A 55,535-nucleotide genomic window follows, 5' to 3' on the forward strand; every position below is an offset into this window, starting at 1 on the left:
CGTGGCGTTTTCGGGCTACGCAGAGTTTCACAGCTGGATGGCCGCCCGGACATCGACTCAGTCAACGGCGGAGACGAACGACCATGTCTGACATCCAGATTTCCGGCCTGACCAAACGCTTCGGCAACGCTGCCGTTCTTCAGGAACTCGACCTGACAGTGCGCGACGGCGAATTCCTCACCCTGCTGGGCGCGTCCGGTTGCGGCAAGTCCACCTTGCTGAAGCTGATCGCCGGCCTGGACACGCCCGACACCGGCACGATCCGCATGGGAGACCGCGACCTGCTCGCCCTGTCACCCAGCGCACGGGACTGCGCGATGGTGTTCCAGTCCTATGCGCTGTACCCGCACATGACCGTGCGCGAGAACATCTCGATGCCGCTGGTGATGCGCGGCCTGAGTTTCAGGAGGGAGTCGCCGCGTTTTTCGAGAAGCGCCGTCCAGCTTATGCGGCCGAGCTCGTGAAGCGGACCAAGCGGTGAGCGCCGCAGCCGGGACAACATCTTCGGAAGGCGCGGCCGGAAGCAGCGTCGTCTCAGCGACCGGCTTCATTTCGACGATATCAGCGACGCCCGGGCGAACGCAACGGGCTACGAATTCCTCTGTGTCGCACGATGTGTTGTGGCAAGATTGAGGACGCACCAAGCAACCAAGCAAAGGAGAGAAAGATGTTGCGGATGTTAAGCGAAGCGCATGGGAATGTTGTTCTTGCCGATGATTTGCCCGCCAAACCGGTCGGCGTCATGAAGCCGGGCATGGTCGAGATCGGGGCGGCGACGCACGATAGAGCATCGCGGCGTTCACCGACGATCCGCACCACAGAGGCTCTTTCGCGCCTGACTGCGGTGACAGCCACCAAGATTCGGAGGCTCGCGGTCGTTGCCCCGCTCGGCCTAGCCTGTCTGTGTAGCGGATGGCCGGCGTTTTCCCAGGTCGTCATTGGTCCCGGCGATCGCCCCGAAACCGGGCTTCAGGGCCAAACCACGATCGAAGACGTGGTGAGCGGCCGGTCCAAACTTCCTTATCATGCTGGCGTTCGCCTCGTCGGTCGCACGGACATCTGGAACCGCGGCGGCAATATGCAGCTCTCATGGGTCGATCAATGTGCCTATGTATCCTCCTTCAAGCAGACAGGCCCGGCAACCGCCAACAGCCGATCTGCCTTGTTCCTCCGCGAGCCAGCGGGCGTCGCGGTTATCGACGTAAGGGACCCCCGGGCTCCAAAGCCCGTGCGCTTGCTGCGGGACCGGGGCTCGATCGATGCGGTAGAGACGATGCACGCGATTGCGGCACCAGATCGCAAAGTTCTCGTCGCCGGCAACTACTCGGGAGGAATTGCTGGCCGGGGCGAGGAGGACGCAGCTTGGCTCAGCATCTACGATGCCTCGGACTGCCTGAATCCCAAATTGCAGAGCGAGTTCAAGTGGCCCGCCAACATCCACATGGTGACAATCTCTCCCAACGGTCGTCGCGTCTACGGTACAGAAATCCTGCCCGGACTCGGTTCGGGGAAGGGTGGCCTGCATGTGCTCGACATCAGCGACATGAAGCGCCCCCGCTATCTCGGCCGCTTCGGCGTCACGCGACCCAATGGATTGACGGCTGGGTTCACGCCACATGAAGTGTCGATCAGCCATGATGAGCGGCGGATCTACGCGGCTGTCCTCGCCTCCGAAACCGGGGACATACCTATGGGGGCGTCTATCCTCGCCTCCGACGGGGACGTGCCTGTGGAGAACGGCAGCGTCTACATTCTCGATAACAGCGACATCGTCGATGGGCGCTCTCAACCGAAGATGAGGCTCGTCGGCGAAGCCAAGCAAGGCGGTTGGCATTCTGTCGTGCCCGCGTCGATCAACGGAGTTCCACACCTGGTGGGTGCGGCCGAACTGGGCGCCTGTCCTGGAACATGGCCGCGGATCATCAATATCGCGGACGAGAAGAATCCAAAGATCGTCGGCGAGTTCAAGCTGCAAATGAATATCAAGGAGAACTGCGACGCGATACTATTTACTCCTCGGAAGGAGGATCCCTATGCGAGCTTCATCCCAATCCCAGACATCACCGCGCGCCTCGGCGCGGTTGGCTCGCATTTCAACGATGTCGACGATGCAAGGAACACGAGGCTTGGTCTGTTCCCCTTCTTCGCTGGCGGAGTGAGGATCGTTGATTTGCGCGATCCTACAAAGCCGGTTGAAGTCGGCTACTATAAGCCGGGTGCGAATCCCGATACCCCGCTAAGTGGCAACGGGCTAAACTGGACAGGGTTGAACGACCAGGTAACCGACGCGTGTGCGTCGCATGTACGCTATGTTCCCGAGTCCGGGCACATCTGGTTCGCCTGCATGACGACCGGTTTCCACGTTATCGAACTGAATCCGGACCTTCGCGCTCGCCTCGGCTTCCCGACCGTGAAGTGATAACCTGTGTCGGCCGCTGGCGGCTCGGCTTGAGGGCTGTCGGCGGGGGGTAGATGACGGAGCCCCTTTCGTCGCGGCGAGGCGCAAAACAGTGCGGGAGGCTTGTTCGCGCTCGCCGCGATCATGGCTGGGCGCGTTCTCCGCCTCCCGCCGCACATTGCTGGACCGAGCAACTTGAGCGACCGATCAGGCAATGAGCCAAGGGTCGCTCCAAGGGAGAAGAACATGCGTTACGAACACATCACGCTGGAATGCATCGAAGGCGTGGCGACGATCACGATTAATCGTCCCGAAGTGCTGAACGCGCTGTCCATGCAGACCCTCGACGAGATGATGGATGCGCTGGACAGCGTTGCGGCAATGGGCGCGCGCACGCTGCTGCTGCGTGGGGCGGGGCGCGCCTTCTGCTCGGGCGCCGATCTCAGCGGCGGCGTTCAAGAGGATCCTGAACGCATTGATCGGGGACGTGCGCTTGAAACCGGCTTCAACCCTTTGCTCGAGAGTATGGTGCGTTTGCCGATCCCAATCGTCTCGGCGGTGAGCGGTGCAGCCGCCGGCGGGGGGTGCGGGATCGCCCTTGCGGCGGACATCGTAATCGCCAGCAGGTCCGCGTACTTTCTCCTGCCATTCGCGGCGATCGGGCTCGTTCCCGATCTGGGGGTGACTTGGCTGCTCCCGCGGCTTGCCGGGCGCGCCCGCGCGAGCGCGATGATGCTTCTCGGCGAGAGGATTACGGCCGATGTCGCGGCGGACTGGGGCTTGATCTACAAGGTGGTCGATGACGACGATCTCACCACTGCGGCGACGGCCATGGCGGCACGGCTCGCCGCCGGACCCACGATCGCTCTCGGTCTGACCCGCCAGGCGCTCTCAGCCGCCTTGAACCAGAGCCTTCCTGAGGCGCTGGCGATGGAGCGAGCAAACCAGCGCGTTGCCGGGCGAACCGTGGACCATGCCGAAGGAATCGCGGCGTTCCTCGAGAAGCGGCAACCCTTGTTTCGCGGCCGATAACCCGAGGCTATCCTCGATTGACAAGAGGCATTGCCCGATTTGCGCGTCGTCGATGGGGCCTCGCTACGGACGAACGGAGTGAACCGGCACCTGCTTCAGGGCAGGTGCCGTCCAGCGCACGGGGTCAGCGGACTTCGAACAGCTCGTAAGTGATCGTCGTGACCGACCCGCTTTTGCCAAAAACGCCCTTACCGACGGCCTGGACGCCATTAAGCCGGCTTTGTTGCATAACAAGGTAATGGATTCCCTTGAGGAATCGATTGTCATAGATGGGCGGGATGCCCAGACCGACACCACCGAAGTATCGCACTACCAATTGGCCCGAATATAATGCTGCCCTCAAGCAGCGAGGCTCGCTGGATGTATGGTTTGACCCTGGGCTGGATTGGTATGCGGTGTCCGACGGTCGCTCCGGTCGGCCGCTGCGGTTTTCGGATAAAGCGATCGAGTTCTGCCTGACACTGAAAGGGCTGTTCCAACTTCCGTTGCGGCAAGTGACGGGACTGACCCAGAGCCTGCTCAGGATGGCGGGACTGGACTGGCGGGCACCCGATTATACGACGCTGTGCAGGCGGCAGAAGAGTTTGTCGGTCGAGCTGGGCGGGAGGTCCAGTTCAGGCGGGTTGCACCTGCTGGTTGACAGCACCGGGATCAAGATGATGGGTGAAGGCGAGTGGAAAACCCGCAAGCATGGCGCATCCTATCGCCGTCAATGGCGCAAGGTGCATATCGGGATCGACGCGGAAACCTTGGATATCCGAGTCCACTACTACGCCGATGCGCTCAAGCCGTGGATAGCTCGGCGGGACCGCTTGCCTGCGTTCCTGATCCGGCGCGACCCGCGCGACATCAGCCGCATATGGGTGCTGGAACCAGAGGGGCAGCACTACCTGGAAATTCCCTACCGTACCTTGTCGCACCCGGCTGTCACCCTATGGGAACAACGGCAGGCGCTGGCGAAATTACGGCAGCAAGGGCGCGAACAGGTGGATGAGTCAGCGCTGTTCCGCATGATCGGCCAGATGCGAGAAATCGTGACCACCGCGCAGAAAGCTACGCGCAAGGCGCGGCGCGACGCGGATCGACGCCAGCATCTCAAGGCAACGGCACCGCCTGTCAAAACCACGCCACCACCAGATGCGGACATGGCTGACCCACAGGCCGACAACCAGCCGCCGGCCAAACCGTTCGACCAGATTGAGGAGTGGTAGCCGTGGACGAATATCCCATCATCGACTTGTCACACCTGCTGCCAGCGGCACAGGGGCTGGCTCGGCTGCCGGCGGACGAGCGCATCCAGCGCCTTCGCGCCGACCGCTGGATCGGCTATCCGCGCGCGGTCGAGGCGCTGAACCGGCTGGAAACCCTGTATGCGTGGCCAAACAAGCAACGCATGCCCAACCTGCTGCTGGTCGGCCCGACCAACAACGGCAAGTCGATGATCGTCGAGAAGTTCCGGCGCACGCATCCGGCCAGCGCCGACGCCGACCAGGAGCACATTCCGGTACTGGTCGTGCAGATGCCATCCGAACCGTCGGTAATCCGCTTCTACGTCGCGCTGCTCGCGGCGATGGGTGCGCCATTGCGACCGCGCCCACGGCTGCCAGAAATGGAACAACTGGCGCTGGCACTGCTGCGCAAGGTCGGCGTGCGCATGCTGGTGATCGACGAGTTGCACAACGTCCTGGCCGGTAACAGCGTCAACCGCCGGGAATTTCTCAATCTCCTGCGCTTCCTCGGCAATGAACTGCGCATCCCACTGGTCGGGGTCGGCACGCGCGACGCCTACCTGGTCATCCGCTCCGATGACCAGTTGGAAAATCGCTTCGAGCCGATGATGCTGCCGGTATGGGAGGCCAACGACGATTGCTGCTCACTGCTGGCCAGCTTCGCCGCTTCGCTTCCACTGCGGCGCCCCTCGTCGATTGCCACGCTGGACATGGCCCGCTACCTGCTCACACGCAGCGAAGGCACCATCGGCGAACTGACGCACTTGCTGATGGCGGCAGCCCTCGCCGCCGTGGAGAGCGGCGAGGAAGCGATCAACCATCGCACGCTGAGCATGGCCGATTACACCGGCCCCAGCGAGCGGCGTCGGCAATTCGAGCGGGAACTGATGTGAAGCCAGCGCCACGCTGGCCACTGCATCCGGCTCCCAGGGAAGGTGAAGCCTTGTCTTCGTGGCTCAACCGCGTGGCCCTTTGCTATCACATAGAGGTGTCCGAGCTGCTGGAGCACGATCTTGGTCACGGTCAGGTTGATGACCTGGACACCGCGCCACCACTGGCGCTGCTGGCGATGCTTTCCCAGCGGAGCGGCATCGAACTGAACCGGCTGCGTTGCATGAGCTTTGCCGGCTGGGTGCCTTGGCTACTGGACAGCCTTGATGATCAGATTCCAGATGCATTGGAGACCTATGCGTTCCAGCTCTCGGTGTTGCTGCCGACACACCGCCGTAAGACGCGATCCATCACGAGCTGGCGTGCCTGGCTGCCCAGCCAGCCGATACACCGCGCCTGTCCGCTATGCCTGAACGATCCGGAGAACCAAGCCGTACTGCTCGCGTGGAAGCTGCCCCTGATGCTGAGCTGCCCGCTGCATGGCTGCCGGCTGGAATCCTATTGGGGCGTGCCAGGGCGGTTTCTAGGCTGGGAGAACGCCGACGCCGAACCGCGCACCGCCAGCGACGCGATTGCGGCGATGGACCAGCGTACCTGGCAGGCACTGACGACCGGTCACCTGGAGCTGCCGCGCCGACGCATCCATGCCGGATTGTGGTTTCGGCTGCTACGCACGCTGCTCGATGAGCTGAACACACCGCTTTCGGCGTGCGGAACCTACGCGGGGTATCTCCGCCAAGTCTGGGAAGGCTGCGGGCATCCGCTGCGTGCTGGGCAAAGTCTGTGGCGACCGTATGAAACCCTGAATCCGGCAGTACGGTTGCAGATGCTGGAGGCGGCGGCAACGGCAATCAGCTTGATTGAGGTGAGGTACATAAGCCCGCCAGGCGAGCAGGCAAAGCTGTTCTGGTCCGAGCCCCAAACAGGGTTCACCAGTGGCCTGCCGACGAAAGCGCCGAAGCCCGAACCCATCAATCACTGGCAGCGTGCAGTCCAGGCCATCGACGAGGCCATCATTGAAGCGCGGCACAACCCCGAGACGGCACGCTCGCTGTTCGCGTTGGCTTCCTATGGTCGGCGCGACCCCGCTTCCCTGGAACAGTTGCGCGCCACCTTCGCGAAGGAAGGCATCGCCACGGAATTTCTGTCACATTATGAGCCTGACGGATCCTTTGCATGTCTTAGACAGAATGACGGGTTAAGTGACAAATTTTGACGACCTTAACTTTCCGGCGCACACTGTCACATAATCGAACGTATATGTGACAGGTACGACATGCTGATAGGCTACATGCGGGTATCGAAGGCGGACGGCTCCCAGGCTACCGATTTGCAGCGCGACGCGCTGATTGCCGCCGGGGTCGATCCAGTACATCTTTACGAGGACCAGGCATCCGGCATGCGCGAGGATCGGCCCGGCTTGACGAGCTGCCTGAAGGCGTTGCGAACTGGCGACACACTGGTCGTGTGGAAACTGGATCGGCTCGGACGCGACCTGCGACATCTCATCAACACCGTGCACGACCTGACTGGGCGCGGCATCGGCTTGAAGGTATTAACCGGGCACGGCGCGGCCATCGACACCACGACCGCCGCCGGCAAGCTGGTCTTTGGCATCTTCGCCGCCCTGGCCGAGTTCGAGCGCGAGTTGATCGCGGAGCGCACGATTGCCGGCCTAGCCTCGGCCCGCGCGCGCGGGCGGAAAGGCGGCCGGCCGTTCAAGATGACCGCCGCCAAGCTGCGGCTGGCGATGGCGGCAATGGGTCAGCCAGAGACCAAGGTCGGCGACCTGTGCCAGGAACTTGGCGTCACGCGGCAGACCCTGTATCGGCATGTTTCACCCAAGGGTGAGCTACGTCCAGATGGCGAGAAGCTACTCAGCCGAATTTGATGCCGGCATGAGGCAACGTAGCGACAGCGTGGTTTGTCTCAATGGGAAGCGCTCATGATCGATCTTTGAAGGCCCGCAGCAGTCGTGTCACAGACAGGACGAACAAACCGGTCAGCGTGAGGGCTGCGATACCCCAGTACTCTCCGATGAACGCGCCGGCCGTCGTGCCGGCCAGCACAATGGCGAGAATCGGCAAATGGCAGGGACAGGTGAGCACGGCCAGCGCGCCCCACAGGTAGCCGGTGATCGGTTTGTGCGTCTCGGACGGCAAGCGCTCGGGGCTGTTCATGGCAGACTCTCCGCGTGCTGTGCCGGCTCGGTCGGCATGGTGGCCAACTGCACCTCCAGATCGGCCAACGCTTCGCGCCGACGCTCGACGAACTGGCGCAGAACGGCAAGCTGCGCGGCCGCTTCATCGCCGTCCGCAGCATCCAGCGCCCGGCACAGCCGCGCCAGCGCGTCCAGGCCGATGCCCGCCTCGAAGGCCGCCCGCACGAAGCACAGCCGTTGCAAGGCGGCATCATCGAACAGGCCATAGCCGCCCGGGGTGCACGCCACCGGACGCAGCAATCCGCGCAGCAGGTAGTCGCGCACGATATGCACGCTCACCCCGGCATCAAGGGCCAGCCGGGACACGGTGTAGGCGCTCATTGAAAACCTCCTTTTTTTATCCAGCGCAGCAGGAAAGCTGCTTCACGTCCTTGTTGAAGGTCTGCGCCGCAAGCTTCAACCCCTCGACCATTGTCAGGTAGGGGAACAACTGGTCGGCCAGTTCCTGCACCGTCATGCGGTTGCGGATGGCGAGCACCGCCGTCTGGATCAGTTCGCCCGCTTCCGGGGCCACCGCCTGCACGCCGATGAGCCGTCCGCTACCTTCCTCGATGACCAGCTTGATGAAGCCGCGTGTGTCGAAGTTGGCAAGCGCTCGCGGAACGTTGTCGAGTGTCAGCGTGCGACTGTCGGTCTCGATGCCATCGTGGTGCGCTTCCGCCTCGCTGTAGCCCACGGTGGCGACTTGCGGGTCGGTGAACACCACTGCCGGCATCGCGGTCAGATTGAGGGCTGCGTCGCCGCCGGTCATGTTGATCGCGGCACGGGTGCCGGCGGCCGCTGCCACGTAGACGAACTGCGGCTGGTCGGTGCAGTCGCCGGCCGCGTAGATGTTCGGGTTGCTCGTGCGCATGCCTTGGTCGATAACGATGGCCCCTTGCGCATTGACAGTGACCCCCGCCGCGTCCAGCGCGAGGCTGCGCGTATTCGGTGCCCGACCGGTGGCAACCAGCAACTTGTCAGCGCGCAATTCACCGTGTCCGGTGGTCAGCACGAATTCGCCGTTCACATGGGCGACCTGGCTGGCTTGCGTGTGCTCCAGCACCTCGATGCCCTCGGCGCGGAAAGCGGCTGTCACGGCCTCGCCGATGGCCGGGTCTTCCCGGAAGAACAAGGTGCTGCGTGCCAGGATCGTGACCTGGCTGCCGAGCCGGGCAAAGGCTTGCGCCAGTTCCAACGCCACCACCGACGAACCGATCACGGCCAGGCGTGCGGGAATGGTGTCGCTGACAAGCGCTTCGGTGGAAGTCCAGTAGGGTGACTCTTTCAGGCCCGGAATCGGCGGCACGGCCGGACTGGCACCGGTGGCGACCAGGCAGCGGTCGAACGTTACCTCGCGCTCGCCACCCTCGTTCAAACGGACGACCAGGCTCTGGTCGTCCTTGAAACGCGCTTCACCGTGCAAAACGGTGATGGCTGGATTGCCGTCCAGGATGCCTTCGTATTTGGCGTGCCGCAGTTCATCGACACGGGCCTGCTGCTGGGCCAGCAGTTTGCTGCGGTCAATCGCAGGCACAGTTGCCGCAATACCGCCGTCGAACGGACTTTCCCGGCGCAGATGGGCAATATGGGCAGCGCGGATCATGATCTTGGACGGCACACAGCCGATATTGACGCAGGTGCCGCCGATGGTGCCGCGCTCGATCAGCGTGACCTGCGCGCCTTGCTCGACGGCTTTCAGCGCCGCCGCCATCGCGGCTCCACCGCTGCCAATGACCGCTACCTGCACCGGGGGCTCGTTGCCACTGTGCTTTTCGGCGGCGGCCATCCATCCCCGCACCTTGTCGAGCAGTCCGACGCGGTTGTCCGCCAGTGGCGCATCGGCTAGCGTTGCCTTGTAGCCCAGTCCGGCCACGGCGGCAGTCAGCGCGTCCGGCGATGTGCCCGGCACGATGGCGAGTTGCGCTGTGCCCTTCGGATAGGACACCAGCGCCGACTGCACGCCTGGCACTTTTTCCAGCGCTTCCTTGACGTGCGCCGCGCACGAGTCGCAAGTCATGCCGGTGATTTTTAGATGGGTCATGCAACAGATCCTTTATCGTTTGTGGCGCCAGACAATGACGTCCGTTGTGCTGCGGTGCCGTTTTCAGTGACTCACTGCTTGACGCTGGACGGATAGCCCGCGTCTGCGGTTGCCTTGGTCAGCTTCTGCACGCTGGTCTTGGCATCGTCGAAGGTGACGACCGCTTGGCGTGTCTCGAAAGTCACGTCAACTTTGCTGACGCCTTCGACCTTGGAAATCGCCTTCTTGACAGTGATCGGACAGGCCGAGCAGGTCATGCCCGGTACGGACAGCGTAACGGTCTGGGTGGCGGCCCACACGGGGGCAACAACGGCAGCGAGGGCAAGGGCGGAAAGCAGCTTTTTCATGGTGAACTCCTGTGATCAATAGAAAAATGGCACGACGTAGGGAAATCCGAGCGCGACCAAAACCAGCACGGCCACGCCCCAGAAAATGAGCTTGTAAGTAGCTCGCACTTGGGGAATCGCGCAAACCTCACCCGGTTTGCAGGCGGCTGACGGCCGGTAGATGCGCCGCCAGGCGAAGAACAACGCCACCAGCGCCACGCCGATAAAGATGGGGCGATAGGGTTCCAACACCGTCAAGTTGCCGATCCAAGCGCCGCTGAACCCCAAGGCGATCAGAACCAGCGGCCCGAGGCAGCAAGCCGAGGCGAGGATGGCGGCCAGCCCGCCAGTGAAGAGCGCGCCGCGCCCGTTTTGAGGTTCAGACATACGTTTGTCCTTTCGAATCTGAATTGGATAGCTTAAGCTTACTTCCGTAGTTATGTACGGAGTCAAGCGATATGGAAAACAATTTGGAGAACCTGACCATTGGCGTTTTCGCCAGGACGGCCGGGGTCAATGTGGAGACCATCCGGTTCTATCAGCGCAAGGGCTTGCTCCCGGAACCGGACAAGCCTTACGGCAGCATTCGCCGCTATGGCGAGACGGATGTAACGCGGGTGCGCTTCGTGAAATCAGCCCAGCGGTTGGGCTTCAGCCTGGATGAGATCGCCGAGCTGCTGCGGCTGGAGGATGGCACCCATTGCGAGGAAGCCAGCAGTCTGGCCGAGCACAAGCTCAAGGACGTGCGCGAGAAAATGGCTGACCTGGCGCGCATGGAGGCCGTGCTGTCTGAGTTGGTGTGCGCCTGCCATGCGCGAAGGGGGAACGTTTCCTGCCCGCTGATCGCGTCACTACAGGGTGGAGCAAGCTTGGCAGGTTCGGCTATGCCTTAGCGTGCTTTATTTTCCGTTTTCTGAGACGACCCCAGTCAAGAACTTCCGGCCGGCTCCAGCAAGCTGGGACGCGCCACGATAGCCTTGAACAGATTGGCGGACCGATCATCGATGAGTTCGATCTGCGGCCATGCCCTCAGTGAGCGCAGCAGGCCGCTACCCAATCCGCGATAAGGCAGGAGCTTGGCGGCAAAGGACGCCAGGATGGGGTTGCGCATATTGGAGTTGCCGGCCTTGATGTTCTCGATAGTCAGGTTGTTGGGCAGGTGGCCAGGGCTGATGATCTCGACACGATCCGCGAAGACCAGTACGCGGATCGGCGCGCTGACGAAGTAGTCGCGGTGAATGAGGGCGTTGGCGACCAGTTCTTCCCAGACGATGCGGGGAATCTCAGGCTGCCCCTGGGAGTTGAAGCCCTGCTCGCCCTGCGCGGCGCGGGTGTTAGCGACGATAAAGCCCAACGTCTGCTGGAACACGTCGGCCAGCTTGCCGACGATGTCGCGGCTGTCGATGTAGCGTTCGTCCTCAATCTGGGTGCCGACAAAGGCGACGGCCTTGACGACGAAGGCGGGTAGCGCGTAGTGCGGTGATTTGGCGAACAGCAGACCGCCCGCCACGTTGAGCTGCCCCTGGTTCATCAGGTTCATGTTGGTCAGCAACTGCGGCAGCGGCTGGTTATGCTGGGCGAGCGGCTCACCGAATTGCTGCTCGAAGAAGGTTTCGAAATAGGGCATGTCCACATCGCCCGCGCTCAAGCCCGCTACGGGCGTTTCGTCGGCGTGCACCAAACCCGCCTGCTGGAACAGGCGCTGCAATTCCTCGCGCGAGGTGGCGCGGCGCTTGTCCGAGCCGTTCTTCACCCAAATCGCGCCGTTCTTGTCCATGTAGGGCTTGTTGACGCCCTCAGCGATAGAGAGCACCAGCACCGTGCCTGCCGGGTGAGGCACGTTTTCCGTGAGCGGGTTCACGGCGGGACGCACGACCTGCGAGGCCACGTTGGCGATGAGCATGTTGAGACGAGCAACGTCGGCGCCGGATAGACCGCGCACCGAACCGTCGTCGTTCACCCCAATGAAGATGCGACCACCAGCGGTGTTGCTGAAGGCAACGATCTCTGCTGCCAAGGCGTCGGCATTGTTGATGTCCGTCTTGAACTGCTGCCGACTGTCCTCGCCCCGGCTGAGCAGGTCGATCAGCTCTGTGGTTTCCATAGGTTGTAGACCTCTTTGCGACGGTTGAAGGCTTCCTGGCCTCCTTCCATGATGTTGATGATGGCGTCCTGCACCGGGCGGGCGTCGATGCTGCCGCTTCGCGTGGCGACCTTCTCGTCCTGGTATTGGCAGGCGTGCACCTGTTCCGCGTCACCCAGCACCGGGAAGTTGGCGTTGTGGGTGGCGAAGATGAATTGGGCGTGAGGCTTCATTTCCCGTAGCAGCTTGATCACATCGTCGTAAATGGTCTGGTTGTCCAGATCGTCTTCCGGTTGGTCGATGATGATCACGTCGTTCTGGCGTTGACTGAGCACGTACAGCAACAGCGCCGAAGCGCGCTGCCCGAGAGAGTGGTGCTTCAACTCTTTGCCGCGATAGCGGATGACGAAGCGGTTGGGCACCTGCCAGGTGACGAAATCGGTCAGGTTCTGCATGAAGGTCTTTTCGAAGACCTCGGGGGTGCTGCCGGCCTTCGCCAAGGCTCCCGGCAAGGCACGTAGGAGGCCGCCAAAATCGGCATAGTCCTCCATCACTGCGCGCAGCGTGGTTTCGCGAATGTTGCTGCCCTTGAAGAGCTGCTGCATGAAGCTGATGGCGGCTTCCTTGTCGCCCTTGAAGTCCGCTTCGATCTGCAGGGCGGTGTGGCCAGCGTTCACGCGGTCCAGCTCTACCTTGATGGTATTGAACTCGCGCAGCCATAGTTCATTGAGTTTGTCGATCTCGGCAAACAGCGCGTCGCGGATGCTGGTCTGCTGTGATTCCTGCTTGGCCAGCGCCTCCAGCATTTGCTCCGCCTTGGTTTTGCGCTGCTGCTGGGCCAGGAAGTCGTCCGGCTGGATGGCAGTCATGCCGGTTTGCTTGAGCTCCTGAGCCAGTTGGCGCTCGACTTGTGCGAACTCCTCCTGAAGGCTCCTGCTTGCGCCTTCAAATTCGCCCTGTTTGGTCTTGAGGCGAGCTGCAATGACGTTCGCTTCTCGCTCGATCTGCTTGAGCTGATCGACCTTGGCAACGAGGCTGGAGAACTCAGCGTAGTAGGCCGTGAAGAAATCCGGGTTCTGCTTGGAAACGTAGCTCGTTGCGTTCCGCAGCTCGTCCTCATGCTCGGCAATCAGACTTCCTAGAGCGAGGATGAAGCTGTCTGCCCGCTCCATCATGCGCGCGAGCGCTGTGGCGTCCTGCTGGAAGCCAAGTCGCTTTTGGAGCTTATCGGCGACACCGTGCTCCGCGAACTTGGTCAGACGGAAGTTGGCATCATTTAGTTGGGTCTCGAAGTCGCGCTTGAGTTCGGCCGTGTTGCTGAGCTTGAGCCAGCGCTGAGCAGCGTCACGCACGCGCTGGCGTTGAACCTCTATTTCGTCACGCAGCACACGCAGCTTCTCGCCAACCAGCTTTTCCACCAGATCGGTCTCGAAGCCTTCGCCGGTGCTGGAAAGGTCCTTCTGGCCGAAGTAGATCGGACGGCGCAGTACGGTTTCCCGGATCGACACGCCGGGTTGCAACTTGCCGCCCAAATAGACATTCGGGGCTTCGCGGAAGATGCGGGAGATGGTGAACTCCTGTCCGTACACGTCACATGCTGTCAGCGTCACCTTGCCGCCGCTGCCAAGGGTATGGCGGATCAACTCATCCTTGTACTTGGTGTCCTGCGCCTTCTCGCCGCGTGGAATGTCGAGGGCGTAGCGTACTGCCTCCAGGATGGACGATTTGCCGCTGCCCCGGATGCCGATCAACGTGTTGAGTTCGGAAGAGAAATGCAGCACTTGCCCATCGAGGATGCCGCCGTCGAAGCGGATGCTGCGGATGTGCGACGCTTGATGTTTGGGCGGCTCCATGGCTACCCGCCCAGCGGGATCGCTCAAGGCAAACTTGACCGCCTCGAAGGACAGTTCGCCCAGCTTCAGGTAGCTGGCTTTGCCTCGACCGATTTCATCGACACTCTTAGGGTCGCTGCCTTCCAGTTCGGCGGGGTACCAGCTCTGTAGCCAGCTTTGAATCTTGGTGCGGCAGGGTTTGTCTTTGCCTGCGCCGTCGTGCGTGCGTACCTTCTGAAAAGCCAGCGTTCTGCGTCGGAAGAACTCGTTTTGCCCCAACTCAGTAAGCCGGCCGCCATCCAGCTCCGCCCACAGGCCACTCGGGGCTTCGACATGGGCGAAGACAAGGAAGAAGTCCCGGTGATAGCCTTCCAGCTTCTTGATGGTCTCCAGAAGCGACCATGAAGTGCGCCCGTTCTCCTGCTCGTACTGCGCGGGCGTTTTACCTTCGAATGCGCTGGTCAGAAAGGGGTTGATGTAATTGTGTTCATCGATCCATTCGTCGGAGAACACAACAAGCGTGTGGATGCCATTAGCCCCGTCATTGACCGACAACTCAACGCCTGGCAGCAGCGCAATACCCTTCTTCTGGGCCGTCTTGCGCAGTGCTTTGAATTCTTCGAAGTCGAACTTGTTGTGGTTGGTAATGACGCCCAATCGGATGTCCGCTTTCTCCAACGCATCCACATAGTTGCTGTTGTAGAAGTTGTCATCGCCCGTGAACTTGAATTCTCGGTCCGCTCGGGTATGCAGATGAAAGTCAGCACGGACCCACTGCGCCCCTTCTGCAAAGACCATGGATCGAGCCTCTGACTGCTTCGGTCGCAGACTTTCCATCATGGTTCATCCTTATAGTTAGTCCGCGCGTAGCCCACCAGTCGAGCGGTCTGCGGGTCATAGATAAACTCGGTGATCGATCCATCTCGAATGCGCTGAACCGCCTCGTCGATCACATGAAGTGGCACTAGGAACCATTCCTCAGGCTGCACAGGATGACCGAAGCGGTCGTTGATCGTGATGTTCAACCGCGCGGGCGCGAACAGTCTGTGGAACAGGTTCTCCATCCGGGTGCGGTTGACGCCCGCGAGCTTGTAGGTCGCTACCACTTCGACCTTCGCCAGCAGGTAGGTGGAGTCGTGTTCGGCGTTGGCAATGCGCGTCTCCACCCTGCCCCCGGTCACGCCCATCTTGTGGATGATGTCGCGGTGCTGCGCGACATAGGGATGATCGGAGAGGGAGCGCAGGACGTAGATCGTGCCGCTTTCGACATCATCGGCCTCAAGCTCGCCGCCGAAGGAGAGTTGTCCGCTCTCGGGCGAGGCCAGCCGCCGCGCGGCGGGGTCGTTGTAGAAAGCGCGCTGGAGCGAGCGCAACAGCAGATTGCTTTCGGTGCCGTTGGAGAAGATGAGGCGCAGGCGGCGGTCCACTTCCCCGGCGGTGGTTCTCAGCGGTTCGCCGACGTCTGCGACGTAGAGCGTGATTCCATCGAGAACGAAAAAGTCCCCGGCCTCAATCGCGCGGCGGCCCGCCTCTATGGGCTGGGACTGGCGCAATCCGGTCTTGACTTCCGTCGCTACGCGCTCGAACAGTGGCTTGAACGCCTCGAAGTCTTCGCAAGGCTTGCGATCCGCGATCTCCTCGGCGGCGCGCTTGTCGGCGCTGGTGCGGACATGGCGTAGGACCGTGATGTCGTCTGCGTCGGCTACGCCCGCCAGCTCGGCGGCCAGGTCGTCGATGTCGATGGCTTCATCTGCCGAAGCGGCAACGGTAGGCGCCCCGGCAAGCAAGCCCTGATGGTCCAGCGGCTCCAGCAGGGCGCGGCAGTCCGGGAGCGCACGCAAGCGGTCCAGGCGCACGGCATAGAGGCGCTCGAAAATATCGCGATCCTCACCATGCTGCGGCGCACGCCCGTGCTTCTCGGTGAAGCGTTGGATTTCCTCGAAGCCCGCGATGACGCGCTCCTCACTGGCCGGCCGTCCGGCCTTCGCCTCGGGCGGTGCGAACTCGGCAAGCTCCGCAGCGAGTTCGTCAAGATCGGAGTTACTCATAGCGCCCCTCCGCCTTGAATCGCATAAAGGCGGCCGCGCCTTCGGCCATGCGTCGCTCCCAGGCATCCTGGGAATCGAGTGCAGGAATGCGTCCGCGCTCCTTCTTGAACTGAACGGCGCGAACAGCCATCTCCTTCGCCTCGTCCGGCGTCAGACTCGTGCGCTTCGCCGAGATGGCCGCCGCGACCTGCTTCAAGCTGTCCTCGCTCATGGTCTTGGCGAGGATGGCGTAGGCTTCGCCAAAGGGGTTGATGCGGTCGATGAGGTCAATGTCCAGCTCGCGCACGTCCATCGCGAAGCGGCGCACGCCGTCGATCAGGGCGGTGTTGGGCGACCCGTCGCTCTCGCCTTCGGTGACAAGCCGCTTGGCCTGTTGCGTCAGGTTGAGGGCGGCGATGGCATGCTGGCGCACGGCCTCCTGATCTTCGGCGTCAAGCTCGGGATACTTGTCCTTGATGATCTTGCCCATGCGAACCTGCGTCAGCTCCTCGGGCACCAACTCCTCATCGAACAGGCCGCGCTCAATGGTGGGCTTGTCCTGCACGAAGGCCGCGATGACTTCGTTCAGGTCTTCCTGACAGATTCGCGCCGCCTCCTTGCTCTTGGGCTCGGCGATGCCCTTGATCTCGATTTGGTACGCCCCTGTCTGCTCATTGACGCCGATGTTGCAGCGATCCGGGTCGTAGCCACCCTCGCCGTAGTTAAAACCCGGCACCGGGCCACTGTCGGGGTTCTTGGGCTTGAACTCGAAGCGCGGAGCAAGAACCTGCTCCATCAGCAGGCTCGCCGCGATGGCCTTTAACGTATCGTTAACGGCCTCGGTGACAGCTTCCTCGGCTGCGTCCGGCTCGGCGATCAGGTTGGTGAACCTCGCGCGGGTCTTGCCGGGCGCGTCGCGGGTAGCTCGGCCGATGATCTGCACGATCTCGGTCAGGCTGGCGCGGTAGCCCACGGTCAGTGCATGTTCGCACCAAATCCAATCGAAGCCTTCCTTCGCCATGCCCAGCGCGATGATGATGTCCACATGGTCGCGGCTGTTCTTCTGCGCCGGGTCTTTGAGCGCGGCGGACACGCGGTCGCGCTTGGCGGCATCGTCATCGACGAGATCGGCGATCCGCAGCACGCGGCCATCGGGGCGCTTGACACGTTGGAAGCCGGTCGCAGGGTCGATGCCTTGCCATTCACCCAGCGCCTCGATGATGTGCTCCACTTCCCGCATCTTGTCCTTCGTGCTCTCGCGCGAATTGACATTCGGGATGTGGATGATGGTCTTCTCGGCGGGATCGAGGACATTGAGGATGTCGTCGACGTAAGGCCCGCTGTAGAAGAAGTAGCCGATGTCGAGTTGCTTGAGGTACTCGTAGCCGTTGAGCTGCTCGTAGTAGGTGTAGGTGACGGTATCGAACTTCGACTCATCCTGCGGCGCGAGCACGGCCTCGGCGTCGCCACGGAAGTAGGAGCCGGTCATGGCGACGATGTGCGTCTTGCCCCGCGCGAAGAACTGCCCCAGGTGCAAGCCGAGCTTGTTGTCCGGATTGGCCGAAACGTGGTGGAACTCATCGACCGCGATCAATCGGTCGTCGAACGCCTCGACGCCGTAGGCATCGACAGCGAAGCGGAAGGTCGCATGGGTGCAGACCAGCACCTTGTCCTCGCCTTCGAGGAATGCGCCCAGCGACTTGACCTTGCCGCCGTTGTCGTTGCCTGGCGCATTGCACAGGTTCCACTTGGGTTCGACCTGCCAGTCCGCCCAGAAGCCGTACTTCGACAGCGGTTCGTCGTTGAAGCTGGCACCGATGGACCTCTCCGGCACAACGATGATGGCCTGCTTCAAGCCTTGGTTCTTGAGCTTGTCGAGTGCCACGAACATCAGCGCACGGCTCTTGCCCGATGCGGGCGGCGACTTGATAAGCAGGTATTGCTCGCCCCGCTTCTCGTAGGCCCGCTCCTGCATGGGCCGCATCCCAAGAGCATTGGCCTTGGTCGATGCGCCGTTTCGGGCGTAGGTGACGGAAACGGACGGTACGGACTTGATCTTGTCGCTCATGCGTTGGCTCCCGCCTTGCGTTTCTTGCCCTTGGCCGGTGCAGCCGAAGCGGTCATCTTGGTATAAAGGTCAAACAGCTTTTCCAGCCGCTCAGTGTCGTTCTTGAAGCGCCGACCGATGTAGATGCGCTCCAGCACTTCGTCGTTGCGATCATGTGCGGCACGCAGGTCAGCGGGCATGTTCTCGGGGTCGTACAGGTCCGCGATGGTCGCGGGGAAGTGATGCTCCCGCGCCAGCAAGATATCCTCAGCGCAGCGCGTGAGATCGACCTTGTTCTTGTCGGTGAGCGTGGGCACGGGGAAGGTGTTCCAGCCGAGGGTATTGGAGTAGCGAATATCGGTCTTCAGCCTGCCACAAACGGTGGCGATCCAAACGAGATGCAGGCGTGATGCAATCAGTGCCAAGTTCCAAAGCGGCGCATCGTAAATCACCGACGCGAGATTGGAGACAACGGTGTCATATCCAGTTATCTCGCACGGAAGAAACAACCTTCGTTCCGACGACACATTCGGAACTGCGATTGCAGCGTGGCGACTATGAGGGGCGAAAACGAAGCGATGCGGCGTGGCAGCGTTCTCGTTGGCTTGAGCTCCGTTACTACTCAAGCGCATTTCGCGAACCTTTTCGAGGCGGTCACGAAGAATATCGATGCGATTTACCTCTTCAAGATCGTCATCCTCGATCCATATGCACCAGCGAGCTCCACCGTTTATCAATTCGCGCGATCCAACGTAGCGCTTTAGGAAGCGTCTGGCATCTGGACTCGCTGCAATTATTTGATCCTTCTCTTCAGTAGATGGTGTCAGATGACCTCCATCAGTCGGCTTATTCCCCGACTGCATATGTCCGATGGCTGAAAGCGCACTCGATCTCTTCGTGACAATCACGGTATCAGCAGCGACAAGATACGGACTAATGTTGGCGCATGATCTAACAGTGCCTTCGCCGAACAGTTTCCTTTCAGAGCCAGGGTTGGTCGTCAGGCCGAGAATCACACACGTGACAGCAGCTTTGTTACTAGCGAGGTTGCTCCACAAGAACGATGTGTGCGCAAAGTTGATCGTGTTGCACTCTTTAAATACGAGCGGCCAAAGCATTGCAACTTGCTCTCCTTGAGTGATGGAGTTAGTCGTTACGAATGCGCTTGCCGCCCCAGTAAAATTGTTGAACTGAGCTGCTTTCAGAACGAACGCGGCTACATAGTCCAAATCCTTGTAAGTCTTTAGAAGGGGCGCGAGGACTCGCGCCATGTCTTCCTTCTGCTGCGCTGTCTGACCAACGCTTCCTTGGTACGGCGGATTGCCGCAGATGTACGTCTCGCCGCCTTCGTTCTCGAAGTCAATCTCCGCTTGGTCGAGCGGCGTCTCAAACAGATCATCCGCCAGCACCTTCACGTCCGTCCCGGTGGGCGGGCAAACGCTCAACCAGTCGAGCCGCAGCGCGTTGCCGCAGGTGATCCAGTTCTCGTTACGCAGGGGCAGAAACTCGGCCAGGGCCAGCTTCTGCCCCCGGTACAGCACGTCGCACTGATACTCGGCGATGACCAGCGCAAGGCGGGCAATCTCCGCCGGGAAGTCACGCAGCTCAATCCCGCGAAAGTTGGTGAGCGGGATCTCCGACGCGCGATCCGGCTCGCCGCGCCGCCGATTGATCTCGGCCTCGATGGCGCGCATTTCCTTATAAGCGATGACCAGAAAATTGCCCGAGCCGCAGGCCGGGTCGAATACCCTGATCTTGGCAATGCGCTTGCGCAGGTTGAGCAACACGCGGGCGTTGTCGCCCGCCTCCTCCAGCTTCGCCCGCAGGTCGTCGAGGAACAGCGGATTGAGCACCTTCAGAATGTTGGGAACGCTGGTGTAGTGCATCCCCAGCTCGCCGCGCTCCTCGTCTTCGGCCACGGCCTGGATCATCGAGCCGAAGATGTCAGGATTGATCTTGGTCCAGTCCAGGCCACCAACGTGCAGCAGGTAGGACCGGGCGATCTTGCTGAATCGCGGCACCTCGTCGCCGCCGGAGAACAAAGCCCCGTTGACGTAGGGGAAATCTTCGGCCCATCGAGGAATCTTGGCGGCAGCCCGGTCCTCGCGCTTGGTGTTCATGGCGCGGAACAGCGTGGCGATGACCTCGTGCGTGTTGGACGAGTCCTTGGCGCTCATCTGCGCAACGGTTTCGGTGAAACGCCCCTTCCCGATGAAAATGTCGGTGTCCTCGGCGAAGAAACAGAAAATCAGCCGCGCCATGAGCTTGTTCATGTCGTGGCGGCGCTCCGCCGTGCCCCATTCAGGGTTGTCTTTCAGCAGTTCGACGTACAGACGGTTCAGGCGGCTGGTGGCCCGAATGTCGAAGGCGTTTTCGCTGATCTGGCGGACGGTACTGATGCCCGCCAGCGGCAGGAAGAAGCCGAAGTGGTCGGGAAAGTCTTTGAAGGCACAGGCGACGGTCTCACCGCTGGCCAGGTCTTCGGCCTCGAAGTCCGCACCGTCGGTGGCGAGGATGAACTTCGCCTTGGCCTTGGCCGTCGCCGGGCTGGCCTTGAGAGCGGCCAGCGTCTGTGTCACCCGCCCTACGTCGCAGGTCAGGATGTGGATATTGCTGGTCTGGAGAACACCGCCGAGGTCGGACTTGTTCGACGCCCCCGCGCGCAGGCGCTTGATGGTGGTCGCTTTGTTGCCGAACGCCTCAAGAAAGGCATAGGGGAACTCCGCACGGTCGAACGGCTGCTCCGCGAGGTCGGTGATGGCTTGTTCGATTTCTACGGCGTTCATGGACGTGCAGCCCCCTCTCGGGGCGAGGCCGCCTGGTTGCTATCGTTTTTCGGGGCGCTCATGTCTTGTCCTGCGTTTTCTCGGCTATCTGCGCGGCAATCCAGCGATCCAGCTCGCTGCGACGAAACCGCCAGGTGCCGCCCAGCTTGAATCCCGGTATCTCCCCCTGCTGGGCCAGCCGGTAAACGGTCTTCTTCCCTGCCTTGAGGTAGACCGCCACTTCATCCAGCGTGAGAATTTCGCTATCAGGTTGGTTCATGTCAGGCGGCTCGCTTGGTGTCGCGCGGCGAAGTCTTCCAAAGTTTGGCCAAGTTTACCATCTGATCCACCCAAGTGAACCCCGAATCTCATGTGCGCGACGCCATGGATTCGGCCGGCGCCATGCGTTGCGGCGGGCTCGCGGCACCGGCTCGATGGCAAGGCCATGTGCTTTAGCCACCGGGTCGTAGATGGTTTACGCCAAGAAGGTGGTCGGCGTGTCTTCTTCCGGGGAAAACACGCAACGTAGTACTCTTTGGCCTTCACAGCCGCGCTCTCTGTGGCCTCATCTGGATGAGACGGGCTAGGCAAATCAGCGTGAGGTGTGCGATGGGCAGGAAGGAAACCGAGGAAGCAATTGCAGACAGCCGCGCCGGCCGTGTCTCGGGGCGGTTCGCCACAGTCGCCGAGCTGCTGGCCGACCTGAACGCTGACGACACCCCGAACATTCAGCACGGCAGCGCCAACGTCTATGCCGACCTGGGCTATCCCGACGCCGGCGAAATGCTGGTCAAGACCCGACTCGTCACCAAGATCGGCGAGGCCATCAAGGCGCGACAGTTGTCGACCGAGCAAGCGGCTACGCTTCTCGGATTGACGCCGGCCGCGCTGCACGAGCTGCTGACCGGCCGCTTTCGCTCGCAATCGGTCAATGACCTGGAGCGCCTGGCATCCATGCTTGATGAGGCCAGTCGATGACAGGCTCGAAGAACCTGGAAAACTGGCTGCATGAGAAGGTCGGCCCGGCCTATGACGCCTTGAAGGCCGATCCCGCCCGCGCCGTCACGCCTGACCAGGTGCGCTACACCCTGGCCGAGCTGCTGGCCGAGGCCGAAGCCGCCGGCGTGTATCCACTGCCGCCGGAACAACGCGAATGGGTGGATGCGCCGGCCGTTGGCCGTGAGCTGACGCCTTTCGACCCGGCCGAGACGCTGACCTCGGCCGAGGCGATCAGCACCTTCCTGGCCGAAGCCGAGGCCACAGCCGACCCGGCCTATATCGAACACGCACAGGCCGTCGCAGCGCGGGCGAAGGCCATGCACGGCATCGAGTAGGAGAGCTGGCCAGCATCGCCATTCCTGGCGGTGCTGCAGCTCGACGTGCGCCGTTCTGGTGCGCTGGATCTCATCGCTAGAAGCGACGATGCGATCCACGCCAAGGGAGAAGGCCAGAGCGGCCGTCATCGTCCGATCTGGCGATGCTCGAGCACGCCAGCGCACATCGTCACCTTTGACGATGCAGGCCCGGAAATGACAAGGGCGGCCAATGGCCGCCCTTGCTGCTCCTGGTGCGCGTGCCTACGCGGCGCCGAGTGACTGCCGCACCGCGTCCAGGGCCTCGCGAAAGTCGGCAGGTGTCGCCTGGCCCGTCTCGGCCTGGTAAAACACGACCATGAAAGCGTTCGCCACGGCCTCGGCGAGCGGCCCGAGCTGCCGCGCCGCGTCCTGGTCTAGCCAGTCGAGCGCGGCGAGTTGCACGGCTGCATGATGAACGGCCTGCGTTGCATTGGTAGGATTCAGGGTTGCCATGATTCACCTCTCTAACAGGTGGGTTGTGGAAGTGTCGGCCGGCCCCACGCCGGCCGACGCGCTTATCGGCTGCCGGTGCCGTAGAAGCCGGCGGCCTCGGCCAGCGGCGTGCTTCTCGCGCTGCTGCCGTAGCTGCTGGCGTAGCCGCCCGACCTGGCCGCCAGCTTGGTGGCCTCAATGACGGGCGGAGCAGGTCGATCAACAAAGGCCGCAACTTCTGCCGCCGGGTCTGCATCAGTCGATTGATCGTCGACCGGCTCAACCTCAACCGCCTGCGCCTGGCGCTGCTCGGCAGCGGCAACGTCCAGGCAGTCGAAAAATCCTCTCGGCGTCATCGTCATACCTCCTTGTCGCGGTTGGCGAACGCGACCACTTCATCATCAGGATCAGCAGCAGCCGAATCGGCCCCTGCCAGGCTGTTGCCGCCGAAGCTGGGCACATCGTCGACCGCCCGGTCTGTCTGGCTGCTCGCCCGGATTGCGGCGGCGATCTTCCCTCCGGTGGTGTCGGCGATGCGTTCGGCGGCGGCGTCGCGGATGCTGGCCGCCTTGGCCTGCGCAACGTCGCCAATGCCTTGCACCAGGTTCGCAGCCGTCGCAGCGACAAGGCCTCCCGCACCTCGGCCGGCTTGGCCGCCAGCGTCGCTGCCGCCGCCGGCCTTCGAGCCGCCGACATCGCCGCTACCCTTCGAGCTGGAGCCGGCTTTGTCGCCGCCCCTCGATTCGCCGCCGCTGCCGCCCGAATTGCTGGAGCTTCCAGAGCTGTAAAAGCCAGCCGCCTGGCCGAGCGGCGTACTTGTGCCGGCACTGGAACCGCCGCCACCAAAGCCCGCCGCCTGCGCGAACGGTCCAGCATCGGAATCACCGCCAGCACCACCACCAAACATGGGCACTCCGCCCGATTCGCCACCGGCGCTAGCCCCTGCTTTCTCGAACGCCGCCCTAATCGCCGACATGCCGCCGGCGGCCGAGGCCGCACCGCCCATCACGGCCGCGCCAGCCACGCTGGCCGCTCCGGCGGCCATACTCGACGCGCCCATAGCCGCACCGATGGCGGCACCTGCACCGAAGTTGCCAATGCCGCCAGCGCCACCGATCCCCGAGCCGGTGATGATGCCGGCGACAAGCGGGGGCACACGATTGACCAGCATGAGCAACGCCACGCAGAACACCAGCATCACGCCCAGCTCTTCAAAGTTCAGGGTGCCGGTGTTCATCCTGGCGTAGAAGCTGGAAAGCAGGTCGTTCCCGATGCCGACCAGGAGCACCATCGTCATGATCTGCGCGGCCACGCCCAGCACGGTCTTGTAGTAGTTGATCGCCATGTCGGAAGTCCAACGGCTTCCACCGAAGCCGAGGAAGAAGATTCCGGCGTACATCAGCAGCCAGCCTGATACGAGCAGCAGCAACATATTCACGGCGACAACAGCCAGCAGGATCAGGATGCCGACGCTCAAGGCCACACCGATGAAGCTATCCACGGGCGACCAGATCGACGAGTTCCTGAATGCCTGCTTCAAGATCATGAAGCCGATATCCACAATGCCCGAGGGTGTCACCGACGCCACCCCGGACGCCTGCTCGCCGATCCGGGCCAGTGACTGGATGATCGAGTTGGCGAAGGCCGGGCCGTTGCGCAATAGCCAGAGGAAGAAGCCGAAGAACAGGATGAACCTGATGAACTCGGCGAAGAACTCGCCAATGTCAGCCTTGCGCAGCGCCATGAAGCCGAAGGTGAAAACCAGCGAGATCGTGCCCAGCGTCCAGAACAGGAACATCGCGGCATTCATCACCACCGTCTGCCAGGACGTGGCTCGCGTGGCGAACTCCGTCACCACCTGGTCAAGCATCCCCTGATTGGTGAGTTGGGCCGATGCGGCGGTGGAGTAAAGCGCGAGGGCGACGCCGATCAGCGCCGCCTTGTGCAGTGTTTTCATGGCTTCGCCTCCTTCTGGTCTTTCGGGTCGGCCAGTTCGAGCCAGTTCATGGGCTTCTCGGTCGGCGCGATGCCGCCGGCGGCCGGCGACCGGCGCGAGCACAGCCCGGCGAATTTCTCGCGCGTGGCCCTGTCCTCGATCTTCTTGATCGCCTCGATCTGGCAATTGGTGTCATTGACCTCGGGCATGGGCGGGATGGCCGGCTTGTTGTCGCAACCAGCCACCAGCACCACCACGAGGCCGGTAAGCAGCATCGTTTTCTTCATGGTGCAGGGCCTCCGTCAGCGGGTCAGTTCGAGCCAGTTTCTCGGGTTGGCCGTCCGCTCGATCCTGGACTCCCGGGAAGTCGCGCCGGCGGCCTGCTGTTGCGCCTCTAGGTCGGCCTGCGCCTGCATCCTGGCCGTCGCGGCGTTCTGCTGTGCGATCAGCAGGCCACGGATTTGCAGAAGCTGGTTTGCCTGGTTGGCGGCGAGCTGGTTGGCGTAGCCGATGGCCTGCATCTGCCCGGTCGCGCCCTGCGCGGCGGACTGGAGCCGTTCGAGCTGGCGAGCATCGGCGGAAAGGTTGCGCTGCTGTTGCTCCAGGCCCTTGAAAAGCGCGTCGTTCGCCTTCTTCTGACTCTCGCTCGCCAGGCTGCGGTTTTGCTCCATCGCAGCGCGCTCGGCATCCGAGCACCCAGCGGCCGAGAAGCAAGGCGAACCACGGTAATAGGCCACATCCTGGAACTTGCCCAGGTACGCATCGATGCTGCCGAGCTGATTCCGGTAGTAGTTCAGCGTGTCGGTGGCGGCCATCAGTCCATTGATGGTGGACTGCGCCTGGTCCCAGATATAGGCGGCCGGAGCCATGGTGTTTTGCAGCATGTTTTCGTACTGCTGCAATTGAGTCTGGTACTGCTCGATCTGCTTGAGCGTCTGCGCCACCGACTCAATGGCGGTCATGACGTTCTGCACCAGGTTGCCGCCGTCGATGACGGGGATGCCGGCCTGCGCCGGGGTGACGATGATGCTGCCGGCCAGAGCGGCGGCGAGCGCGGTTTTAGCCGCTAAAAAACGGACGTGCTTCATGGTCGCAATCTCCATTCGATGAAAGAAAGGCAATGCCTTGACCAAGCTCGCGCTTGCCCACGGCAAGGTTTCATCGAAGAGCTACGCCACTAGCTAATCGGTATCGCCCTTGGCACTGAGGCCCGGGCTTCGGTGATTCTGCTCTCGGCCCTTACGGGGTGTCCCTGGCCTTATGCGTCCTCCCGAGAGTTGATAACGCTCAGGCCGGCGGCCTGGAAGTGCCTCGTGTCGCGTCCGGCACACGGAAATTTAGCCGCTAAAACTCTCAACGGTCGGCCCTCGGCTGCACCACCGATTTCATAAGCCGACTCATTTCATCCTGAGTAGCTTCGATCCGAGCCAACAGGGCGAGAATCGTTGCATCGCCGAAACGGGCAGTGCGCGGATCGTCGGTCAGCCAGAGCTTGAGCAATCCGCCCAGCCGGCCAAGGTCGCCATTCACCCGCGCCAGCTCGCGTACGTAGTGGTAGTCCATGACTCCCTTGACCTGGTAGCCCTGGCCTACGTCGCGCAGATAGCGCGCCACGCTGATCCCCGCCATCTTGGCGTTCGCCTCAATCAGTTCGCGTTCTTCTGGAAGGCAGTACACCTTGATCGGCGGGCTGCCCTTCCTGGTGATTCGATTCTCGTCACCCATGTGTCCTCCAACCGGCGGTAGCCGGCAGCCTCGCAGAGCAGGATGCCCGTTGAGCGCCCCGCGCGAATAAGGGACAGTGAAGAAGGACAACCGGCTTGCCGGTGGGCCTACTTCACACATCCTGCCCGCCTTACGGCGTTGTTTTTGCCTCGTATGACTCATCGAACTTCGCGCTGTAACCGCACCGTTGCTTCGCAACAGCGCGCCAACAGCGGGAAAACCAACGGAAATTGCCAATGTCCGCGTGCTTGCAGAGATCCAAGAGGCCGGTAACAGCGTTTCAGCCATGCGCTTGCAGCGATTGAGCATGGAACTTTGCTTACTTCGTACCCTGCCCCATTGAGCTAGGCCGCGCATTGGTGATGTGCTGGCGAACGTACTTCAGGAACGTCTCATACCGGAAAGGGATGCGCCCGACCTCGCGCAGGTGCTCCCAGATGATCTTGAGCGCGTAGCCGGCCTCCATCGCTTCCTTCACGTCCGAGCGCACCGCCATGAAAGCGGCCAGGTAGTCCCTGCGCTTTGTTTGCGAGGTCTTCTGCTGAAGAGCCAGCCGTGCGGCCAGCTCCTCGGGGTAGCTGCTTTCTGTCGTCGCCATGTCCGTAAACCTCCGTTATCAACTGAACTACTCCGAAGGTTACGGAGTGCTGGCCTACACAACATTCCAATAATTGGCCGAAATGGTTGACATAGAGCCGATGACACAGGCACGCCCATCGAAACAGGGATGGCAGCTCATTCAGCACGGAAAATTGAACGCCAAGAGGGGAGTAGGCCGGGAGATCCCCGCCGCTCGGCCCCTCAAGTGTCAAAGAGAGGATCGCATCGTCAGAAGTGGCGATGCGAGCTCCAGCGCCGGCGGCCGTCATCGTCAGAACTGGCGATGGGGCCCTCGGTGCATCGTCGGACGTGGCGATGGTCGACCATGGCCCGGACATGGCCAGCCTCGCCGGAGATGACGATGCTGCAGCTCGACGTAGCGCGCGAAAGAAAGGCCGATCTCATGACGTGGCCAGGGCATTGAATTGAACTGTTGTATGTTGTAGCGCGCTACAACATACAACATACAACATCTTATTGACACTTGAGGGGCGCAGCGTTTTAGCCGCTAAAAAGAACCGGCCGGAGCTGACCGCCCTTCTGGCGTACAACTCGGCCGCAGGCCGACCATCGGCAAGGACTTGGCGTCGCCCTAAAGGGCGGCGGCAAGTGCCGCGCCTAGTGGATGATCTTGGAAGATCATGGATGGAATTTGCGGACTAGCCGCAAGCCCGCGCCGTTGCTCTGTTTTCCGGTTTGAGGCGGGGAACGTTGCTACGGGTGAAGGGGAACGTTGCTACGGAGCTTGGGGAACGTTACTACGGGCTTCGGCCTGCCAATTTCCCACTTCCCTGCCGCATACTCGCTGACCTTCCATCCCACGGTGGCAAGCTCGGCCAGAGCCTTGCGGGCCTTCTGGCGGCGCTTCTTCATGGCCTCGGCGTTCGCCTCGTCCGGCCAGACGTAGCCAGCAAGGGTATCGAGTTCCACGCGCCCGGCTTTGCCGGGGTCGATCCAGCCGCATAGCCGTTGGTGAATCAGGCGGGCCGGGTCGGTTTGCAGCGCCCGCACCTCGACCATCTCGATGCGGGTATATGGGCGCCGCCCAAGAATCGCCTCTGCAATCTGAGGATTCAACGCGACAAACAGCCGTCCGTCATCCTCATCGAAGGCATAGCTCATCAGGTGAAAAGACCTTTGCCGGCTTCCCTTGGTGAGCACCACCGTCACGTTTGCCATGCGCAGCAAGCACGCCTTGATCGCCCGGATGTTGTCACCGCCATCGGTCAAGCCGATTTCGCCTAGCAGGCGGGTCATGCTCTCTCGCACGACCAGCGCATCCTGCCCCACCGCGTCGAACTTCGGCTCAAGGAATAGACGGAGTTGCTTCGGCAAGTCCGCTGTTGGCTCTGGCGTCAGGATGATGCCCTTCGGCCCTCCAAGAGCCACAAGACCTTGCAGCAGCCGCATGTCATCAGCGCCAAGAGGCTCGAAACCGACGAACCGCGCTTGTTCAGTCCCGGCGTAGTGATACGTCACATCGAGCTTGAGTTTCTTCCGTTCACCGCGCTTGAGACTGCGGAACAAGCCGGGGACCAAGCAGTGCATTGGGTCGTGCCTGGCATGGGTGAGGTCAAAAGCCATCGCCTCGCCTCCGACTATTACGTCTTTCCTCATTCCTGCTGGCCTCATACAGCTCCACCGGCACCAGCACGCCGCCGGCGTGCCGCATGTACCAGCGATCAAGCGGCGTGGCGTCGTAGTTCTGCTTGCTGACGCCGAAACGCACGAAGAAGCCGCGCCGCTCATCGCCGATGGGCTGCCGGTCATGGGCGCGGTCGCTGAGGCGCTTCGCCTCGTCCTCAGTCATGCGGGCGACGTAACCGCACCACCTGGCGTTGTCGATCAGCGCGGACGCGCCACGCGCGGCCTGCTGCTGGTCGGTCTGCCCTTCGCGGGCGCTTCCTTTGCTGACGTGGTGCAGGTAGAGCACGGATGCGCCCGTGGTAGCCGCGACCTGCTCCAGCACGGCCACGAGGTGGGCCATGTTGCCGTTGCTGTTCTCATCGAGGGCGTGGATGCGGCTCAGGGTGTCCAGCACGATCAGCCTCGCCCCGGCGCTGTACTCGATGACGCGGCGCAAGTGAGCCTCGTCCATGACGTTCAGGCGCTTGCCCATGATCGGCTCAAGCACGAGGTTCTCGGCGATGGCTTGGCGGGCTGTATGCCCAAGGTGCTGGCCGATGGCGTGAATGCGCCGGACAAGCGCGGGCGGCGGGTCTTCCCCGGCCAGATAGACCACGCGCCCGGTGTGTGCGGGGGCCAGGCCCACGAGGTCGCCGCCGGCAACGCTGCATGCGATGCTCATGGCCGCTTCCAGCGCCCAGAAGCTCTTGCCCGTGGCCCCTGGGGCGACGAGCGCGCCGACGGTTCCCGCGAGGAAGCCCGGCCATATGAAGTCCAGCACCGGCGGTTCGCACTCGAACGCCGCCAGGACGTCAATCGCCACGACTCAGTTCCCCGTTCCGTACAGGGATTCGTCGCTCAGCACCTCGGCGATCTGCGAGGTTCGAAAGTAGACGCGCCGACCGATCTTCAAGCGAGCCTTGTTGATTCGCCCCGCCCATTCGCTCGTCGTGCGCAAACTGACCCGCAGGCCATCCGGTGATCGATCCAGGACGGAGGCGAGCTGTGCCATGCTCAGCAGCGGGCCGAAGCGTTGCAGTAGCGTGTCTTCTATCGTCATTGCGTAAACCTCCGTTATCAACTGAATTGCTACGAAGGTTAGGCGTTATTGGGGGTTGCCTACATCTTATTAGTTGTCCAAAATGGTTGACATGAAGAACGATCCAACCATTGTCATCTGGGAAGGCTGCGATCCCACTGTCTCGGAAGCCATCGGGCAGTTTGAGGATCGCTGGCGGCCGTATTCCGCCTCCTCGCGGCGCTACCCCATCGTTGGGCTGTTACAGGAACTTATTGACCCCGCCGTGGCTGCGTACACGGCGACGCTGCCACAACGCTACTTGGGCCATATCCCCGGAGCAGGAACAGGGGTGAGCTTCAGCGGAATCATTCGACTGATTGGACTTGATGCGATGGTTCGCATGCAGCGGCAGTTGCTGCGCCAGTTCATCAAAACGGAGGATAGGCAGACGCCAAGAGATCGGCGGTTTGTTGCAACACTCGAATCGTTGATCGGGCTTGTATGGGACTGCGCCTGCAAACGGCCGGTGAAGTCGAAGGTGCGCGACACCCGACTGAATGGCGAACGCCTCCAGGGGTTCTGCCGGTTCTGCGGATCACTCGCCGAGCTGACCTCATTCGCCGGCGGGAGCGATGATCCGAAGGCGGACGATCCAGAGGAAAGGCTTCGACTAAGCAGCCTGTATTGCCTGGATCACCGGCCTAAATTGCCGAGCGGCGCATGGAACCCTGTCTACAGACAAGCAAGGCGATCCCTCGCGCAATTCGACCTCGAACTGGCGAGACTCAACCAGCAATGCGCGAAGCCGGCCACTGCCCAAGTGAAATCGGGCGATCAACTGGTTGACAGCTACTTCTTCCACTATGTCGCAGGCCAGACCTTACAGCCGGCGGACAAGGCAGAGCTGCGCAATCAAGCACGGCTGATGGTGGACTCAAAGCTATCGGATCGCAAAAAGCAGATGCTGATGCTCCAGCGGTCTGGACTCAACCAGTCGGAGATTGCGCGAAAGCTAGGTATAGAACGCCAAGCCGTATCGAAGGCACTGACGTCGATCCCTGCGATGTTCCACTTGAGTTCAAAGTCGCGCTCGCGGCGTCAACCAAATTGACCAACTAATAGGACGAAACAATCCGCATTCACAGGCACCATCAGGCACATGTTCGCAAGTGACTGAAAGAGGCCAAGGGATGCAGACAACGACAAGTAAGACGCTCATCAACCGCAAGAAGCTACTGGCGATGATCCCGCTGTCTGAGCGCACGATTTTCAATATGGAGCAGCGGGGGGAGTTTCCGCGTCGCATTGCGCTCACCAGCCGAAACGTCGCCTGGGACTTGGCCGAGGTCGAGGAATGGATCGAGGCGCGCAAGGCATCGGGCACTCAGGCCATGCGTCCCGGCTTCACCCCGTCGGTCGCAGCAGCCACTTTTTAGCGGCTAAAACGCTACGCCCCTCAAGTGTCAATGAAACCCGGGGCCATGCCTCGATGTTCGGGCAGGCGAGCGAACTGTAATCTTCTGGCTTACGCCTTCGGCCGCTTCAGTGTCCATTCGTCGATCATGTCCGCCCAGTCTTGCAACATCGCCGTCCGCTGCTCGCGGTACTCGGCCTTGTTGTAGACGGCCCTGACGCCTCGCTGCTCGTGCGCAAGGCACTTCTCAATCCAGTCCGTGTTGTAGCCGGCCTCATGCAACAACGTGCTGGCCGTGCGCCGCAAGTCATGTGGCCCGAACTTGGCGAGCGACTTCCCTTCCTTCTGCGCCAGCCGATACGTCAGCGTCAGCACCTGGTTGAGCGTGGCGCTGCTCATGGGCAAGTCCGAGTCGTACCGCGACGGCAACACGTAGTCCGATCCGCCGGCAAAGGTCTTGAGGGCAATGAAGATGTCCAACGCCTGCCGGGACAGGAACACCAGGTGCGGATTGCGTCGCTTCATCCGCTCCTTCGGGATGGTCCAAAGCGCCTCGCTGAAGTTGATCTCGCTCCAGGTCGCGTTGGTCAGCTCGCTCTTGCGCACCATCGTCAGCAGCAACAACTTGGCGGCAGCCCGAATGGATGGCGTTGTGCCGATGCGCTCCATGTACTGATACATCAGACCGATCTCGTCGGGCGTCAGCGCACGGTCGCGCGGCTCGAACTTGGCGATAGTCGTCGGCCGCACCAGCTCTGCCGGGTTCTCGACCTTCTGGCCGCGCTCGATGGCCCAGCGAAAGACCTGCAACATCACCTCGCGAGCATGCACTGCGGTCGCCGGTGCACCGCGCTCCACGATGGCATCGGTCAGCGCCCGCAAGTCCTCGTGGGTGATCTCTCCCAGTTTCTGATTGCCGAATTTCGGCTTCAGCTCGCGCTCGTAGACTGAACGGCGCATGTCGCGGGTGGAGTCAGCCATTTGGTAGCCGCGCAGCCACTTTTCCGCCCACGCCCCGAACGTCTCCGCATCCTTGACGCGGGCCTTGTCCCGAGCCTTCTCTTTGGCCGGCGACTTCCCGGCTGCGATCATCTTCTTAGCCTCTCCCAACCGCTCGCGGGCTTCCGCAAGGGTGATGCCGCCGACGCCATAGCGGCCGAAGGTGATGGTCTCCTGCCGACCGTGGATCGAGTAGTTGTAGCGGAACGAGATCGCCCCAGCGGGCGTGACGGCCACATAGAGGCCGTCACGGTCATTTTCCTTGTAGAGCTTGTCCCTCGGCTTGAGGTTACGCAGCTTGGTATCGGTCAGCATGGTTCTCGCCCTGATTCGGCTTAAATACCATGATCTGGAACCAACCCCACCTTGGCGTAAAAACACAATGAAATCATTGCACTACGCTATATCAATACCATGATCACCAGAAAGGCGGTTACATGGCATCGGCGGCATCTCATGGCATCGAAGCATTCAATGCCATTCATCATGCCATGAAAAAACGGTGCTTGGCGATACCAAAGATTGCCAGCCAGTGCCGGAAGAAATCACAAAAAAGCCCGCAGTGACGCGGGCTTAGGTGTGTTTTCGTGCTACTCGGTGCCAGCCGATGCCAGACGCCAAATCACTCCCACTCGATCGTCGCTGGCGGCTTCGAGCTCACGTCGTAGGTCACACGGTTGATGCCGCGTACTTCGTTGATGATCCGGCTCGACACCTTTTTCAGCAAGGCATAGGGCAGCTCGGCCCAGTCGGCGGTCATGAAGTCGCTGGTCTGCACGGCGCGCAGCGCCACCACGTAGTCGTAGGTGCGGCCGTCGCCCATCACACCCACGCTCTTGACCGGCAGGAACACGGTGAAGGCCTGGCTGGTCAGGTCGTACCAGCTCTTGCCGCTGGGGTGGTCGATGGTGGAGCGCAGCTCTTCGATGAAGATGGCGTCGGCCCGGCGCAGCAGGTCGGCGTACTCCTTCTTCACCTCACCCAGGATGCGCACGCCCAGGCCCGGCCCCGGGAAGGGGTGGCGGTAGACCATGTCATGCGGCAGGCCCAGTGCCACGCCGAGTTCACGCACCTCGTCCTTGAACAGGTCGCGCAGCGGCTCCAGCAGTTTCAGGCCCAGCTGCTCGGGCAGACCGCCCACGTTGTGGTGGCTCTTGATGGTCACGGCCTTCTTGCTCTTGGCTCCACCGGATTCGATCACGTCCGGGTAAATAGTGCCTTGTGCCAACCACTTGGCGCCTTTTGTTGATGCACCACTTGAAATGAGTTTGGCGGCTTCGGCCTTGAATACCTCGACGAATTCGCGGCCGATTATCTTGCGTTTGGCTTCCGGATCGCTCACGCCGGCCAGGTGGCCGAGGAACTGGTCGGCGGCGTCCACGCGGATGACCTTGGCGTGCAGCTTGCCGACGAACATGTCCATCACCATGTCGCCCTCGTTCAGGCGCAGCAGGCCGTGATCGACGAACACGCAGGTGAGCTGGTCGCCGATGGCACGGTGGATCAGGGCCGCGGCCACCGAAGAATCCACGCCGCCGGAAAGGCCCAGGATGACTTCCTCGTCGCCCACCTGGTCGCGGATCTTCTGCACCGCTTCTTCGATGTGGTCGCGCATCACCCAGTCGGCCCGCGTGGCGCAGATGTCGAGCACGAAACGCTCCAGCAGCGCCCTGCCCTGCACCGTGTGCGTCACTTCGGGGTGGAACTGCACGGCGTAGTAGCCGCGATCCACATCGGCCATGCCGGCGATGGGGCAGCTGTCGGTGCTGGCCATGAGCTTGAATCCCGCAGGCATCTCGGTGACCTTGTCGCCGTGGCTCATCCAGACCTTGAGCATGCCGTGGCCTTCCGGGGTGTGGAAGTCGGCGATGTCTTTCAGCAACGGTGTGTGGCCACGCGCGCGTACTTCGGCGTAGCCAAACTCGCGCGTGGTGCCCGCCTCGACCTTGCCGCCCAGCTGCTGCGCCATGGTCTGCATGCCGTAGCAAATGCCCAGCACCGGCACGCCCAGTTCAAACACCGCATCGGGCGCCTTGTCGTCCACCTCGTAGACGCTGGCGTGGCTGCCGGAGAGGATCACGCCCTTGAGCTGGCCGTCGGCGGCGAACTCGCGCACCCATTCGCTGCTCACGTCGCAAGGATGCACCTCGCAGTACACATGCGCCTCGCGCACGCGGCGGGCGATGAGCTGGGTGACCTGGGAACCAAAATCAAGAATGAGGATTTTCTGGTGTTGCATGGCGGACGGTGGACTTCAGAAAAACAAAGGTCGCCCTGAAGACGACCCGTGGTGGCGAGAGGCTGCTCCAACCCCGGGCAGCGCGGAACCGGCTTCGCCGGGCCGCCAGTACCGCCCCTGGGGGTGACGCCGCAGGTGGCGCGGGGGGTCATTCAGCTCTGTAGTTCGGGGCTTCCTTGGTGATCTGCACGTCGTGCACATGGCTCTCGCGGATGCCGGCCGAGGTGATCTCGACGAACTCTGCCTTGTGCCGCATGTGCTCGATGGTCGGGCAACCGCAGTAGCCCATGGAAGCGCGCAGGCCGCCAGACATCTGATAAATGATGGACACGACCGAGCCCTTGTAGGGCACGCGGCCTTCGATGCCTTCAGGCACCAGCTTGTCGGCATTGGGGTTGCCGGTGCTGCTCTCCTGGAAATAGCGGTCGGCGCTGCCCTGCTGCATGGCACCGATGGACCCCATGCCGCGGTAGCTCTTGTAGCTGCGGCCCTGGAACAACACGATCTCGCCCGGGGCTTCTTCGGTGCCGGCGAACATGCCACCCATCATCACGGTGTTGGCGCCGGCTGCGATGGCCTTGGCGATGTCACCGCTGTAGCGGATACCGCCGTCGGCGATCATGGGCACGCCGGTGCCCTGCAGGGCGGTGGCCACGTTGTCGATGGCCATGATCTGGGGCACGCCCACGCCGGCCACGATGCGGGTGGTACAGATCGAGCCCGGGCCGATGCCCACCTTGACGCCGTCCGCGCCGGCTTCCACCAGCGCCATGGCGGCACCGCCGGTGGCGATGTTGCCGCCGATCACGTCCACCTGCGGGTAGTTCTGCTTGACCCAGCGCACGCGGTCGATCACGCCCTTGCTGTGGCCGTGTGCCGTGTCCACCACGATCGCGTCCACGCCCGCCTTGACCAGCGCTTCCACGCGTTCTTCGGTACCCTCGCCCACACCCACCGCGGCGCCCACGCGCAGACGGCCCGCAGCATCGCGCGCGGCGCTGGGGAAGTTGAGCTGCTTGGTGATGTCCTTCACCGTGATCAGGCCCTTGAGCTCAAAGTTGTCGTTCACGAGCAGCAGGCGTTCCAGCTTGTGCTTGTTGAGCAGGGTCTTGGCCTCGGCCGGTGTGGTGCCGTCGGGCATGGTGATCAGGCGCTCGCGCGGCGTCATGATCTCGCTGACCGGCAGGTCGTAGCGGGTTTCAAAGCGCAGGTCGCGGCCGGTAACGATGCCGACCACGCGGCCTGCCTCCAGCACCGGGAAGCCCGAAATGCCCAGGTCGTCGGACAGCTTCATGACCTCACGGATCGTGGTCTGCGGCGTGATGACCACCGGATCGCGCAGAACGCCCGACTCGTAACGTTTGACCTTGGCCACATGGGCGGCCTGCTCGGCTGGGGTGAGGTTTTTGTGGATGATGCCGATGCCGCCTTCCTGGGCAATGGCAATCGCCAGCCGGGCCTCGGTCACGGTGTCCATCGCAGCCGAAACCAGGGGCAGGTTCAGCTTGATGTTGCGGGAGAACTGGGTAGCGAGGGAGGTGTCCTTGGGAAGGACCTGGGAGTACGCTGGCACCAACAAGACATCGTCGAAGGTGAGCGCTTTGCCGAGTAGGCGCATGGGGTAAAGCTCCAAAAACACTATTGTATCCGGGCGCCCAGTGCCGTTGCGGAGTGCCCATGCCTTCCCGTGCCGCGTAGTGCGAGGCAAAAATGCCTCTGCGAATCGACTCTGGCACCGGCGCGGCAGACCAGACGCCCTAGGCGCCAGATGGAGACGTTAAACTGGATGGATGGAACTCTCAACCTTTTCCCTGGCCGGTTACCTCAAGTTCGCGCTCGGCGCGTTGACTGTTTTGGCCTGCAGCAGCGCCCCCGCCCAATGGCTGTGGATTGATTCTGCCGGCAACAAGGTGTTCAGCGACACCGCCCCGGCGCCCGGGGTGCCTGACAAGAACATTCTGAAGCGGCCCAGCTTGCGCAGCGCCCCCGCAACGGTGGAAACTGAAACCCCGGTTGGGGCACCCCAGGCGGCCGCGCCCTTGAGCCCACCCAAACCCAGTGGGCGCGACGCGGCGCTGGAAGCGAAGAAAAAGCAGGCCGAAGAAGCCGAACTGGCGAAACAGAAAGCAGAGGCCGAAAAAATGGCCAAGGCACGGGCAGAAAACTGCGATCGAGCACGGCGTGCCAAAGCGACACTGGATTCGGGCGTTCGTGTGGCGACCACCAACGCCAAAGGTGAACGCGAGATCATGGACGACCAGGCTCGGGCGGCCGAAACTCAAAGGCTCAGCGAGATCATCCGCACCGATTGTGGCCCTGCTCCCCAGGCCCAAACCCAAGCCCAGTAAGACCAGTCCGAGGGATGGATTCACCCCTCCAAGGACGATCAGTAGCCCGCTTTGGAGCCCGGCCGGCGCCGGGCAAACAAGCCTGCCCCGCGGGCACCCTGCCCCACAAAACGCTCCCTGCGTGCCACCTTCGGGTCCACCCGGAGAGCGCGGTACACCTCCACCCGATCACCCTCCCGCAGCACCGTGGACGGCGTGGCTTTGTGCCCCCAGATACCCAGAGCCAGCGGCTCATTCCGTATTTCCGGAAAAAGACTCAGCCAGCCGCTTTCCGTCAGCGCCTGGGCGACGCTGCAGCCATCGGCAACCTGCAACACCCGTTCATGCACCGTGCGCGGCGCACTGGCGTAGACCAGCGTGACCTTCATGCGCCGTACACCGCGTCGGCGCGCTTCACGAAGGCATCCACCAGATTGCCCGCGATCTTGTCAAACACGGGCCCCACCAGCTTGGCCAGTGTGTTGCTGGAGAACCCGTAGGTCAGACGGAACTCCACCTTGCAGGCCCGCTCCGTACCGTCACCCAGGGGCGTGAAATCCCAGCAGCCTTCCAGATGCGAAAACGGTCCATCCACCAGCTCCATCAGCACCTGGCGGTCGTCCACGTGGGTGTTGCGGGTCGTGAAACTGTGGCGCAGGCCGCTGATGGACATGCCCACTTTGGCCACCATGCCCTCTTCGCCGCGTTCAACCACTTCGCCGTGGTCGCACCAAGGCAAAAACTGCGGATAGTGGTGCACATCGGTCACCAGCGCAAACATTTCGTGTGCGCTGTGCCAGAGCAAGACAGACTTTTGAATCGTTTTCATACAATCAGGCGGGCATTTCAGGCAACCCGCCAACAATGACATGCCGCCCGGCAGCTTCTTCGCTGCCATTGTATTGGCCAGAAACGGCCGCAACTGACACTCCATGGCCACCAAACCCAGTAAAAGCGCGCCCACCAAGGGCGTCGACAGCCGCATTGCCGACAACAAGAAGGCGCTGTTCAACTACGCGATCGAGGAGCGTTTCGAGGCCGGCATGGTGCTCGAAGGCTGGGAGGTCAAAGCGCTGCGCGAAGGCAAGGTACAGCTGACCGATGGCTATGTCGTCATCCGCGAAGGCGAGCTGTTCCTGATCGGGTGCCAGATCAATCCGCTCAACACCGCCTCGACCCACGTCAGCCCGGACTCGGTGCGCACCAAAAAACTGCTGCTGCACCGCGACCAGATCAGCCGCCTCATCGGCAAAATCGAACAGAAGGGCTACACCCTGGTGCCGCTCAACCTGCACTGGAAAAATGGCAAGGTGAAGTGTGAAATGGCCCTGGCCAAGGGCAAGGCCGAACACGACAAGCGCGACACCATCAAGGAGCGTGAAGGCAAGCGCGAGGTCGAACGGGCGATGAAGAGCCACAGCCGCTGAGACCGGGCGGTCGATCAATGGCGTATGCCGATGAACTCAGGAGGAAGGCGCCTTTGAAATACCTGTTCATCCACCAGAACTTTCCTGGCCAGTTCCGTCACCTGGCGCCTGCGCTGGCCGCGCAACCAGGCAACCAGGTCGTGGCGCTGATGGTGCAACCCAAGGGCGCGCCGCAGACCTGGCGCGGGGTGCGGGTGCTGCCCTACCCGCTTCAGGGTGCCAACACGCCGGGGCTGCACCCCTGGCTGGTGGACATCGAAACCAAGACCCTGCGGGCGACCGCGTGCTGGCAAGCGGCGCGCTCGTTGCGGGATCAGGGCTTTGTGCCCGACGTGATCGTCGGACACCCGGGCTGGGGTGAGCCACTGTTTGTCAAACAGGTCTGGCCCAAGGCCCGCCTCGGCATGTACGCGGAGTTCTTCTACCAGATCCAGGGCGCCGACGTGGGCTTTGACCCCGAGTTCGCGCCGCCGGATCCGGAGGCCGATGCCTGCCGCCTGCAGATGAAGAACCTCAACCACCTGGCCCACCTGGACCAGGCGGATGGCGCTTTGAGTCCGACCCACTGGCAGGCCAGCACTTTCCCCCCCGCTTGGCGCGACCGCATCTGTGTGGCGCACGACGGCATTGACACCGACGCGCTGTGCCCCGTCCCCGATGGGCGTTTTCCGCTGCCAGGCGGTTCGGGTGAGCTGACCCGGGACGACGAGGTGATCACCTATGTGGCCCGGAACCTGGAGCCCTACCGCGGCTTTCATGTGTTCATGCGGGCCTTGCCTGACTTGTTGCGTGAGCGGCCGAAGGCACAGGTGCTGCTGGTGGGCGGCGAAGAGACGGGCTATGGGGCCGCTGCGCCTGCCGGGCGCACCTGGCGTGAGGTGTTCTGCAGCGAGGTGCAAGATCAGATCAGCGAAACCGACTGGGCCCGGGTTCACTTCCTGGGACGTCTGGAGCGCGAGGCGTTCACCCGACTGTTGCAGGTGTCGCGGGTGCATGTGTACCTGAGTTACCCTTTTGTGCTGAGCTGGAGCCTGCTGGAAGCCATGAGCGTGGGTGCCGCGATCGTGGCCAGTGACACCGCGCCGGTGCGCGAGGTGATCGCGCCGGGAAAAACCGGTCAACTCGTGGATTTTTTCGACCGGACGGGGCTGGTGCGGTCCATTGGCGCGCTGCTGGACGACGCCAGCGAACGCCAGCGGCTGGGCGCCGCGGCGCGTGCCTTCGCCCAGTCACACTACGATCTCGGCCGCGTGTGCCTGCCGCAACAGTTGGCCTGGGTGCAGAGTCTGTCGGCCGGTCTCTGACGATCCGATCAGCTCAGGGACCGCAGCGGATGCGCGTGCGCAGGCCAGGGGCTGACGAAGAACGGCTCAACCATCTCGGGTGTCACCGCGTCAACGCGTGCGGGGTTCCAGCGCGGAGCGTGGTCCTTGTCCACCGCCAGCGCGCGGATGCCCTCCACCGTTTCACTCGCCGCGCCGGGGCGCAACTGGAAACAATGGCGCACCATGTCGCGCTCCATGCGCAAGGCGTCGGCCAGGCCCATGCGACGGGCCCGGCGCACCTGCTCCAGCACCACGTGCAGCATCAGCGGCGAGCGCTTGTTCAACACCGCCAGTGTCTGTGCCGCCCAGTCGCCAGGGGTCGTGGCCAGCGCTGACACGATCGCCCCCACGCTGTCCAGCGAAAACACCCGGTCGATCTCTGCCAGCGGCCAGGTGACGCGCGTGAAGACCTTTTGTTCGTGGTTGCGGCACCAGCGCTCGACGGCCTCGCCGCTTTCAAACGGCGTCTGGCCCAGCGTTTCCCACAAGCCGGTCAGGCGGCCGCTGTCCATCAAGGCATCGGCCAGGCCCATGGTCATGGCCTCGGTACCACCCAGTGCGTGTCCCGTGAGCCCGAGGTATTCCCCCAGGCGACCGGGGCAACGGCTCAGGAAATAGCCGCCCCCCACGTCGGGAAACAGGCCGATACCGGTTTCGGGCATGGCCAGTTTGCTGCGCTCGGTGACGATGCGCAGGCTGGCCCCCTGGCTGATGCCCATGCCACCCCCCATGACGATGCCGTCCATGAACGCGATATAGGGCTTGGCGTAGGTGTGGACCAGGTGGTTGAGCGCGTACTCCTCGGTGAAGAAGTCCTCCAGCTCGGGGTTGCCGGCCAGCGCTGCCTGATGGAAGAACCGGATGTCGCCGCCCGCACAGAAAGCACCGAATGGACCTTCCTTGCCCATGCCGCGCACCACCACGGCCAGCACATGGGTGTCGTCGCGCCAGGCGATCAGGGCGGCGGTGATGTCGCGGATCATGCCCAGCGACAGGGCGTTGAGCGCCCTGGGCCGGTTCAGCGTGATGCAGCCGACGCGGCCGCGGACTTCGGCCACGACGTGGGTTTCGGAATGGGGCGTTTTGGTCATGGAAATGATCCTCGGTTCAATCGGTCTGGGATTCGCAGGCGTCGGCACTCAGGGTCTGTATGCGGGGTGTACCCGCGCGCGACCGCCAACCCATCAGTTCGTTGATCACCAGGGCAACGATCACCAGGCTGCCCCCGGCGAGCACCTCGGGCCCCGGCACCTCGTTCGCCAGCCACCATGCAAGGACGATGCCGAAGATCACCTCCAGCAGGGCCAGCAGGGACACTTCGGGCGCCTTGAGCACGCGCGCGCAGACGACCGACAGCACGCAGGGAATGGCCAGTTGCACCAGACCCAGCAAGGCCAGCCAGCCGATGTCACCCCCGGTGGCCTCAAACGGCACCGCAAGCGCAAACGTGTAGAGCGAGGACAAGACCGCACCGAGCAGCACCGACGGCACGAGGTCGATCGACTCACCATGCGACTGGCTGCGCTGCACCACGGTCCAGTTCACGGCAGCGGCCACCGGCACGCACAGCGCCACAAGAGAGCCCAGAAACAGACCCGATGCGCTGGCCTCTGCGTCGGACAAGGCGGCCAGCATCTGGCTACCGTACATGTAGGCAATGCCCGCGCCGGCCGCCACGATGGCCAGCCAGGTGCGCAACGGCAGGCGCTGCCCGATGGCAAAGCGCGCCAGCAAGGCCGTCATCAAAGGGCCCAGCGCCATGATGATGAGCACATTGGCCACGCTGGTGAAGGTCAGCGCCAGCATGAAAGCGGTGAACATCACGCTCCAGCACACGCCCGACACCCAGAACGCACGCGACTCGGGCAACAGGCCCCAGTGTTGATGGAGGGTTCTGCCGATGGCCGAGCGCTCCTGCGGGTCGATCGGCTGCACGCGCCCCTGACGGCTGGCCGCACGCCACACCGGCAGGATGATCAGCAACGACAAGGCCGTGAACGCGCTGCGCCAGAAGGTCACCTCAAAGCGTGCTGCCGATTCCAGCTGGCGCGACACCACCCCGGCGATGGACCACATCAGGGTCACCGCGATCATCAGGAACACCGCCTGGGTGTGGCTCAGGCGGCTCAAGGCGCGAAAAGGCATGGTGCTGAATCAACAACACGGCGCCAGGCCGTGTTGAAGATGCATCAGTCGCGGTTGCGCTTGCGGTCGCTTTCTTTCAGGAAGCGCTTGCGCAGACGGACCGACTTGGGCGTGATTTCGACCAGCTCGTCGTCTTCGATGAATTCGACACCGTATTCGAGGTTCAGGTCGATCGGCGGCGTGATCTTGATCGCGTCTTCCTTGCCCGATACACGGAAGTTGGTCAGCTGCTTGGTGCGCGTGGCGTTGACCACGAGGTCGTTGTCGCGGCTGTGGATGCCGACGATCATGCCTTCGTACACCGGGTCACCGGCCTTGACGAACATGCGGCCACGGTCGTCCAGCTTGCCCAGGGCGTAGGTGAAGATTTCACCGTCGTCCATGGAGATCAGCACGCCGTTCTTGCGGCTGGCGATGTCGCCCTTGTGCGCTTCGTAGCTGTCGAAGATGTTGGAAATCAGGCCGGAACCACGGGTCAGGTTCAGGAATTCGTTGGTGAAACCGATCAGGCCACGGGCCGGGATGCGGTATTCCAGGCGCACGCGGCCGCGGCCGTCCGGCTCCATGTTGACCAACTCGCCCTTGCGTTCGCCCAGGGCCTGCATCACGCCGCCCTGGTGCTGCTCTTCGATGTCGGCCGTCACCAGCTCGATCGGCTCGTGGCGTTCGCCGTTGACATCGCGGAAAACCACGCGCGGCTTGGAAACAGCCAGCTCGTAGCCTTCGCGGCGCATGTTTTCCAGCAGGATGGTCAGGTGCAGTTCACCGCGGCCCATCACCTCGAAAATGCCGTCTTCGCTGGTTTCGCTGACGCGCAGCGCCACGTTCGATTGCAGTTCTTTTTGCAGACGGTCCCAGATCTGGCGGCTGGTCACGAACTTGCCTTCGCGGCCGGCCAGCGGGCTGGTGTTCACGCAGAAGTTCATGGTCAGGGTCGGTTCGTCGACCTTGAGCATCGGCAGGGGTGCGGGGGTGAGGGGATCGGTCACGGTCACGCCGATGCCGATGTCGGCGATGCCGTTGATCAGCACGATCTCGCCGGGGCCGGCTTCGGTGGCCTGCACGCGGTCCAGGCCCTGGAAGGTCAGCACCTGGTTGATGCGGCCTTTGATGGACTTGCCGTCGGGACCTTCCATCACCAGCACGTCCATGTTGGGCTTGATCGTGCCCTGGCTGATGCGGCCCACGCCGATACGGCCGACGAAGGTCGAGAAATCGAGTGCGGAAATCTGCAGCTGCAGCGGCGCAGCCGGATCGCCCGTTTGCGCTGGCACGTGCTTGAGCACGGTTTCAAATAGGGCCGACATGTCGGGGCCCCACTGCTCACCCGGCGCGCCCTCTTCCAGCGAGGACCAGCCGTTGATGCCGGAGGCGTAGACCACGGGGAAGTCCAGTTGTTCGTCGTTGGCACCCAGCTTGTCGAACAGGTCGAAAGCGGCGTTCACGACCTTGTCGGGGTTGGCGCCGGGCTTGTCCACCTTGTTGACCACCACGATGGGCTTGAGGCCCAGGGCCAGCGCCTTCTTGGTCACGAAGCGGGTCTGCGGCATCGGGCCTTCCTGGGCGTCGATCAGCAGCACCACACCGTCCACCATGGACAGGGCGCGTTCGACTTCGCCACCGAAGTCCGCGTGGCCGGGGGTGTCGACGATGTTGATGTGCGTGCCCTGCCAGCTCACGGCGCAGTTCTTGGCCAGGATGGTGATGCCACGCTCTTTTTCGATGGCGTTGTTGTCCATCACCGTGTCCACGACTTTTTCGTGCTCGGCGAAGGTGCCCGACTGGCGCAGCAGTTGGTCGACCATAGTGGTTTTGCCGTGGTCGACGTGGGCGATGATGGCGATGTTGCGGATCTGTTTGCTCATGTTGCGGTTTCCAGGATTTGCTGTATTTCGATGGGGCTCAGCAGCCGCCCCGGGATGAGTTCGCCGCCCTCGGTGTGGCCACTGCCGAGCAGGACCGCCGAGGGGTTTGAGGTTTCGGTGGAGGTCGCCGGCGCGGGGCCGAACACCGCCACCTGGCTCTGGTCAGGCCAATCGCCTCGCCTGCGCACACCACTGAGGTAGCGCCCGGCATTGTCGGCGTCCAGCGTGACCGGCACGTGTCCTTCAAGCAAGACCTGGACCGGCGCCAGGTGCGCCAGACGCTGACCTTCGTCTTCCGAAGCCAGCGCATCCAGGGTGATGCACTGTGTGACGTCAAAAGGCCCGGTGGCGGTGCGGCGCAGCATGGTCAGGTGCCCGCCACAGCCCAGCGCTTCGCCGATGTCTTCCCCAAGGGTGCGGATGTAGGTGCCCTTGCTGCAGCGCACGCGCAGTTGCAGGCAAGGCGTGTCGCCATCAAGCTGCATGTCCAGCAGGTCCAGATCGTGAATCACCACCTGGCGCGCCTCGCGCTCGACCGTCTGGCCGTCGCGGGCGTATTCGTACAGCGGTTTGCCGTCTTTTTTCAGCGCACTGTGCATGGGCGGCACCTGCGCGATCGGACCCATGAAGCGGTCGAGCACCTCGACCACCTGGCCCGGGGTACAGGTCACGGCGCGGGTCTCGATCACCTCCCCCTCTGCATCGCCGGTGCTGGTCTTCAGGCCCAGGCGCACGGTGGTCTCATAGGTCTTGTCCGCGTCGAGGTGCAACTGGCTGAACTTGGTGGCGGCACCGAAACACAGTGGCAGCACACCCGTGGCGAGCGGGTCCAGCGTGCCGGTGTGGCCGGCTTTTTCGGCGCGTAGAAACCACTTGGCCTTTTGCAAGGCCTGATTGCTGGAGAGACCCAGCGGTTTGTCTAGCAGCAGCACCCCATGCACAGGGCGCCGTTGCACCCTGGTGCTTTGGCGCTGCATGGTCATTCCTCGTCTTTGGAACGCGAAGCCACCGCCTTGGATATCAAGGCGTTCATGTCTGACGCGCGCTCGGTGGTGCGGTCAAATATGAAGTGCAGCGTGGGCACGGTGTGGATATGCAGCCGATTGAAAAGCCCGCTGCGCAGAAATCCGGCGGCGGCGTCCAGGCCTTGCTGGGTTTCTTCAGGGTCGCCAGTCAACAGGCTGAAGAACACCTTGGCGTGCGCGTAGTCGGGCGTGACCTCAACCGCGTTGATCGTGATCATGCCGACCCGGCGGTCTTTGAGCTCGCGCGCAATCAGCTCGGCCAGATCGCGCTGGATCTGGTCGGCCACGCGGAAACCGCGGTTGGGAGTGGAAGACTTCTTGACAGCCATGACGGTGCTCGAAACGTACCCCGATCAGAGGGTACGCGCCACTTCCTTGATCTCAAAGAACTCGAGCTGATCGCCCTCTTTGATGTCGTTGTAATTCTTGAGCTTGATACCGCACTCAAAGCCTTCCTTGACTTCGCGAACGTCGTCTTTCAGGCGCTTCAAGGTGTCGATCTCGCCGGTGTAGATCACCACGTTGTCGCGCAGCAGACGGAAGTGTGCGTTGCGGGTGACCTGGCCCGAAGTGACCATACAGCCTGCCACGGTACCGATCTTGGACGCCACGAACACGGTGCGGATCTCGGCCGAGCCGATGATTTCTTCGCGTTTCTCGGGTGCCAGCATGCCGGACATCGCAGCTTTCAACTCATCGACGGCGTCGTAGATGATGTTGTAGTAACGCAGATCCACGTCGTTGCCTTCGGCCAGCTTGCGCGCACCCACGTCGGCGCGCACGTTGAAACCGATGATCACGGCCTTGGAGGCGATGGCCAGGTTGACGTCGGACTCGCTGATGCCACCCACGCCGGAGAACACCATTTGCACCTTGACCTCGTCGGTCGAGAGCTTGAGCAACGAAGCGCCCAGGGCTTCCTGGGAACCCTGCACATCGGCCTTGACGATGATGGGCAAGACCTTGACTTCGCCTGCCGACATGTCGGTGAACATGTTTTCCAGCTTGGCGGCCTGTTGCCGGGCCAGCTTGGTGTTGCGGAACTTGCCGGCGCGGTAGGTAGCGATCTCGCGCGCACGGCGCTCGTCGGTCATCACCATGAAATCGTCACCGGCCTGCGGGACTTCCGACAGACCCTGGATTTCCACCGGAATGGAAGGACCGGCGGACTTGATGGTCTTGCCGTTCTCGTCGAGCATGGCGCGCACGCGGCCCGAGGTCTGACCAACCAGGATCACGTCGCCGGTCTTGAGCGTACCGCTCTGAACCAGCACCGTGGCCACGGCACCGCGGCCCTTGTCCAGACGCGCTTCAATCACCAGGCCCTTGGCCATGGCATCGACAGGCGCCTTGAGCTCCAGCACCTCGGCCTGCAGCAGCACCTGCTCCAGCAGGGCATCCACGCCCTCGCCGGTTTTGGCCGACACGTTGACAAAGGGCACGTCGCCGCCAAACTCTTCGGGCACGACTTCTTCGGCCACAAGCTCCGAGCGCACCTTTTCCAGGTTGACGCCGGGTTTGTCGATCTTGGTCAATGCGACCACCATGGGAACACCCGCCGCTTTCGCGTGCTTGATGGCTTCCTTGGTTTGCGGCATGACGCCGTCATCGGCCGCGCACACCAGGATCACGATGTCGGTCGCCTGCGCACCACGGGCCCGCATGGCGGTGAACGCCTCGTGACCCGGGGTATCGAGGAAGGACACCATGCCACGCGGTGTTTCCACGTGGTAGGCACCGATGTGCTGGGTGATGCCACCGGCTTCACCCGCGGCCACCTTGGCACGGCGGATGTAGTCCAGCAGCGAGGTCTTGCCGTGGTCCACGTGGCCCATCACGGTCACGACCGGGGCACGCGGCAGCAGCTCGGCTTCGTGTTGTTCGCTGTCTTCGTCCGTGAACGCTTCTGGATCGTCCAGCGCGGCAACGATGGCCTTGTGACCCAGTTCTTCCACCAGGATCATGGCGGTGTCCTGGTCAAGCGGCTGGTTGATGGTGACCATCTGGCCCAGCTTCATCAACTGCTTGATGACTTCCGACGACTTCAGGCTCATCTTGTGCGCCAGTTCGGCGACCGTGATGGTCTCCGGCACGTGCACCTCAATGACCTTGAATTCGGTCGGCGCCACGAAGCTGCTCTGACCCGTGTCACGGCTGTCGCGGTCGTTGCGACGGCCACCACCGCGCGGACCACCGCGCCAGTTGGAGCGCCCGGCGCTGGTGTCACCGCGGGTCTTGATTTCTTTCTTCTTGGCCGCGTCGTCTTTCCAGGTGGAAGACAGGTTTTCGGATTTGACTTCTTTCTTGCCGGCACCGGCGGCGGCGCCAGCTGCAGCCGCGGTCGTGCCCGCGGGCTTGGCGCCCGGCGTGCCAGCGGGCTTGTGCAGCGTGCCCTTGATGGCCTTGGGATCCGGCGTGGGCTCGGGCTTCTTGGCGACCATGGTCTTGGCCGGCGCAGCCATCATGGCGCGGATGTTGGCGGCTTCGGCTTCGGCCTTGCGGCGACGCTCGATCAGGTCCTGGGCGCGCAGGTCGTCGGCCTTCTGGACCTCTGCCTTCTTGTCGGCCAGCACGCGAGCGGCCGATTCACGTTCCAGCGACGCGGCCTGGGCTTTTTCGTGTTCGGCGATGCGGGCTGCAGCGCTGCCCGCGGCATCGACTGAAGCCGTGGATTGGGCGGCTTCACGCTCGGCGCGTGCGGTGGCTTCGGCCGCTTCGGTCGCCAGACGTTCCTGCTCGGCTTTGGCAGCCCGGGCTTCTTCGGCTTCGCGTTGCAGGCGCTTCTGCGTCAGCTCTTCTTCCTGGCGGCGCAGCAGCTCTGCCTGGCGCCGCGCGTCTTCCTCGCGGCGAGCGAGTTCGGCTTCGTCAACCACCGGGGCGGCTGGCTCTTGTGGCTCGGCCACAGGTTCAGGCACGACCACCTCGTCATCGCGCTTGATGAAGGTGCGCTTCTTGCGCACCTCCACCTGGATCGTGCGGGCACGTCCGGTGGCATCGGCCTGCTTGATCTCGCTGGTGGACTTTTTCACCAGCGTGATCTTCTTGCGTTCACCGCCCGCAGTGCCGTGGCTGACCTTGAGGTGGTTCAGCAGCTTCTGCTTGTCGGACTCGGTGATCGGGTCGTTGCCCGCGTTCTTGGGCACCCCGGCCGCAGAGAGTTGCTCCAGCAGCGATGAGGTGGGCTTGTTCAGCTCGGCAGCCAATTCGGCGACGGTGGTACTTGTCATAGGTTCTTTTCTCCGCTCAGGCCTCCGCGGTTCCGTTCGATGCAGGCGTTTCGTCATTGGTGAACCAGTGAGCGCGGGCCTTCATGATCAGAGCGGTAGCCTCTTCAGGCGTCTGGCCGGTGATGTCGGTCAATTCGTCGGTGGCCAGGTCGGCCAGCTCGTCGCGGGTGTGCACACCACCGTCGGCCAGCTTGGCAACCAGTTCCAGGGTGACGCCATCGAGATCGCGCAGGTCTTGCGAGACTTCCTCGACGCTTTCTTCCCGGGCAATTTCCATGGTCAGCAGGGCATCCTTGGCGCGCGTGCGCAACTCGTTGACCGTGTCTTCGTCGAACGATTCGATCTCCAGCATTTCCTGCAGCGGCACATAGGCCACTTCTTCGAGGCTGGTGAAACCTTCCTCGATCAGGATGTCGGCGATTTCCTGGTCCACGTCCAGCTTGGCCATGAAGATCTTGCGGATGCCGTCGGCTTCTTCGGCCTGCTTCTGGGCCGACTCGTCAGCCGTCATGATGTTGATGCGCCAGCCGGTCAGCTCCGAAGCCAGGCGCACATTCTGCCCACCGCGGCCGATCGCGATCGCCAGGTTTTCTTCATCCACCACCACATCCATGGCGTGACGCTCTTCGTCCACCACGATCGAGACCACGTTGGCTGGCGCCAGAGCGCCAATGACGAACTGGGCCGGGTCTTCGGACCACAGCACGATGTCGACGCGTTCACCAGCGAGCTCGTTGGTCACGCCGTTGACACGCGAGCCGCGCACGCCGACACAGGTGCCGATGGGGTCGATGCGTTTGTCGTGCGAGAGCACGGCGATCTTGGCGCGTGAACCGGGATCGCGGGCGCAGGTCTTGATTTCCAGCAGGCCTTGTTCGATCTCGGGCACCTCCTGGCGGAAGAGCTCGATCATGAAGGAAGGGGCTGATCGCGACAGCAGGATGGGGGCGCCGCGCAGGGTCAGGTCCACATCCATGATCATGGCGCGCACGCGGTCACCGGTCCGGAAGTTTTCTTTCGGGATCGTCTCGCTGCGCTTCAAACGGCCTTCGACACGGCCGCTCTCGATGATGAGATCGCCCTTGTCCATGCGCTTGACGGTGCCGACAAAGATCTTGTCCCCACGCGACATGAAGTCATTGAGCAGCATCTCGCGCTCGGCATCGCGGATCTTCTGCAGGATCACCTGTTTGGCCGCCATGGCACCGATGCGGCCGATGGGCACACTTTCAACCGGCTTCTCGATGTAGTCGCCTTCTTCGATGTCGGGAATTTCATCGCGCGCATCGGTCAGCAGTTCCTCGGCATCGGGATTCTGCAGGCCCGCTTCGTCGGGCACGACGAGCCAACGGCGGAAAGTCTCGTAGGAGCCATCGTCCGGACTCATGGCCACGCGGATGTCCACGTCGCCTTTGTAGAGTTTTTTGGTGGCCGAGGCCAGCGCCAGTTCCACAGCGCTCAGCACAATGTCCCGTTCGACATTTTTCTCGCGCGAGATGGCATCGATCAGCATCAACATTTCGCGGTTCATATCACTCGCCCACCTTTCCGAAGCTCTTTTCCAGAGTCACAAACATTTTTTGCATAAATGGTTCGCACAAATCACACTTCAAACCGGATCCGATCCACCTGAAGCCGACTGGCGACCCTTGAAATTCACAATAGGCGCCAACCGGGCCTGCTGGACATCGTCCAGCACAAAGCCCAGCGCCTGCAACGGCGGCGGAACGCGCTTCTTGCTCACACGCTGCCCGGGCTTGGGTTCGGGCGCATCGCTCCAGACCAGTTGCCAGGAAACCCCATCAGCAGCCCGCTCCAGCGTGCCGCGAAACTTTTTTCGACTGGCGGAAATGCCCGAATCCGTGACGCCGATCGGCGCCTTCAGCGTGAGGTCAACCATGTGACCCTCAAAACGGATGTAGTCGACTTCATGACGCAAGGGACGATCGATACCCGGCGAACCCACCTCCAGCCGGCGGTATTCGAGACCTTCGACTTCCAGCAGATAGTGCAGCTGGCGCGTCACCTTCTCGCAATCTTCCACCGTCACGAACTGGGGCACCGGTGCGGGCTGGCCCGCTTCTGGCGGTTGCCAGGGCAGATCTATCGTGACACGCAACAAACCACCGGCGGAACGCTCCAGATCCACCAGGTCAAAACCCAGTCCAGTGACGGTTTGCGTGACGGTTTCTTGCCAGGCCATTGGTGCGGTATCTGCCTTGTTCGGTGTTGGTTGGAAAAGCGTTCGGCCAAAAAAAATGGGCCGGTAGTAACCCGCCCATTTGGTCGTGAAGCTCGCATTGTAACCTGTCCGAGACCCCTATTGCAATATCCGAGCCACCGACGCCATCAAATACCCAACACCCACTGGATGATGTTTTTGGCAACAAAGCCCAGCATGCCCAGCGAGAGCACCAGAAACAGGATGAACGAGCCGAATTTGCCCGCCTTGGACTCCAACGCGAGGTTGAACACGATGAACAGCATGTACAGGATGAACGCGCCGACACCGAAGGTCAAGCCGAACTGGGCGATCTGGCCCTCGGTGTAGCCGAAAAGGGTGGTTTCCATGGAAAACGGTCGCGGTGCGGCTCAGACGGCGGGCGCCGTGGACGTGGGGGGTTCGGGGCAGAGGTCGCGGTAGGCGTGCCAGCTGGCATGGGCCACCAGGGGGATGACCACGATCAGGCCCAGCAAGGCGGTGATCATGCCCATGCCCACCAGCATGCCGATCAGCACCGCCCACCAGACCAGCGGCCCGGGGTGATCGGCCACGGCGCGCCAACTCGCTGTCACCGCCATGCTGACGGGAACGCTCTTGTCCACCAGCATCGGTATGGCGACCACGCTGGAGGCAAAAACCGGCGCAGCGAGCAGCGAGCCCATCAGGAGCCAGACCTCGAACAGGCCGGGTTCCCGCACCAGCACCACGTGGCGCAAAAAATCAACCGGCTTGTTGATAGGGATCTCGGACCAGAGTGTGATCAGGCCGGCGGAGGTCAATACCCAGCCGGTACCCGCCAGGCCCAGCAGCAGGCCAAAGCGCACCAGGCGCCCATCAAACGTGCGCCACAGCGCGAACACATCGGCCAGGCCCGCCTGCCGCCCGACGGCTCGTTCACGGCTGACGTGGTACAGGCCGGTCGCCAGCACCGGGGCGACGATCAGGAAGCCGGAGAAGGCCCCTGCAAGCAGCCAGAATTTCTCGCGCGCCGCCCACATCAGCAACCAGCCGAAGGCCGTGATCAACGCGCCGTGAGCCAGCCCCGGTATCGGGTTGGCCCGCAGATCGTCCCAGCCTCTTTCGACCCAGCGGACTGGCGAAATCATGTCCACGGGCACGGCGGCAGTTGGGGAAGGCGCTGGCGGTAGGGTCTGGGTCATGGATGAGGGTGGAAGGGGTTCGCGCGAAGACGCGCCACGGCGGCCAATGCTGGGGAGTGATGTTAGTTCAAGCCCGCACACGCAGCTCAGGCTGCGGCCCGAACCAGCGCCTGGGTGTAGGGATGTTGCGGCTGTTGCAGCACCCGGTCCACGTGACCCCGTTCGAGCAATACCCCGTCTTTCATCACCACGACCTCGTGGGCCATGGCAGCGATCACGTCCACGTCGTGGGTGATCAGCAAGTAGCTCAGCTCCCGCTCGCGCTGCAGACGCTGCAGCAATGCGAGCACCTGTTTCTGCACCGTCACGTCCAGCGCACTCGTGGGCTCGTCGAGCACCAGCAGTTGAGGCCCCACGATGAGCGCGCGCGCAATCGCCAGGCGCTGGCGCTGGCCGCCGGAAAATTCGTGGGGGTAGCGCTGCAGCCAGTCGCCGCCATGGCGAGGGTCGTCCACCAGCCCGACATCGGCGAGCGCAACCACCACGCGCTCCCGGCGCTGGGCGGCGGACAGTCCGGGTTCGTGGACCAACAGGCCTTCGCCCACGATCTGCTCCACCGTCATGCGCGGCGACAACGAAGAAAACGGGTCCTGAAAGACGACCTGGATGCGCTGGCGCAGGGCGCGGCTCTGGCCCGACTTCTGGGCTTCGTTCCAGTCGGTCCCGGTCACCCGCAGGCTGCCCCCGTGCGGCAACAGGCCCAGCGCGGCCAGCGCGAGCGTGGACTTGCCCGAGCCCGACTCACCGATCACCCCCAGCGTGCGTCCAGGCGGAATATCGAGATCAGCCCCTTGCACGGCCACGAACTCGCCTTTCTTGAACCAGCCGCTCAGGCCCGGCAGCGGAACCGGGTAACTCACGCGCAGACCCCGCGCCTGCAGCACCGGCTCGGCCGCGGTGGCGGGCGCCTCGACCACATCGCGAGCGGGTTTGCTGGCCAGCAGCATGCGGGTGTAGGCGTGTTGCGGTGCGGCAAACACCTCGCTCACACCGCCCTGCTCCACCAGATGCCCGCGCTCCATCACCGCCACGCGGTCGGCGAAGCGCCGCACCAGGTTCAGATCGTGCGTGATCAGCAACACCGCCATGCCGTGCTGGCGTTGCAGATCGGCCAGCAGGTCGAGGATCTGGCCACGCAGGCTCACATCCAGCGCGGTGGTGGGCTCGTCGGCCAGCAGCAGCTTCGGCGCACTGGCCAGCGCCATGGCGATCATGGCGCGCTGGCGCTGGCCACCGCTGAGCTGGTGCGGGAAGGCGTTCGCGCGGCGGGCGGGCTCGGGGATGCCCGTGGACGCCAGCAGCTCCACCGTGGCGGACCGGGCCTGGCCCGCCGTCAGCCCTTTTTTCAGTTGCAGCACTTCGGCGATCTGGTCGCCCACCGTGTAGAGCGGGTTCAGCGCGGTCATGGGTTCCTGGAAGATGACGGCCACGTCGTCGCCGCGCACGCCGCGCAACTGGTGCTCGGTCATCTGCAGCAGGTCCCGCCCCGCCAGCATCGCCGAGCCAGTGACCACGGCGTTGTGCACCAGGCGCAGCAGCGAGAGCGCCGAGACCGTCTTGCCCGAGCCGGACTCGCCCACCAGGGCCAGCTTTTCGCCAGCAGCGATCGAAAAATCGATGCCGTGCACCACCTCCTGGTCGCCGAACGATACCCTCAGGTTCCGGACCTCCAGCAAAGGTTTCATCGGTCCTGCTTTCTGGGGTCCAGCGCATCACGCAGCGCATCCCCCATGAAGGTCAGCAGCAGCAGCGTGATCACGAGCACGGCGAAGGTGGACATGGAAATCCACCAGGCGTCGATGTTGTTCTTGCCCTGGCTGAGCAGTTCGCCGAGCGACGGCGTGCCGGGCGGCACGCCCAGGCCCAGAAAGTCCAGCGAGGTGAGCGCCAGGATGGCCGCGCTCATGCGGAACGGCAGAAAAGTCACCACCGGCGTCAGGCTGTTGGGCAACACGTGGCGCCAGATGATCTGCCCGTTCGACAGGCCCAGGGCACGCGCCGCGCGCACGTAGTCCAGCTGGCGGTTGCGCAGGAATTCGGCGCGTACGTAGTCGGACAAGCCCATCCAGCCAAACAGGCTGAGCAACACCAGCAGCAGGCTGATGCTGGGCGCGAACACGGCGGAGAAGATGATGAGCAGGTAGAGCTCGGGCATCGAACCCCAGATCTCGATGAAACGCTGGAAGGCCAGGTCGGTCTTGCCGCCAAAAAAGCCCTGGATGGCACCGGTGATCACGCCCAGCAGGACGCCGATGAAGGTGAGTGCCAGCGCAAACAGCACACTGACCCGGAAGCCGTAGATCAGCTGGGCCAGCAGATCGCGGCCCCGGTCGTCGGTGCCGAGCCAGTTGTCGAGGGTGGGCGCCGAAGGATTGGGCTCTTTGGCGAAGTAGTTGAGTGTCTTCGGGCCATAGGGGTTGGGCGCATAGACCGCCCAGTTGTCGCAGCGGTTCAGCTGCTCGCGGATGAAGGGGTCCAGGTAGTCGGTGCTGGTTTCAAAATCACCGCCGAACGTGGTTTCCGGGTAGTCCTGCACCATGGGGAAATAGGTGCTGCCCTCGTAACGCACGATCAGCGGCCGGTCGTTCGACAGCAGCTCGGCAAACAGGCTGGCGACCACCAGCACGCAGAAGACCACCAGGCTCCAGTAACCCAGGCGGTTGCGTTTGAAGCGCTGCCAGGCGCGGCGGGAAGGAGAAGCGGCAGCCATCGGATTCAATCGAACTTGACGCGGGGATCGACCCACACGTAACAAAGGTCGGAGATCAGTTTGGTCACCAGCCCGATCAGCGTGAAGAAGAACAGCGTGCCCAGCACGACGGGATAGTCGCGCCGGATCACGCTCTCGTAGCTCAGCAGACCCAGGCCATCGAGCGAAAACAGCGTCTCGATGAGCAGCGAACCGGCGAAGAACGCGCCGATGAAGGCCGAGGGAAAGCCGGTGACGATGGGAATCAGCGCGTTGCGGAAGACGTGCTTCCACAACACCTGGCGCTCGCTCAGGCCCTTGGCGCGCGCGGTCATCACGTACTGCTTCCGGATTTCTTCCAGAAAGGCGTTCTTCGTGAGCATGGCCGTGACCGCAAAACTCCCGAGCACCATGGCGGTCAGCGGCAGGGTGATGTGCCAGAGATAGTCCACGATGCGCGCACCCCAGCTCAGTTCCTCCCAGTTCGATGAAGTGAGTCCGCGCAGCGGAAACCACTGTAGCTGTCCGCCAAAGATCACCAGCAGCGCCACACCCAGAACGAAGCCGGGGATGGCATAACCGATCAACACCAGCAGCGTGGTCACCAGATCAAAACGGGAGCCGGCGCGAACCGCCTTGGCCACACCCAGCGGCACGGCCACCAGATAGCTGATGAAAAAGGTCCACATGCCGAGACTGATCGACACCGGCAGCTTTTCGACGATGAGTTCGGACACCGCCTTGTTCTGGAAGAAGCTGGTGCCCAGGTCGAAACGCGCGAACTGCCCGAGCATCTGGAAAAAGCGCTCGTGCGCCGGCTTGTCAAAGCCGTACAGCGCCTTGATCTGCTCCAGCCGTTGCGGGTCCACACCTTGCGCGCCGCGGTACACCGAGCCACCCTCCGCACCACCGCCCTGCCCTGTGCGCGCCTCGGCCAGGTACTGGTCCACCGGCCCGCCCGGCACGAACTGGATCACCACGAAGGTCAGCAGCAAGACCCCGAACAGCGTCGGGATCATGAGCAGGAGGCGTTTGAGGATGTAGACCCACATGGTCAGTTTGTACCTGATCTCGTCGGGCAAGCGATGGCGGTGGTCACTGCTTGCTCCACCATGTGTCGATGGCCCAGGCTTCGCCGGCTGCGTAAGGCGGCATGTCCTTCGGGCGGTCCAGCCGCCAGGCGTTGTAGACCATGCGGTGGGTGGTCGCAGACCACTGCGGTATCAGGTAGTGGCTGTGGCTGATGATGCGGTCCAGCGCCCGGCAGGCGGCCAGGAAGTCGGGCTTGATGCGCGCATTGACCATCCGGGCCAGCAGCGCATCCACAGCGGGGCTGCTGACGCCCGCGAAGTTGCCTGAGTCTTCGGTCTTGGCCGCCTGACTGCCGAAGAGGTCGGCGTATTCGGCGCCGGGGTTGGGCGTGCCGCCGTAGGCGATGGAAATGATGTCGAAGTCGAAACCGCGCAGGCGCTGCTGGTACAGCGCGAAATCCACCGGCCGGAACTTCAGCTCGATGCCGAGCTTTTCCAGATTGCGCGCCCACGGTGTGACAACCCTCGCCCCGGTTTCGGCGCTGTCCAGATATTCCAGCACCATGGCTTGCCCCCGGGCGTTGCGCAATTGCCCTCCCTGCACCGTCCAGCCAGCCTCACGCAACAGCGCCTGGGCCTTGCGCAAGTTGCCGCGCAGGGAGTAATGGCCGTCGGTGCGCGGCGGTGCGTACATGGGGCCAAAGGCCGCGGCGGGCAACTGGCTGCGCCAGGGTTGCATCAACGCGAGTTCGTCGGGTCCAGGCTCGCCCGTGGGCGAACAATCGGTATTGCCAAACAGGCCCTGCACGCGCTGGTAGGCGCCGTAGAACATCTGCCGGTTCATCCACTCGTAGTCCATCGCCAGACCC

54 protein-coding genes and 2 pseudogenes (1 of these 56 running past the window's edge) are annotated in these 55,535 nt (G+C 62.8%); 16 read left to right on the forward strand and 40 right to left on the reverse strand.

Translation table 11 applies throughout. The features are described from left to right. The first annotated feature begins 83 nt into the window (after positions 1-83). The 8 genes and pseudogenes from AC0GNO_RS17295 to AC0GNO_RS17330 all read left to right on the forward strand — a co-directional run bounded on the left by AC0GNO_RS17295 (position 84) and on the right by AC0GNO_RS17330 (position 7,441). Entirely contained in the window at positions 84-464 is a 381-nt protein-coding gene (locus tag AC0GNO_RS17295) for an ATP-binding cassette domain-containing protein (RefSeq protein WP_472904855.1), read from the forward strand. A 203-nt stretch (positions 465-667) separates the two neighbouring features. After that, positions 668-2,419 (forward strand): LVIVD repeat-containing protein, encoded by a 1,752-nt coding sequence (locus tag AC0GNO_RS17300; RefSeq protein WP_472904856.1) that lies wholly within the window; start codon positions 668-670, stop codon positions 2,417-2,419. A gap of 225 nt (positions 2,420-2,644) precedes the next feature. After that, positions 2,645-3,430, forward strand: a complete 786-nt coding sequence (locus tag AC0GNO_RS17305; protein ID WP_064312598.1) for an enoyl-CoA hydratase-related protein — start codon at positions 2,645-2,647, stop codon at positions 3,428-3,430. Positions 3,431-3,708: 278 nt separating this feature from the next. Then, positions 3,709-4,191 (forward strand): annotated as a pseudogene (locus AC0GNO_RS17310) (IS5 family transposase); the annotation flags it as partial. Further along, positions 4,192-4,641: pseudogene (locus AC0GNO_RS17315) on the forward strand (Mu transposase C-terminal domain-containing protein); the annotation flags it as partial. Between the two features lie 2 nt (positions 4,642-4,643). Next, positions 4,644-5,552, forward strand: a complete 909-nt coding sequence (locus AC0GNO_RS17320) for a TniB family NTP-binding protein (RefSeq protein ID WP_011137966.1) — start codon at positions 4,644-4,646, stop codon at positions 5,550-5,552. Then, positions 5,549-6,766, forward strand: coding sequence for a TniQ family protein (locus tag AC0GNO_RS17325; protein WP_011137967.1), 1,218 nt, complete (start codon positions 5,549-5,551; stop codon positions 6,764-6,766). The genes AC0GNO_RS17320 and AC0GNO_RS17325 overlap by 4 nt, the downstream gene beginning before the upstream one ends. Positions 6,767-6,826: 60 nt before the next feature. Continuing rightward, positions 6,827-7,441, forward strand: a complete 615-nt coding sequence (locus tag AC0GNO_RS17330; protein WP_000904941.1) for a recombinase family protein — start codon at positions 6,827-6,829, stop codon at positions 7,439-7,441. A gap of 52 nt (positions 7,442-7,493) precedes the next feature. On the opposite strand, the gene merE is transcribed toward AC0GNO_RS17330, so the two are convergent. The 5 genes from merE to merT form a co-directional block, all read right to left on the reverse strand. Further along, positions 7,494-7,730: a broad-spectrum mercury transporter MerE gene (merE, locus tag AC0GNO_RS17335; protein ID WP_001087809.1), complete on the reverse strand. Its 237-nt coding sequence runs from the start codon at positions 7,728-7,730 to the stop codon at positions 7,494-7,496. Further along, on the reverse strand, positions 7,727-8,092 hold the full coding sequence (gene merD / locus AC0GNO_RS17340; protein ID WP_003465059.1) for a mercury resistance co-regulator MerD: 366 nt from the start codon (positions 8,090-8,092) through the stop codon (positions 7,727-7,729). Before merD ends, merE begins: the two co-directional genes overlap by 4 nt. A gap of 16 nt (positions 8,093-8,108) precedes the next feature. After that, positions 8,109-9,794, reverse strand: coding sequence for a mercury(II) reductase (merA, locus tag AC0GNO_RS17345; RefSeq protein ID WP_472904857.1), 1,686 nt, complete (start codon positions 9,792-9,794; stop codon positions 8,109-8,111). Between the two features lie 71 nt (positions 9,795-9,865). Then, entirely contained in the window at positions 9,866-10,141 is a 276-nt protein-coding gene (merP, locus tag AC0GNO_RS17350; RefSeq protein ID WP_472904858.1) for a mercury resistance system periplasmic binding protein MerP, read from the reverse strand. A 15-nt stretch (positions 10,142-10,156) separates the two neighbouring features. Continuing rightward, complete coding sequence (gene merT, locus AC0GNO_RS17355) at positions 10,157-10,507, reverse strand: mercuric ion transporter MerT (RefSeq protein ID WP_001294667.1); 351 nt, start codon at positions 10,505-10,507, stop codon at positions 10,157-10,159. A gap of 71 nt (positions 10,508-10,578) precedes the next feature. Here merT and merR point away from each other — a divergent pair, with 71 nt between their 5' ends. Then, positions 10,579-11,013, forward strand: coding sequence for an Hg(II)-responsive transcriptional regulator (merR, locus tag AC0GNO_RS17360; RefSeq protein WP_033944979.1), 435 nt, complete (start codon positions 10,579-10,581; stop codon positions 11,011-11,013). A 35-nt stretch (positions 11,014-11,048) separates the two neighbouring features. Here the strand turns inward: merR and AC0GNO_RS17365 are convergent, their stop codons facing one another. From AC0GNO_RS17365 to mads1, 6 genes are read right to left on the reverse strand one after another with little or no spacing between them, the layout of a single operon-like run. Next, positions 11,049-12,224, reverse strand: a complete 1,176-nt coding sequence (locus AC0GNO_RS17365) for an RNA-binding domain-containing protein (protein WP_166226536.1) — start codon at positions 12,222-12,224, stop codon at positions 11,049-11,051. Continuing rightward, the gene (locus tag AC0GNO_RS17370; RefSeq protein ID WP_116356570.1) at positions 12,206-14,875 is read right to left on the reverse strand and encodes a TrlF family AAA-like ATPase; all 2,670 of its coding nucleotides are present in this window, start codon (positions 14,873-14,875) and stop codon (positions 12,206-12,208) included. The genes AC0GNO_RS17365 and AC0GNO_RS17370 overlap by 19 nt, the downstream gene beginning before the upstream one ends. Beyond that, the gene (locus AC0GNO_RS17375) at positions 14,872-16,083 is read right to left on the reverse strand and encodes a GIY-YIG nuclease family protein (protein WP_166226534.1); all 1,212 of its coding nucleotides are present in this window, start codon (positions 16,081-16,083) and stop codon (positions 14,872-14,874) included. Before AC0GNO_RS17375 ends, AC0GNO_RS17370 begins: the two co-directional genes overlap by 4 nt. After that, complete coding sequence (locus AC0GNO_RS17380; protein ID WP_166226532.1) at positions 16,076-18,130, reverse strand: DEAD/DEAH box helicase; 2,055 nt, start codon at positions 18,128-18,130, stop codon at positions 16,076-16,078. The genes AC0GNO_RS17375 and AC0GNO_RS17380 overlap by 8 nt, the downstream gene beginning before the upstream one ends. Next, on the reverse strand, positions 18,127-20,895 hold the full coding sequence (locus tag AC0GNO_RS17385) for a class I SAM-dependent DNA methyltransferase (RefSeq protein ID WP_166226530.1): 2,769 nt from the start codon (positions 20,893-20,895) through the stop codon (positions 18,127-18,129). Before AC0GNO_RS17385 ends, AC0GNO_RS17380 begins: the two co-directional genes overlap by 4 nt. Before the next feature lie 58 nt (positions 20,896-20,953). Continuing rightward, on the reverse strand, positions 20,954-21,154 hold the full coding sequence (gene mads1 / locus AC0GNO_RS17390) for a methylation-associated defense system helix-turn-helix domain-containing protein MAD1 (RefSeq protein WP_010378957.1): 201 nt from the start codon (positions 21,152-21,154) through the stop codon (positions 20,954-20,956). Positions 21,155-21,483: 329 nt separating this feature from the next. On the opposite strand from mads1, the gene AC0GNO_RS17395 reads away from it, so the two are divergent. After that, complete coding sequence (locus AC0GNO_RS17395; RefSeq protein ID WP_166226528.1) at positions 21,484-21,852, forward strand: helix-turn-helix domain-containing protein; 369 nt, start codon at positions 21,484-21,486, stop codon at positions 21,850-21,852. Next, complete coding sequence (locus AC0GNO_RS17400; RefSeq protein ID WP_047350575.1) at positions 21,849-22,208, forward strand: helix-turn-helix domain-containing protein; 360 nt, start codon at positions 21,849-21,851, stop codon at positions 22,206-22,208. Before AC0GNO_RS17395 ends, AC0GNO_RS17400 begins: the two co-directional genes overlap by 4 nt. A 243-nt stretch (positions 22,209-22,451) precedes the next feature. Here the strand turns inward: AC0GNO_RS17400 and AC0GNO_RS17405 are convergent, their stop codons facing one another. The 10 genes from AC0GNO_RS17405 to AC0GNO_RS17450 all read right to left on the reverse strand — a co-directional run bounded on the left by AC0GNO_RS17405 (position 22,452) and on the right by AC0GNO_RS17450 (position 29,608). Beyond that, entirely contained in the window at positions 22,452-22,682 is a 231-nt protein-coding gene (locus AC0GNO_RS17405) for a type I toxin-antitoxin system ptaRNA1 family toxin (protein ID WP_010378963.1), read from the reverse strand. A gap of 62 nt (positions 22,683-22,744) precedes the next feature. Continuing rightward, positions 22,745-23,017 (reverse strand): hypothetical protein, encoded by a 273-nt coding sequence (locus AC0GNO_RS17410; protein ID WP_210768845.1) that lies wholly within the window; start codon positions 23,015-23,017, stop codon positions 22,745-22,747. Positions 23,018-23,019: 2 nt separating this feature from the next. Then, a complete protein-coding gene (trbL, locus tag AC0GNO_RS17415; protein WP_166226526.1) occupies positions 23,020-24,618 on the reverse strand; it encodes a P-type conjugative transfer protein TrbL in 1,599 nt (532 codons plus the stop codon). Further along, positions 24,615-24,884 (reverse strand): entry exclusion lipoprotein TrbK, encoded by a 270-nt coding sequence (gene trbK / locus AC0GNO_RS17420; RefSeq protein ID WP_026437069.1) that lies wholly within the window; start codon positions 24,882-24,884, stop codon positions 24,615-24,617. Before trbK ends, trbL begins: the two co-directional genes overlap by 4 nt. 15 nt (positions 24,885-24,899) lie before the next feature. Then, the gene (gene trbJ, locus AC0GNO_RS17425; RefSeq protein ID WP_033996778.1) at positions 24,900-25,685 is read right to left on the reverse strand and encodes a P-type conjugative transfer protein TrbJ; all 786 of its coding nucleotides are present in this window, start codon (positions 25,683-25,685) and stop codon (positions 24,900-24,902) included. A 265-nt stretch (positions 25,686-25,950) separates the two neighbouring features. Continuing rightward, positions 25,951-26,322, reverse strand: a complete 372-nt coding sequence (gene traJ, locus AC0GNO_RS17430; RefSeq protein ID WP_166226524.1) for a conjugal transfer transcriptional regulator TraJ — start codon at positions 26,320-26,322, stop codon at positions 25,951-25,953. A 319-nt stretch (positions 26,323-26,641) separates the two neighbouring features. Further along, positions 26,642-26,920, reverse strand: coding sequence for a TraK family protein (locus AC0GNO_RS17435; RefSeq protein WP_047350570.1), 279 nt, complete (start codon positions 26,918-26,920; stop codon positions 26,642-26,644). Positions 26,921-27,636: 716 nt separating this feature from the next. After that, positions 27,637-28,506 (reverse strand): replication protein C, IncQ-type, encoded by an 870-nt coding sequence (repC, locus tag AC0GNO_RS17440; protein WP_166226522.1) that lies wholly within the window; start codon positions 28,504-28,506, stop codon positions 27,637-27,639. Continuing rightward, on the reverse strand, positions 28,496-29,371 hold the full coding sequence (locus AC0GNO_RS17445) for a helicase RepA family protein (RefSeq protein WP_166226519.1): 876 nt from the start codon (positions 29,369-29,371) through the stop codon (positions 28,496-28,498). Before AC0GNO_RS17445 ends, repC begins: the two co-directional genes overlap by 11 nt. A 3-nt stretch (positions 29,372-29,374) precedes the next feature. After that, positions 29,375-29,608 carry an SPRY domain-containing protein gene (locus tag AC0GNO_RS17450; RefSeq protein WP_033996783.1) on the reverse strand — a complete coding sequence of 78 codons (234 nt, stop codon included), beginning with the start codon at positions 29,606-29,608 and terminating at the stop codon, positions 29,375-29,377. A 91-nt stretch (positions 29,609-29,699) separates the two neighbouring features. On the opposite strand from AC0GNO_RS17450, the gene AC0GNO_RS17455 reads away from it, so the two are divergent. After that, the gene (locus AC0GNO_RS17455) at positions 29,700-30,680 is read left to right on the forward strand and encodes a LuxR family transcriptional regulator (protein ID WP_240936558.1); all 981 of its coding nucleotides are present in this window, start codon (positions 29,700-29,702) and stop codon (positions 30,678-30,680) included. Between the two features lie 79 nt (positions 30,681-30,759). After that, positions 30,760-31,005: a helix-turn-helix transcriptional regulator gene (locus AC0GNO_RS17460; RefSeq protein ID WP_015649464.1), complete on the forward strand. Its 246-nt coding sequence runs from the start codon at positions 30,760-30,762 to the stop codon at positions 31,003-31,005. Positions 31,006-31,094: 89 nt separating this feature from the next. Here the strand turns inward: AC0GNO_RS17460 and AC0GNO_RS17465 are convergent, their stop codons facing one another. The 3 genes from AC0GNO_RS17465 to guaB form a co-directional block, all read right to left on the reverse strand. Further along, a complete protein-coding gene (locus AC0GNO_RS17465) occupies positions 31,095-32,297 on the reverse strand; it encodes a tyrosine-type recombinase/integrase (RefSeq protein WP_166226515.1) in 1,203 nt (400 codons plus the stop codon). A 307-nt stretch (positions 32,298-32,604) separates the two neighbouring features. Next, a complete protein-coding gene (gene guaA, locus AC0GNO_RS17470) occupies positions 32,605-34,221 on the reverse strand; it encodes a glutamine-hydrolyzing GMP synthase (RefSeq protein WP_472887906.1) in 1,617 nt (538 codons plus the stop codon). A gap of 148 nt (positions 34,222-34,369) precedes the next feature. Next, positions 34,370-35,839, reverse strand: coding sequence for an IMP dehydrogenase (gene guaB / locus AC0GNO_RS17475; protein ID WP_472887907.1), 1,470 nt, complete (start codon positions 35,837-35,839; stop codon positions 34,370-34,372). Positions 35,840-36,011: 172 nt separating this feature from the next. Between guaB and AC0GNO_RS17480 the strand changes: the two genes are divergently transcribed. Next, positions 36,012-36,569, forward strand: a complete 558-nt coding sequence (locus tag AC0GNO_RS17480; RefSeq protein WP_472904859.1) for a DUF4124 domain-containing protein — start codon at positions 36,012-36,014, stop codon at positions 36,567-36,569. Between the two features lie 38 nt (positions 36,570-36,607). On the opposite strand, the gene AC0GNO_RS17485 is transcribed toward AC0GNO_RS17480, so the two are convergent. Both AC0GNO_RS17485 and AC0GNO_RS17490 read right to left on the reverse strand, forming a co-directional pair. Next, on the reverse strand, positions 36,608-36,937 hold the full coding sequence (locus AC0GNO_RS17485) for an RnfH family protein (RefSeq protein ID WP_472904860.1): 330 nt from the start codon (positions 36,935-36,937) through the stop codon (positions 36,608-36,610). After that, complete coding sequence (locus AC0GNO_RS17490; RefSeq protein ID WP_472887910.1) at positions 36,934-37,377, reverse strand: type II toxin-antitoxin system RatA family toxin; 444 nt, start codon at positions 37,375-37,377, stop codon at positions 36,934-36,936. Before AC0GNO_RS17490 ends, AC0GNO_RS17485 begins: the two co-directional genes overlap by 4 nt. 103 nt (positions 37,378-37,480) lie before the next feature. On the opposite strand from AC0GNO_RS17490, the gene smpB reads away from it, so the two are divergent. Continuing rightward, complete coding sequence (smpB, locus tag AC0GNO_RS17495) at positions 37,481-37,975, forward strand: SsrA-binding protein SmpB (RefSeq protein WP_305360134.1); 495 nt, start codon at positions 37,481-37,483, stop codon at positions 37,973-37,975. A 53-nt stretch (positions 37,976-38,028) separates the two neighbouring features. Further along, positions 38,029-39,279: a glycosyltransferase gene (locus tag AC0GNO_RS17500; RefSeq protein ID WP_472904861.1), complete on the forward strand. Its 1,251-nt coding sequence runs from the start codon at positions 38,029-38,031 to the stop codon at positions 39,277-39,279. 8 nt (positions 39,280-39,287) lie between these two features. Here the strand turns inward: AC0GNO_RS17500 and AC0GNO_RS17505 are convergent, their stop codons facing one another. The 14 genes from AC0GNO_RS17505 to AC0GNO_RS17570 form a co-directional block, all read right to left on the reverse strand. Further along, complete coding sequence (locus AC0GNO_RS17505; RefSeq protein ID WP_472904862.1) at positions 39,288-40,391, reverse strand: enoyl-CoA hydratase/isomerase family protein; 1,104 nt, start codon at positions 40,389-40,391, stop codon at positions 39,288-39,290. Between the two features lie 16 nt (positions 40,392-40,407). Further along, positions 40,408-41,445: a DMT family transporter gene (locus AC0GNO_RS17510; RefSeq protein WP_472904863.1), complete on the reverse strand. Its 1,038-nt coding sequence runs from the start codon at positions 41,443-41,445 to the stop codon at positions 40,408-40,410. Positions 41,446-41,489: 44 nt separating this feature from the next. After that, positions 41,490-43,310 carry a translational GTPase TypA gene (gene typA, locus AC0GNO_RS17515; protein WP_472904864.1) on the reverse strand — a complete coding sequence of 607 codons (1,821 nt, stop codon included), beginning with the start codon at positions 43,308-43,310 and terminating at the stop codon, positions 41,490-41,492. After that, complete coding sequence (gene truB, locus AC0GNO_RS17520) at positions 43,307-44,287, reverse strand: tRNA pseudouridine(55) synthase TruB (RefSeq protein ID WP_472904865.1); 981 nt, start codon at positions 44,285-44,287, stop codon at positions 43,307-43,309. The genes typA and truB overlap by 4 nt, the downstream gene beginning before the upstream one ends. Positions 44,288-44,289: 2 nt before the next feature. Continuing rightward, entirely contained in the window at positions 44,290-44,664 is a 375-nt protein-coding gene (rbfA, locus tag AC0GNO_RS17525) for a 30S ribosome-binding factor RbfA (protein ID WP_472904866.1), read from the reverse strand. Between the two features lie 24 nt (positions 44,665-44,688). Continuing rightward, the gene (gene infB, locus AC0GNO_RS17530) at positions 44,689-47,562 is read right to left on the reverse strand and encodes a translation initiation factor IF-2 (RefSeq protein ID WP_472904867.1); all 2,874 of its coding nucleotides are present in this window, start codon (positions 47,560-47,562) and stop codon (positions 44,689-44,691) included. Positions 47,563-47,578: 16 nt separating this feature from the next. Continuing rightward, positions 47,579-49,093, reverse strand: coding sequence for a transcription termination factor NusA (nusA, locus tag AC0GNO_RS17535; protein ID WP_472887918.1), 1,515 nt, complete (start codon positions 49,091-49,093; stop codon positions 47,579-47,581). Between the two features lie 78 nt (positions 49,094-49,171). Beyond that, complete coding sequence (gene rimP / locus AC0GNO_RS17540; protein ID WP_472904868.1) at positions 49,172-49,765, reverse strand: ribosome maturation factor RimP; 594 nt, start codon at positions 49,763-49,765, stop codon at positions 49,172-49,174. A 146-nt stretch (positions 49,766-49,911) separates the two neighbouring features. Next, positions 49,912-50,133 (reverse strand): DUF2788 domain-containing protein, encoded by a 222-nt coding sequence (locus AC0GNO_RS17545; RefSeq protein WP_177134148.1) that lies wholly within the window; start codon positions 50,131-50,133, stop codon positions 49,912-49,914. Positions 50,134-50,154: 21 nt separating this feature from the next. Further along, positions 50,155-50,946, reverse strand: coding sequence for a DUF2189 domain-containing protein (locus AC0GNO_RS17550; RefSeq protein ID WP_472887919.1), 792 nt, complete (start codon positions 50,944-50,946; stop codon positions 50,155-50,157). Between the two features lie 86 nt (positions 50,947-51,032). Further along, the gene (locus tag AC0GNO_RS17555; RefSeq protein WP_472904869.1) at positions 51,033-52,631 is read right to left on the reverse strand and encodes an ABC transporter ATP-binding protein; all 1,599 of its coding nucleotides are present in this window, start codon (positions 52,629-52,631) and stop codon (positions 51,033-51,035) included. Continuing rightward, a complete protein-coding gene (locus AC0GNO_RS17560; protein WP_472904870.1) occupies positions 52,628-53,656 on the reverse strand; it encodes an ABC transporter permease in 1,029 nt (342 codons plus the stop codon). The genes AC0GNO_RS17555 and AC0GNO_RS17560 overlap by 4 nt, the downstream gene beginning before the upstream one ends. 5 nt (positions 53,657-53,661) lie before the next feature. Beyond that, on the reverse strand, positions 53,662-54,687 hold the full coding sequence (locus tag AC0GNO_RS17565) for a microcin C ABC transporter permease YejB (protein WP_472887922.1): 1,026 nt from the start codon (positions 54,685-54,687) through the stop codon (positions 53,662-53,664). A gap of 43 nt (positions 54,688-54,730) precedes the next feature. Next, on the reverse strand, positions 54,731-55,535 hold the final stretch of the coding sequence (locus tag AC0GNO_RS17570) for an extracellular solute-binding protein (protein ID WP_472904871.1). Its footprint extends 1,043 nt past the window's final position; 805 of the gene's 1,848 nt are visible here — the last part of the coding sequence; its start codon lies off the right edge, out of view — the gene reads right to left on this strand; it ends in the stop codon at positions 54,731-54,733.

Source organism: Hydrogenophaga sp. L310, from assembly GCF_055703065.1.

What these genes read in the sequence shown, in the direction of transcription:
- AC0GNO_RS17370 (WP_116356570.1), bottom strand. Translation starts at nt 14,875, where the DNA reads ATGATGGAAAGTCTGCGACCGAAGCAGTCAGAGGCTCGATCCATGGTC.
- AC0GNO_RS17295 (WP_472904855.1), top strand. Translation starts at nt 84, where the DNA reads ATGTCTGACATCCAGATTTCCGGCCTGACCAAACGCTTCGGCAACGCT.
- merA (WP_472904857.1), bottom strand. Translation starts at nt 9,794, where the DNA reads ATGACCCATCTAAAAATCACCGGCATGACTTGCGACTCGTGCGCGGCG.
- merR (WP_033944979.1), top strand. Translation starts at nt 10,579, where the DNA reads ATGGAAAACAATTTGGAGAACCTGACCATTGGCGTTTTCGCCAGGACG.
- AC0GNO_RS17435 (WP_047350570.1), bottom strand. Translation starts at nt 26,920, where the DNA reads ATGGCGACGACAGAAAGCAGCTACCCCGAGGAGCTGGCCGCACGGCTG.
- AC0GNO_RS17490 (WP_472887910.1), bottom strand. Translation starts at nt 37,377, where the DNA reads ATGAAAACGATTCAAAAGTCTGTCTTGCTCTGGCACAGCGCACACGAA.
- guaA (WP_472887906.1), bottom strand. Translation starts at nt 34,221, where the DNA reads ATGCAACACCAGAAAATCCTCATTCTTGATTTTGGTTCCCAGGTCACC.
- AC0GNO_RS17505 (WP_472904862.1), bottom strand. Translation starts at nt 40,391, where the DNA reads ATGACCAAAACGCCCCATTCCGAAACCCACGTCGTGGCCGAAGTCCGC.
- AC0GNO_RS17405 (WP_010378963.1), bottom strand. Translation starts at nt 22,682, where the DNA reads ATGGCAACCCTGAATCCTACCAATGCAACGCAGGCCGTTCATCATGCA.
- repC (WP_166226522.1), bottom strand. Translation starts at nt 28,506, where the DNA reads ATGGCTTTTGACCTCACCCATGCCAGGCACGACCCAATGCACTGCTTG.
- truB (WP_472904865.1), bottom strand. Translation starts at nt 44,287, where the DNA reads ATGCAGCGCCAAAGCACCAGGGTGCAACGGCGCCCTGTGCATGGGGTG.
- AC0GNO_RS17410 (WP_210768845.1), bottom strand. Translation starts at nt 23,017, where the DNA reads ATGACGCCGAGAGGATTTTTCGACTGCCTGGACGTTGCCGCTGCCGAG.
- merT (WP_001294667.1), bottom strand. Translation starts at nt 10,507, where the DNA reads ATGTCTGAACCTCAAAACGGGCGCGGCGCGCTCTTCACTGGCGGGCTG.
- trbK (WP_026437069.1), bottom strand. Translation starts at nt 24,884, where the DNA reads ATGAAGAAAACGATGCTGCTTACCGGCCTCGTGGTGGTGCTGGTGGCT.
- merP (WP_472904858.1), bottom strand. Translation starts at nt 10,141, where the DNA reads ATGAAAAAGCTGCTTTCCGCCCTTGCCCTCGCTGCCGTTGTTGCCCCC.
- AC0GNO_RS17565 (WP_472887922.1), bottom strand. Translation starts at nt 54,687, where the DNA reads ATGTGGGTCTACATCCTCAAACGCCTCCTGCTCATGATCCCGACGCTG.
- AC0GNO_RS17365 (WP_166226536.1), bottom strand. Translation starts at nt 12,224, where the DNA reads ATGGAAACCACAGAGCTGATCGACCTGCTCAGCCGGGGCGAGGACAGT.
- AC0GNO_RS17375 (WP_166226534.1), bottom strand. Translation starts at nt 16,083, where the DNA reads ATGAGTAACTCCGATCTTGACGAACTCGCTGCGGAGCTTGCCGAGTTC.
- guaB (WP_472887907.1), bottom strand. Translation starts at nt 35,839, where the DNA reads ATGCGCCTACTCGGCAAAGCGCTCACCTTCGACGATGTCTTGTTGGTG.
- AC0GNO_RS17555 (WP_472904869.1), bottom strand. Translation starts at nt 52,631, where the DNA reads ATGAAACCTTTGCTGGAGGTCCGGAACCTGAGGGTATCGTTCGGCGAC.
- nusA (WP_472887918.1), bottom strand. Translation starts at nt 49,093, where the DNA reads ATGAACCGCGAAATGTTGATGCTGATCGATGCCATCTCGCGCGAGAAA.
- trbJ (WP_033996778.1), bottom strand. Translation starts at nt 25,685, where the DNA reads ATGAAGCACGTCCGTTTTTTAGCGGCTAAAACCGCGCTCGCCGCCGCT.
- typA (WP_472904864.1), bottom strand. Translation starts at nt 43,310, where the DNA reads ATGAGCAAACAGATCCGCAACATCGCCATCATCGCCCACGTCGACCAC.
- merE (WP_001087809.1), bottom strand. Translation starts at nt 7,730, where the DNA reads ATGAACAGCCCCGAGCGCTTGCCGTCCGAGACGCACAAACCGATCACC.
- AC0GNO_RS17485 (WP_472904860.1), bottom strand. Translation starts at nt 36,937, where the DNA reads ATGAAGGTCACGCTGGTCTACGCCAGTGCGCCGCGCACGGTGCATGAA.
- AC0GNO_RS17465 (WP_166226515.1), bottom strand. Translation starts at nt 32,297, where the DNA reads ATGCTGACCGATACCAAGCTGCGTAACCTCAAGCCGAGGGACAAGCTC.
- AC0GNO_RS17510 (WP_472904863.1), bottom strand. Translation starts at nt 41,445, where the DNA reads ATGCCTTTTCGCGCCTTGAGCCGCCTGAGCCACACCCAGGCGGTGTTC.
- infB (WP_472904867.1), bottom strand. Translation starts at nt 47,562, where the DNA reads ATGACAAGTACCACCGTCGCCGAATTGGCTGCCGAGCTGAACAAGCCC.
- merD (WP_003465059.1), bottom strand. Translation starts at nt 8,092, where the DNA reads ATGAGCGCCTACACCGTGTCCCGGCTGGCCCTTGATGCCGGGGTGAGC.
- AC0GNO_RS17450 (WP_033996783.1), bottom strand. Translation starts at nt 29,608, where the DNA reads ATGACGATAGAAGACACGCTACTGCAACGCTTCGGCCCGCTGCTGAGC.
- AC0GNO_RS17400 (WP_047350575.1), top strand. Translation starts at nt 21,849, where the DNA reads ATGACAGGCTCGAAGAACCTGGAAAACTGGCTGCATGAGAAGGTCGGC.
- AC0GNO_RS17460 (WP_015649464.1), top strand. Translation starts at nt 30,760, where the DNA reads ATGCAGACAACGACAAGTAAGACGCTCATCAACCGCAAGAAGCTACTG.
- smpB (WP_305360134.1), top strand. Translation starts at nt 37,481, where the DNA reads ATGGCCACCAAACCCAGTAAAAGCGCGCCCACCAAGGGCGTCGACAGC.
- AC0GNO_RS17455 (WP_240936558.1), top strand. Translation starts at nt 29,700, where the DNA reads ATGAAGAACGATCCAACCATTGTCATCTGGGAAGGCTGCGATCCCACT.
- AC0GNO_RS17550 (WP_472887919.1), bottom strand. Translation starts at nt 50,946, where the DNA reads ATGACCCAGACCCTACCGCCAGCGCCTTCCCCAACTGCCGCCGTGCCC.
- AC0GNO_RS17545 (WP_177134148.1), bottom strand. Translation starts at nt 50,133, where the DNA reads ATGGAAACCACCCTTTTCGGCTACACCGAGGGCCAGATCGCCCAGTTC.
- rbfA (WP_472904866.1), bottom strand. Translation starts at nt 44,664, where the DNA reads ATGGCTGTCAAGAAGTCTTCCACTCCCAACCGCGGTTTCCGCGTGGCC.
- AC0GNO_RS17395 (WP_166226528.1), top strand. Translation starts at nt 21,484, where the DNA reads ATGGGCAGGAAGGAAACCGAGGAAGCAATTGCAGACAGCCGCGCCGGC.
- AC0GNO_RS17305 (WP_064312598.1), top strand. Translation starts at nt 2,645, where the DNA reads ATGCGTTACGAACACATCACGCTGGAATGCATCGAAGGCGTGGCGACG.
- trbL (WP_166226526.1), bottom strand. Translation starts at nt 24,618, where the DNA reads ATGAAAACACTGCACAAGGCGGCGCTGATCGGCGTCGCCCTCGCGCTT.
- AC0GNO_RS17385 (WP_166226530.1), bottom strand. Translation starts at nt 20,895, where the DNA reads ATGAACGCCGTAGAAATCGAACAAGCCATCACCGACCTCGCGGAGCAG.
- AC0GNO_RS17300 (WP_472904856.1), top strand. Translation starts at nt 668, where the DNA reads ATGTTGCGGATGTTAAGCGAAGCGCATGGGAATGTTGTTCTTGCCGAT.
- traJ (WP_166226524.1), bottom strand. Translation starts at nt 26,322, where the DNA reads ATGGGTGACGAGAATCGAATCACCAGGAAGGGCAGCCCGCCGATCAAG.
- rimP (WP_472904868.1), bottom strand. Translation starts at nt 49,765, where the DNA reads ATGGCCTGGCAAGAAACCGTCACGCAAACCGTCACTGGACTGGGTTTT.
- AC0GNO_RS17560 (WP_472904870.1), bottom strand. Translation starts at nt 53,656, where the DNA reads ATGGCTGCCGCTTCTCCTTCCCGCCGCGCCTGGCAGCGCTTCAAACGC.
- mads1 (WP_010378957.1), bottom strand. Translation starts at nt 21,154, where the DNA reads ATGAACCAACCTGATAGCGAAATTCTCACGCTGGATGAAGTGGCGGTC.
- AC0GNO_RS17480 (WP_472904859.1), top strand. Translation starts at nt 36,012, where the DNA reads ATGGAACTCTCAACCTTTTCCCTGGCCGGTTACCTCAAGTTCGCGCTC.
- AC0GNO_RS17330 (WP_000904941.1), top strand. Translation starts at nt 6,827, where the DNA reads ATGCTGATAGGCTACATGCGGGTATCGAAGGCGGACGGCTCCCAGGCT.
- AC0GNO_RS17380 (WP_166226532.1), bottom strand. Translation starts at nt 18,130, where the DNA reads ATGAGCGACAAGATCAAGTCCGTACCGTCCGTTTCCGTCACCTACGCC.